This window comes from Helicobacter sp. 23-1046 (assembly GCF_053654635.1).
In genome coordinates, this window is sequence record NZ_JBSIUS010000001.1 from 56,800 (window position 1) to 114,263 (window position 57,464).

55 protein-coding genes and 1 pseudogene (2 of these 56 only partly in view) are annotated in these 57,464 nt (G+C 41.4%); 37 read left to right on the forward strand and 19 right to left on the reverse strand.

What is annotated here, in order from left to right; translation table 11 throughout:
• The 13 genes in view from ACWIUJ_RS00315 to ACWIUJ_RS00375 are tightly spaced (at most 51 nt apart) and all read left to right on the forward strand, a layout consistent with a single transcriptional unit that may run on beyond the window.
• A protein-coding gene (locus ACWIUJ_RS00315) for an NADH-quinone oxidoreductase subunit C (RefSeq protein ID WP_454168211.1) crosses the window boundary here: on the forward strand, positions 1–720 show its 3' portion. 81 nt of this gene lie to the left of the window's left edge; 720 of the gene's 801 nt are visible here — the last part of the coding sequence; its start codon lies off the left edge, out of view; the stop codon is at positions 718–720.
• The gene (gene nuoD / locus ACWIUJ_RS00320) at positions 720–1,970 is read left to right on the forward strand and encodes an NADH dehydrogenase (quinone) subunit D (RefSeq protein ID WP_454149694.1); all 1,251 of its coding nucleotides are present in this window, start codon (positions 720–722) and stop codon (positions 1,968–1,970) included. Before ACWIUJ_RS00315 ends, nuoD begins: the two co-directional genes overlap by 1 nt.
• On the forward strand, positions 1,967–2,254 hold the full coding sequence (locus tag ACWIUJ_RS00325; protein ID WP_454168213.1) for an NADH-ubiquinone oxidoreductase subunit E family protein: 288 nt from the start codon (positions 1,967–1,969) through the stop codon (positions 2,252–2,254). Before nuoD ends, ACWIUJ_RS00325 begins: the two co-directional genes overlap by 4 nt.
• Positions 2,251–3,087 (forward strand): hypothetical protein, encoded by an 837-nt coding sequence (locus ACWIUJ_RS00330; protein ID WP_454168215.1) that lies wholly within the window; start codon positions 2,251–2,253, stop codon positions 3,085–3,087. Before ACWIUJ_RS00325 ends, ACWIUJ_RS00330 begins: the two co-directional genes overlap by 4 nt.
• Positions 3,080–5,515, forward strand: coding sequence for a 2Fe-2S iron-sulfur cluster-binding protein (locus ACWIUJ_RS00335; RefSeq protein WP_454168217.1), 2,436 nt, complete (start codon positions 3,080–3,082; stop codon positions 5,513–5,515). The genes ACWIUJ_RS00330 and ACWIUJ_RS00335 overlap by 8 nt, the downstream gene beginning before the upstream one ends.
• Positions 5,512–6,501 carry an NADH-quinone oxidoreductase subunit NuoH gene (gene nuoH, locus ACWIUJ_RS00340; RefSeq protein ID WP_454149686.1) on the forward strand — a complete coding sequence of 330 codons (990 nt, stop codon included), beginning with the start codon at positions 5,512–5,514 and terminating at the stop codon, positions 6,499–6,501. The genes ACWIUJ_RS00335 and nuoH overlap by 4 nt, the downstream gene beginning before the upstream one ends.
• A 17-nt stretch (positions 6,502–6,518) precedes the next feature.
• Positions 6,519–7,208 carry an NADH-quinone oxidoreductase subunit NuoI gene (nuoI, locus tag ACWIUJ_RS00345; protein ID WP_454168219.1) on the forward strand — a complete coding sequence of 230 codons (690 nt, stop codon included), beginning with the start codon at positions 6,519–6,521 and terminating at the stop codon, positions 7,206–7,208.
• Positions 7,205–7,777, forward strand: a complete 573-nt coding sequence (locus tag ACWIUJ_RS00350; protein WP_454168221.1) for an NADH-quinone oxidoreductase subunit J — start codon at positions 7,205–7,207, stop codon at positions 7,775–7,777. Before nuoI ends, ACWIUJ_RS00350 begins: the two co-directional genes overlap by 4 nt.
• Positions 7,774–8,076 carry an NADH-quinone oxidoreductase subunit NuoK gene (gene nuoK / locus ACWIUJ_RS00355; protein ID WP_454149680.1) on the forward strand — a complete coding sequence of 101 codons (303 nt, stop codon included), beginning with the start codon at positions 7,774–7,776 and terminating at the stop codon, positions 8,074–8,076. Before ACWIUJ_RS00350 ends, nuoK begins: the two co-directional genes overlap by 4 nt.
• Positions 8,077–8,079: 3 nt before the next feature.
• Positions 8,080–10,011, forward strand: coding sequence for an NADH-quinone oxidoreductase subunit L (gene nuoL, locus ACWIUJ_RS00360; protein ID WP_454168223.1), 1,932 nt, complete (start codon positions 8,080–8,082; stop codon positions 10,009–10,011).
• Between the two features lie 16 nt (positions 10,012–10,027).
• The gene (locus tag ACWIUJ_RS00365; protein WP_454168226.1) at positions 10,028–11,734 is read left to right on the forward strand and encodes a complex I subunit 4 family protein; all 1,707 of its coding nucleotides are present in this window, start codon (positions 10,028–10,030) and stop codon (positions 11,732–11,734) included.
• Positions 11,735–13,198 carry an NADH-quinone oxidoreductase subunit N gene (locus ACWIUJ_RS00370; RefSeq protein ID WP_454168227.1) on the forward strand — a complete coding sequence of 488 codons (1,464 nt, stop codon included), beginning with the start codon at positions 11,735–11,737 and terminating at the stop codon, positions 13,196–13,198.
• Positions 13,199–13,249: 51 nt separating this feature from the next.
• Complete coding sequence (locus ACWIUJ_RS00375) at positions 13,250–15,622, forward strand: tetratricopeptide repeat protein (RefSeq protein WP_454149672.1); 2,373 nt, start codon at positions 13,250–13,252, stop codon at positions 15,620–15,622.
• Between the two features lie 113 nt (positions 15,623–15,735).
• Here the strand turns inward: ACWIUJ_RS00375 and ACWIUJ_RS00380 are convergent, their stop codons facing one another.
• Positions 15,736–16,371: a hypothetical protein gene (locus ACWIUJ_RS00380; RefSeq protein WP_454168229.1), complete on the reverse strand. Its 636-nt coding sequence runs from the start codon at positions 16,369–16,371 to the stop codon at positions 15,736–15,738.
• Positions 16,368–17,636, reverse strand: coding sequence for an MFS transporter (locus tag ACWIUJ_RS00385; protein WP_454151988.1), 1,269 nt, complete (start codon positions 17,634–17,636; stop codon positions 16,368–16,370). The genes ACWIUJ_RS00380 and ACWIUJ_RS00385 overlap by 4 nt, the downstream gene beginning before the upstream one ends.
• A 376-nt stretch (positions 17,637–18,012) precedes the next feature.
• Between ACWIUJ_RS00385 and ACWIUJ_RS00390 the strand changes: the two genes are divergently transcribed.
• The 10 genes from ACWIUJ_RS00390 (at position 18,013) to ACWIUJ_RS00435 (ending at position 27,712) form a co-directional block, all read left to right on the forward strand.
• Positions 18,013–19,350, forward strand: a complete 1,338-nt coding sequence (locus ACWIUJ_RS00390) for a DUF3373 family protein (protein WP_454168231.1) — start codon at positions 18,013–18,015, stop codon at positions 19,348–19,350.
• Between the two features lie 40 nt (positions 19,351–19,390).
• The gene (locus ACWIUJ_RS00395) at positions 19,391–19,645 is read left to right on the forward strand and encodes a hypothetical protein (protein WP_454168233.1); all 255 of its coding nucleotides are present in this window, start codon (positions 19,391–19,393) and stop codon (positions 19,643–19,645) included.
• A 23-nt stretch (positions 19,646–19,668) separates the two neighbouring features.
• Positions 19,669–21,342 (forward strand): methyl-accepting chemotaxis protein, encoded by a 1,674-nt coding sequence (locus ACWIUJ_RS00400; RefSeq protein ID WP_454168235.1) that lies wholly within the window; start codon positions 19,669–19,671, stop codon positions 21,340–21,342.
• Complete coding sequence (gene cmoA, locus ACWIUJ_RS00405; RefSeq protein ID WP_454168237.1) at positions 21,332–22,090, forward strand: carboxy-S-adenosyl-L-methionine synthase CmoA; 759 nt, start codon at positions 21,332–21,334, stop codon at positions 22,088–22,090. The genes ACWIUJ_RS00400 and cmoA overlap by 11 nt, the downstream gene beginning before the upstream one ends.
• 27 nt (positions 22,091–22,117) lie before the next feature.
• Complete coding sequence (gene moaC / locus ACWIUJ_RS00410; protein ID WP_454152311.1) at positions 22,118–22,597, forward strand: cyclic pyranopterin monophosphate synthase MoaC; 480 nt, start codon at positions 22,118–22,120, stop codon at positions 22,595–22,597.
• A 94-nt stretch (positions 22,598–22,691) separates the two neighbouring features.
• The gene (locus ACWIUJ_RS00415) at positions 22,692–22,865 is read left to right on the forward strand and encodes a hypothetical protein (protein ID WP_454152312.1); all 174 of its coding nucleotides are present in this window, start codon (positions 22,692–22,694) and stop codon (positions 22,863–22,865) included.
• 112 nt (positions 22,866–22,977) lie between these two features.
• Positions 22,978–23,277, forward strand: a complete 300-nt coding sequence (locus ACWIUJ_RS00420) for an ATP-dependent Clp protease adaptor ClpS (protein ID WP_454152313.1) — start codon at positions 22,978–22,980, stop codon at positions 23,275–23,277.
• A gap of 8 nt (positions 23,278–23,285) precedes the next feature.
• On the forward strand, positions 23,286–25,544 hold the full coding sequence (locus ACWIUJ_RS00425) for an AAA family ATPase (protein WP_454152314.1): 2,259 nt from the start codon (positions 23,286–23,288) through the stop codon (positions 25,542–25,544).
• Complete coding sequence (locus tag ACWIUJ_RS00430; protein WP_454152315.1) at positions 25,531–26,340, forward strand: DUF815 domain-containing protein; 810 nt, start codon at positions 25,531–25,533, stop codon at positions 26,338–26,340. Before ACWIUJ_RS00425 ends, ACWIUJ_RS00430 begins: the two co-directional genes overlap by 14 nt.
• 13 nt (positions 26,341–26,353) lie before the next feature.
• Positions 26,354–27,712, forward strand: a complete 1,359-nt coding sequence (locus ACWIUJ_RS00435) for an SH3 domain-containing protein (protein ID WP_454168239.1) — start codon at positions 26,354–26,356, stop codon at positions 27,710–27,712.
• Between the two features lie 4 nt (positions 27,713–27,716).
• Here the strand turns inward: ACWIUJ_RS00435 and ACWIUJ_RS00440 are convergent, their stop codons facing one another.
• Genes ACWIUJ_RS00440 through rpmE form a run of 8 tightly spaced genes read right to left on the reverse strand, consistent with a single transcriptional unit; the run spans position 27,717 to position 34,530 of the window.
• Positions 27,717–28,055, reverse strand: coding sequence for a YraN family protein (locus ACWIUJ_RS00440; protein WP_454168241.1), 339 nt, complete (start codon positions 28,053–28,055; stop codon positions 27,717–27,719).
• A 3-nt stretch (positions 28,056–28,058) separates the two neighbouring features.
• Positions 28,059–29,354, reverse strand: a complete 1,296-nt coding sequence (locus ACWIUJ_RS00445; RefSeq protein ID WP_454168243.1) for a homoserine dehydrogenase — start codon at positions 29,352–29,354, stop codon at positions 28,059–28,061.
• Positions 29,341–30,555, reverse strand: coding sequence for an LL-diaminopimelate aminotransferase (locus ACWIUJ_RS00450; protein WP_454152319.1), 1,215 nt, complete (start codon positions 30,553–30,555; stop codon positions 29,341–29,343). The genes ACWIUJ_RS00445 and ACWIUJ_RS00450 overlap by 14 nt, the downstream gene beginning before the upstream one ends.
• A 9-nt stretch (positions 30,556–30,564) precedes the next feature.
• Positions 30,565–31,374, reverse strand: coding sequence for a hypothetical protein (locus ACWIUJ_RS00455; RefSeq protein WP_454168245.1), 810 nt, complete (start codon positions 31,372–31,374; stop codon positions 30,565–30,567).
• Between the two features lie 57 nt (positions 31,375–31,431).
• Positions 31,432–32,586, reverse strand: a complete 1,155-nt coding sequence (locus ACWIUJ_RS00460) for a hypothetical protein (RefSeq protein WP_454168247.1) — start codon at positions 32,584–32,586, stop codon at positions 31,432–31,434.
• Between the two features lie 10 nt (positions 32,587–32,596).
• A complete protein-coding gene (locus tag ACWIUJ_RS00465; protein WP_454168249.1) occupies positions 32,597–33,385 on the reverse strand; it encodes a TrmH family RNA methyltransferase in 789 nt (262 codons plus the stop codon).
• Complete coding sequence (gene rsmI, locus ACWIUJ_RS00470) at positions 33,382–34,296, reverse strand: 16S rRNA (cytidine(1402)-2'-O)-methyltransferase (protein WP_454168251.1); 915 nt, start codon at positions 34,294–34,296, stop codon at positions 33,382–33,384. The genes ACWIUJ_RS00465 and rsmI overlap by 4 nt, the downstream gene beginning before the upstream one ends.
• A 30-nt stretch (positions 34,297–34,326) precedes the next feature.
• The gene (gene rpmE / locus ACWIUJ_RS00475) at positions 34,327–34,530 is read right to left on the reverse strand and encodes a 50S ribosomal protein L31 (protein ID WP_454152324.1); all 204 of its coding nucleotides are present in this window, start codon (positions 34,528–34,530) and stop codon (positions 34,327–34,329) included.
• A gap of 116 nt (positions 34,531–34,646) precedes the next feature.
• On the opposite strand from rpmE, the gene ACWIUJ_RS00480 reads away from it, so the two are divergent.
• The 8 genes from ACWIUJ_RS00480 to ACWIUJ_RS00515 are packed head-to-tail and all read left to right on the forward strand — an operon-like array spanning position 34,647 to position 41,382.
• Positions 34,647–35,348: a sulfite exporter TauE/SafE family protein gene (locus ACWIUJ_RS00480; RefSeq protein WP_454152325.1), complete on the forward strand. Its 702-nt coding sequence runs from the start codon at positions 34,647–34,649 to the stop codon at positions 35,346–35,348.
• On the forward strand, positions 35,348–35,830 hold the full coding sequence (locus tag ACWIUJ_RS00485; RefSeq protein ID WP_454168252.1) for a tRNA (cytidine(34)-2'-O)-methyltransferase: 483 nt from the start codon (positions 35,348–35,350) through the stop codon (positions 35,828–35,830). Before ACWIUJ_RS00480 ends, ACWIUJ_RS00485 begins: the two co-directional genes overlap by 1 nt.
• Before the next feature lie 59 nt (positions 35,831–35,889).
• Positions 35,890–37,212, forward strand: coding sequence for a histidine--tRNA ligase (gene hisS, locus ACWIUJ_RS00490; RefSeq protein ID WP_454169706.1), 1,323 nt, complete (start codon positions 35,890–35,892; stop codon positions 37,210–37,212).
• 28 nt (positions 37,213–37,240) lie between these two features.
• On the forward strand, positions 37,241–39,037 hold the full coding sequence (locus ACWIUJ_RS00495) for a M3 family oligoendopeptidase (RefSeq protein WP_454152327.1): 1,797 nt from the start codon (positions 37,241–37,243) through the stop codon (positions 39,035–39,037).
• Positions 39,034–39,525 carry a hypothetical protein gene (locus tag ACWIUJ_RS00500; RefSeq protein WP_454168254.1) on the forward strand — a complete coding sequence of 164 codons (492 nt, stop codon included), beginning with the start codon at positions 39,034–39,036 and terminating at the stop codon, positions 39,523–39,525. Before ACWIUJ_RS00495 ends, ACWIUJ_RS00500 begins: the two co-directional genes overlap by 4 nt.
• Positions 39,518–40,192: a DUF5644 domain-containing protein gene (locus tag ACWIUJ_RS00505; protein WP_454168256.1), complete on the forward strand. Its 675-nt coding sequence runs from the start codon at positions 39,518–39,520 to the stop codon at positions 40,190–40,192. The genes ACWIUJ_RS00500 and ACWIUJ_RS00505 overlap by 8 nt, the downstream gene beginning before the upstream one ends.
• A 9-nt stretch (positions 40,193–40,201) precedes the next feature.
• Positions 40,202–41,062 carry an HdrB C-terminal domain-containing protein gene (locus ACWIUJ_RS00510; protein WP_454152330.1) on the forward strand — a complete coding sequence of 287 codons (861 nt, stop codon included), beginning with the start codon at positions 40,202–40,204 and terminating at the stop codon, positions 41,060–41,062.
• Positions 41,063–41,067: 5 nt separating this feature from the next.
• Entirely contained in the window at positions 41,068–41,382 is a 315-nt protein-coding gene (locus ACWIUJ_RS00515; protein WP_454152331.1) for a hypothetical protein, read from the forward strand.
• Positions 41,383–41,442: 60 nt separating this feature from the next.
• Here ACWIUJ_RS00515 and mqo read toward each other — a convergent pair whose 3' ends face one another.
• Positions 41,443–42,921: a malate dehydrogenase (quinone) gene (gene mqo / locus ACWIUJ_RS00520; protein ID WP_454168258.1), complete on the reverse strand. Its 1,479-nt coding sequence runs from the start codon at positions 42,919–42,921 to the stop codon at positions 41,443–41,445.
• A 166-nt stretch (positions 42,922–43,087) separates the two neighbouring features.
• Positions 43,088–43,864: a sulfite exporter TauE/SafE family protein gene (locus tag ACWIUJ_RS00525; protein ID WP_454152333.1), complete on the reverse strand. Its 777-nt coding sequence runs from the start codon at positions 43,862–43,864 to the stop codon at positions 43,088–43,090.
• A gap of 125 nt (positions 43,865–43,989) precedes the next feature.
• On the opposite strand from ACWIUJ_RS00525, the gene ACWIUJ_RS00530 reads away from it, so the two are divergent.
• Positions 43,990–44,790 carry a J domain-containing protein gene (locus tag ACWIUJ_RS00530; protein ID WP_454168260.1) on the forward strand — a complete coding sequence of 267 codons (801 nt, stop codon included), beginning with the start codon at positions 43,990–43,992 and terminating at the stop codon, positions 44,788–44,790.
• Between the two features lie 201 nt (positions 44,791–44,991).
• Here ACWIUJ_RS00530 and ACWIUJ_RS00535 read toward each other — a convergent pair whose 3' ends face one another.
• Positions 44,992–47,733, reverse strand: coding sequence for a TonB-dependent receptor plug domain-containing protein (locus ACWIUJ_RS00535; RefSeq protein WP_454168262.1), 2,742 nt, complete (start codon positions 47,731–47,733; stop codon positions 44,992–44,994).
• 14 nt (positions 47,734–47,747) lie between these two features.
• A complete protein-coding gene (locus ACWIUJ_RS00540; protein WP_454168264.1) occupies positions 47,748–47,876 on the reverse strand; it encodes a hypothetical protein in 129 nt (42 codons plus the stop codon).
• A gap of 179 nt (positions 47,877–48,055) precedes the next feature.
• On the opposite strand from ACWIUJ_RS00540, the gene ACWIUJ_RS00545 reads away from it, so the two are divergent.
• Positions 48,056–48,307: a DUF5408 family protein gene (locus tag ACWIUJ_RS00545; protein WP_454168266.1), complete on the forward strand. Its 252-nt coding sequence runs from the start codon at positions 48,056–48,058 to the stop codon at positions 48,305–48,307.
• 2 nt (positions 48,308–48,309) lie between these two features.
• A complete protein-coding gene (locus ACWIUJ_RS00550) occupies positions 48,310–48,783 on the forward strand; it encodes a hypothetical protein (protein WP_454168268.1) in 474 nt (157 codons plus the stop codon).
• A 208-nt stretch (positions 48,784–48,991) separates the two neighbouring features.
• Here ACWIUJ_RS00550 and obgE read toward each other — a convergent pair whose 3' ends face one another.
• The 4 genes and pseudogenes from obgE to rplU form a co-directional block, all read right to left on the reverse strand.
• Positions 48,992–50,362, reverse strand: coding sequence for a GTPase ObgE (gene obgE, locus ACWIUJ_RS00555; RefSeq protein WP_454168270.1), 1,371 nt, complete (start codon positions 50,360–50,362; stop codon positions 48,992–48,994).
• Between the two features lie 88 nt (positions 50,363–50,450).
• The gene (locus tag ACWIUJ_RS00560; RefSeq protein WP_454168272.1) at positions 50,451–50,948 is read right to left on the reverse strand and encodes a DUF2059 domain-containing protein; all 498 of its coding nucleotides are present in this window, start codon (positions 50,946–50,948) and stop codon (positions 50,451–50,453) included.
• Positions 50,949–51,089: 141 nt separating this feature from the next.
• Positions 51,090–51,344, reverse strand: a pseudogene (rpmA, locus tag ACWIUJ_RS00565) (50S ribosomal protein L27); the annotation flags it as partial.
• A gap of 283 nt (positions 51,345–51,627) precedes the next feature.
• A complete protein-coding gene (gene rplU, locus ACWIUJ_RS00570; RefSeq protein ID WP_454152340.1) occupies positions 51,628–51,939 on the reverse strand; it encodes a 50S ribosomal protein L21 in 312 nt (103 codons plus the stop codon).
• A gap of 126 nt (positions 51,940–52,065) precedes the next feature.
• Here rplU and ACWIUJ_RS00575 point away from each other — a divergent pair, with 126 nt between their 5' ends.
• From ACWIUJ_RS00575 to ACWIUJ_RS00585, 3 genes are all read left to right on the forward strand, one after another.
• Entirely contained in the window at positions 52,066–52,950 is an 885-nt protein-coding gene (locus ACWIUJ_RS00575; protein WP_454152341.1) for a M23 family metallopeptidase, read from the forward strand.
• Between the two features lie 143 nt (positions 52,951–53,093).
• Positions 53,094–54,233, forward strand: coding sequence for an efflux RND transporter periplasmic adaptor subunit (locus ACWIUJ_RS00580; RefSeq protein WP_454152342.1), 1,140 nt, complete (start codon positions 53,094–53,096; stop codon positions 54,231–54,233).
• Positions 54,234–54,257: 24 nt separating this feature from the next.
• Positions 54,258–57,413, forward strand: coding sequence for an efflux RND transporter permease subunit (locus ACWIUJ_RS00585; RefSeq protein WP_454152343.1), 3,156 nt, complete (start codon positions 54,258–54,260; stop codon positions 57,411–57,413).
• A 21-nt stretch (positions 57,414–57,434) separates the two neighbouring features.
• Here the strand turns inward: ACWIUJ_RS00585 and thyX are convergent, their stop codons facing one another.
• Positions 57,435–57,464, reverse strand: the final stretch of a protein-coding gene (gene thyX / locus ACWIUJ_RS00590) for an FAD-dependent thymidylate synthase (RefSeq protein WP_454168274.1). Its footprint extends 624 nt past the window's final position; the window shows 30 of its 654 coding nt (coding positions 625–654); its start codon lies off the right edge, out of view; it ends in the stop codon at positions 57,435–57,437.

Sequence of the window (57,464 nt, forward strand, 5' to 3'; positions counted from 1 at the left end):
GTGGATTTTATGCAGTGGCATTTTGCTAGTGAGCTTATCGTCGCTTTGCCTAAGCTTATACAATCACACTATATGGAGCTAGGAATGCCGACAATTTGGGTGGATTCCAAAAATATACTTGCGGTGTTTGAGCGACTTTTTGGGCTTGGTTTTGAGACATTAACCGAGCTTGTAGCGGTGGATTTTTTAGAACAAAGAGATGAGTTTGAGCTTTCTTATTTGTGCGTGAAATATGAGGACAATGGGCGAAAGATTGTGCGATTAAAGGTGAAGTGTGTGTTAGGCGCAGGTGATAGTATAGATTCTCTTACACCTTTTTATAAAAGTGCGAATTGGGCAGAGCGTGAGTGTTTTGATATGTTTGGCATTGAGTTTAAAGGACACAAAGACTTGCGTAGAATCCTTATGCCACCTGATTGGGTGGGACATCCATTGCGCAAATCATATCCGCTACAAGGCGATGAAAATGCTGCTTGGTATGAGGTTGATACGATTTTTGGCGAGCAATATCGCGATGTAATCGGTCCTGAGCAACGCGATAGCGCAAGGATTGATAGAGGCGATAGCATTAACTTTGCACCAATGCGAAAATATAGTGGAGATTCTAAAAATGCAGACACGCAAGGCGTGATAGATACACATAGATTCCAAGAAGAAAATAAACCTTATGCTATCAAGCGATACCCAAAAACTCCAACAAAACTCAAAGAGAAACGATAATGGCACAAGTTTATACACGATTAAACCCTAGTTTTGAGAATATCTTTTTTGAGCGTCAATCTCAAGGCGATGAGCATACTCCAAGCAAAATCACTCTTAATTTTGGACCACAGCACCCGAGCGCGCACGGGCAACTGCGACTTATTTTAGAGTTAGAAAATGAAATTGTTACCAAAGCCACACCTGATATTGGTTACTTGCATAGAGGGGTAGAAAAGCTCGCAGAAAATATGATTTATAATGAGTTTATGCCAACCACAGACAGACTTGATTATATTTCATCGGTGAGCAATAACTTTGCCTATGCTCTTAGTGTTGAGAAACTTATCGGCGTGGAAGTGCCATTGCGTGCGGAGGCTATCAGGGTGATTTTATTAGAGCTTAGTCGTATTATCTCACATATTTTCTATGTAGGCGTGCACGGAATGGATGTGGGCGCACTCTCTATTTTCTTATACGCGTTTAAACAACGCGAATATGGACTTGATTTAATGGAGGAATACTGCGGGGCACGGCTTACACACAATGCAATGCGTATCGGTGGTGTGCCACTAGATTTGCCTCCAAATTTTGATAGCAAGGTGTGTAATTTTTTAGATTCTTTGCCACAAATGTTAGGACTTATTGAAGGTTTGCTTGACAAAAATAGAATCTGGAGAACGCGATTAGATGGTGTGGGCGTGATTTCTAAAGAGATTGCCAAATCGTGGGCATTAAGTGGCATTATCGCTCGAAGCTGTGGTTTGGAGGTTGATATTCGCAGGAGTGAGCCATATAGCATTTATGAGAAATTTGACTTTGACATTCCGCTTGCTAAAGAGGGCGATTGCTATGCGCGTTATCGCTTATATATGGAAGAGATTAGACAATCTGCTAAAATTATTCGTCAAGCGTTGGAGTTTTATAAAGGCACATCATCACAAATTATGGCAAAAGATGCACGATACATTTCTCCCACAAAAGAGCAGATAATGACACAAAACTATTCGCTAATGGAGCATTTTGTCCTTGTTACGCAAGGTATGCGCCCTCCTGTGGGAGAATCGTATGCCCCAACAGAATCTCCACGCGGGGAATTGGGCTTTATTATCCACTCACTTGGTGCGCCATATCCTTATCGCTTGAAAGTGCGTGCCCCTTGCTTCTATCACACAGGGCTTTTGCAAGATTTGTTGTTGGGGCATTATCTCGCTGATGTGGTCACAATCATCGGGAATCTTAATGCAATTTTTGGCGAGGTGGATAGATGAGGCGATATGATTTGCGACATTTAGGAGCGCAGTGCTTGGAGAGAATGCGCGAGATTATCACACAAAGTGAGGATGGTGAAGTGAGTATTTTTATCTTTGAGCTTGTCGAGTTTGATTTAATCCAAAAAAGCGCGGATTTAGCGTTAGAATGTGGCGCGGAGCTAATCAATTCCATTCGCTTTAACGAGAAAGATTGGACTTTTGTAGTGCGCAAAGGCTCTTTTCACACCCTCCAATCCAGCACACAATCTACCCCAGCACAATCAAGCGAGGCAAAACAATGAAAAAGTTTGCAACGATACTCAATGCTAACATAAAGCCATTTGCAGATATAAAACCAGACATTTCATTTGTCAGTGTTGGAGTATTTCCTGCGTTAGCGCACTCTATGACACATTCTAGCGATAATATTATCTTGCACCCGTTTTTTACACCCAATGGCTATAATTATGAAATTGGCACAGAACACGCAGTTTGCGCGCTTTTACTTTGGGGAGTTTGTGAGAATCTTGCTAAGAAAAATGATGAGGTGCAAGAATTTTTAGAGAGCCTTGATATTGGTTACTTGGCTAGCGAGAGTAATATGAGCGAGGAAGAAGCTCTTAATATTGGTCGTTTTTTGTGCGACAAAAAGTGCGCATTATTGCTTGGTAGGGATTTAGCATTACACCAAAAGTCCTCGCTCATCGCACAACTTATACGCACAATCGCGTTATTAACTCACACGCAACTTTACTTGCAGGATTTAGATGTAGGCTTAGATTCCACGCAGGGATTGATTGCGCTTACAAGTGCTATTGCAAGCGAATTTGAGGATTTGCCACAAAGCGATGGTGCGTTTGTCTATCAAGTGCTTCCAAGTGATTTGCAAAAAGTTAGTTTGCCAAAGGACGCCAAATTACTTATGCCAAACAACTTTGGTATGATTTTTAAACTACAAGATATTTCAAGCGCGCCAACCCCATATACATTGCGCTTAGAAAGCGCAGATACATTAGAGATTCAAGCGAGATTGCTAAGTGAGTTAAAAGGCACGATAGCTATCCTTTGTTCGCACGAGATTTCACGCTATCCGTTTTATAAAATTACCTCACTGCAAGGAGGTGTGAATGTCTAACATTATAGAATCTACCAAAGTGTGTATAAATATCGATGGTGTAGAGATATTTTGCAATGAGGGCGATTACATTTTGCAAGTCGCACGGCGCAATGGCATTGAGATTCCCGCGATTTGTTATCTTAATAATTGTTCGCCCACGCGTGCGTGTAAAATGTGTATGGTAGAAATTGATGGCAAAAGAGCCTATGCGTGCGCGAGTAAAGCAAAAGACGGAATGCAAATAATCACACAAAACGCAGAGCTCCAAGATGAGCGTAGAGCTATTATGCAAACTTATGATGTTAATCACCCATTGCAATGCGGTGTATGTGATAAAAGCGGAGAGTGCGATTTGCAAAATTGGACAAACAAAATGGGCGTGCAGAGCCAACATTTTTTTATTCAAGAATCCAACAAACCACACGCAAGCTGGGCAAAAGTAAATTATGACCCAAATTTATGTATATTATGCGAGCGATGTGTAACTACTTGTGATGAGAATCTAGGCGAGGCAAACCTCAAAGCACAAAAAGCAGATTTACAAGAAGTTGATACCACATTGTGGAAGGACACAATCCCAAAAGACCCGCTAAGCGTGTGGGTAAGGAGACAAAAATCACTTATTAGTTTTGTAGGCGAGCAACCCTGCTTAGATTGTGCGGAGTGTGTGAGTGTATGCCCTGTGGGTGCGCTTATTGTCAAGGATTTTAAGTATAGAGCAAATGCGTGGGAACTTAGCAAGATTCCCACTACTTGCACGCATTGTGCTGGTGGCTGTCTCATATATATGGAATCTCGCCATAGCAATTTAGAAGGCAAAAAGCAAATTTATCGCATTACTAATGATGGCGAGTTTGAGCCCATTTGCGGGACAGCACGATTTGGCGGAGATAATATAAGCGAGCCACTGAATGCAACCAAAATAGACTTACAAGAATGTATAGACGCTTTTAGCACTGCTAAAAGCGTGATTGTCGGGGATTTATGCACCAATGAGGAAATTATCATTTTAGAATCATTGCGCCAAAAAATTGGTTTTAACTTATACAATAAGAGAGCACAGAATTTTGGCGCGTTTATCACAGCATTAAAAAACGCAGGCGCACAAATAGGGTTTCTCTCCTGTGTGAAGCAGGCAAAGGGCATTATTAGCATTGGCACAAACTTGCCACACGCAATGCCATCTCTGCGTTATCTTATTAACCAAAAACTTAAAGCAGATAAGGAATGCAAATTCGCACATTTTCACTCGTTTGCTAATACGCTTATCTCAAGGCTTGGTCGCAATTCAAAGTCGTTTGTCTATGAGGTGGGCGAAATTTGCGCCTTTTTAGAGAATCTCACAAAAGAGCTTATACCAAAGCAAGAGAGCCTGCAAGGAGATTCTAAAGATACTTCTACGCAAAATCAAGATAAAGATTCTCATACCACACAAGAATCTACGCAAGATTTGCCATCGCCAGCGTTTGATGGATTTTTCACACAGGGTTTTGTCGCGCAAAATGGAGTGATTATCATAGGCGAGGAAATTTACTCTCACGCTCAAAGTGCGCGTATCGTGCAACTTCTCGCACAATTAGCACAATCTTGCAAAATGGCAATCTTTTGTATCCCGCCTTTTGGCAATGCGCTTGGTATGCTTTCATTGGCGCATTTAAGCGATTATGCACAGTTGCAAGACATCGAGCATTGCATAGGCGTGCGTGTATGCAATGATGAAATATATGAGGAGTTTGGCAAGATGGCGTTTGTCCTTGATAGCCACAACCCAAATAGCAAGCAAACACCACCCAATGTTGCTATAAAAGCCCTTGCCCAAATGGAGGGAAGCGTGCTTAATGCAGAGTTGCGTTTGTTGCCTCTTGCGCCTAGCTTTGATTGCGCGTGTTTGGATTTGGCTGATATTGCGTGTGGCTTTGGATTAGGAAGCGGGTATATGAGCGACTGGAGCAAGGAAATGGGCGCGTTTAACCACAATTTTACACTACAACATTTACATAGTCTTAGGAATTTTTACGCCCCAAATGGGGAAAACAAACGAGGCAAACTTTTAGAATCTAAGGGCTTTTTAGATTCTCTTTATCCGCGTATAGCTGGGTTAAAGCCTTTTAGCAATGACACACAATCCAAGTCTTTAAACGCACTTTTAGCTCATAGTCCATCGTATTTTAATCACATTAACGCGCGTTCAGATTCATTGCAAAATAAAGTAGGTGTGTATGTTTCGCCAGCGTATGCGCAAAGCCTTAATATCACACCCAATGATTTTGTGCTCTTGCAAAACGATAAAGGAGCAAGCCTTAAAGCCCAAGTGTTTGTTGATTACAATATGGATGGCGAATTTTTCGTCCTCTCTCCATTGCTTAAGGGTGCGAGGGCATTATTTGGCAATGCGCTTTATACCAAGTTACGCGTGCAGACATCAAGTGTGGGAGCGCAACAATGAGTTTTTATATCACAGAAACTATTTTAAAGATTTTAGTCATTATTGCAGTTTTTGCTTCATTAGGGGGATTTTCCACTTATTTGGAGCGCAAGGTTTTGGGTATTTTTCAACGGCGCATTGGACCAAATTATGTTGGGCCTTTTGGTTTGCTTCAAGCCCTTGCCGATGGCATTAAACTCTTTTTTAAAGAGGATATTATCCCGCTTAATGCCAATCGCTTAATGTTTATTATCGCGCCTATTGTTTCGGTTGTATCGGCGTTTGTTGCGATGAGCGCGATTCCATTTTTTCCTGAGTTTGAAATGTTTGGACACACTATCGCGCCTATTGTCGCAGATGTCAATATGGGAATCTTGCTCTTTTTGGCGATAAGTTCGTGTGGGATTTATGCGCCTTTGCTTGCTGGCTTTAGCTCGCATAGTAAGTATTCGCTCATTGGTGGAGCGCGAGCAGTGGTGCAGTTTGTAAGCTATGAGATGATTACAGGGCTTAGCTTGCTTGCTCCACTGATGATTGTGGGCTCGCTTTCGCTTATTGATATTAACAACTATCAAGCAAATGTGAGTGATTGGCTCATTTTTAAACAGCCTCTTGCTTTTGTGCTTTTTGCTTGCGCGGCGTTTGTAGAGCTTAATCGCACGCCATTTGACTTGTTAGAGCACGAAGCAGAGATTGTCTCTGGGTATTGCACAGAGTATAGCGGGCTTAGGTGGGGGATATTTTTTATCGGTGAATACGCCAATATGATTGCGGTGTGCTTTATTTTTGCATTACTCTTTTTTGGTGGTTTTAATCCCATAGGCTTTATCCCCGGAGGCATAGCAATTTTGCTTAAAGTATGCTTTTTTATCTTTTTGTTTATGTGGGTGAGGGCGACTTTACCACATATTCGTTCAGACCAGCTACTAAGGGCGTGTTGGAAAGTGTTGTTGCCTTTGGCACTACTTAATGTTTGCATAACGGGCGTAGTGCTACTTTTGGTATAAAGCATAAAGGAGTAAAAATGGCAAAATATTATTATATTGCAGAATCAAAAAAGCCTAAAAATTTCTTTTGGCGTGTGATTTCAGCCATTAAAGTAACTTTTTCTCTTGATATTATTAAGGGATTATCGTTGAGCTTAAGAGAATTTTGTAGTAAAAGTGTAACGGTGCAATATCCTCTTGAGAGTATGCCACTTTCTTCGCGTTATCGCTCTATTCATAAACTCCAGCGATTATTGGAATCCAACAACGAACGATGTATTGGCTGTGGATTGTGCGAGAAGATTTGCACGAGTAATTGCATTCGCATTATTACAGGCATTGGAAGTGATGGGCGTAAAAAAATCGATGATTATACGATAAATTTTGGTCGTTGTATTTATTGTGGATTGTGCGCGGAAGTGTGCCCAGAGCTCGCCATTGTGCACGGAGAGCGGATAGAAAATGCAAGCACACAACGAGCGCATTTTGGCGCAAAGGACTTTTTGTTGGAAAAAGCACCAAGTGGGGAATTTCAAGGATATGGAAGCGTGAGTGTAAATGCTGATAGCTTGCTTATTCCCACTCCCCTAGCGTATGGGATTAAACAAAAAGTTGATGAAAGCCAAGAGGATAACATTTCGCAAGAAAATACTGCCCCACAAGAACAAAACACACCAGATTCTCATAGCACAGCACAATCCCAAGCAAATACGGAGACAAGCCAATGATAGAATCTTTTATTTTTTATGCCTTTGGTGTGCTTGTATTGGGACTTTGTCTCGTGGTGGTGCTTTCTAAAAATGCTCTTTATGCGATGAGTGCGCTTGCGCTTGGAATGGTGCTTGTATCGGTATTTTACTTTTTGCTTAATGCAGAGTTTTTAGGCGTAGTGCAAATCGTAGTGTATGGTGGCGCGATTGTAGCGTTATATGCTTTTGGTATGATGCTTTTTAATCTTACTAAAGATTTTAAACAATCGTATAAAAACAAAACCCTTGCCATAGTGCTAAGCGTGCTTGTGGGGGCATTATTGGTTGTGATTTGTGTTATGTTTGTGGGCGAACTTGAGCTTTTTGGGAATCTTACGCTTAGTGTGCAATCAAAAGAACCACTCAATAATGTCCAAACATTTGGGTTTTTTGTTTTCACACAATATCTTTTTGCCTTTGAGATGGCAGCGATTTTATTGCTCCTTAGTATGGTCATAGCAATCGCACTTGTAATGCACAAAAACACAGAATCTAGCGATAAAAATGCACCAGATACGCTAAACCTTACAAATGGAGGGGAGCAATGATAGGTTTGTATCATTATCTTATTTTGGCTTCATTGTTATTTTGCGTGGGGCTTTTTGGACTTATGCAACGCAGAAATCTCTTAATGCTCTTTTTTTGCACAGAGATTATGCTTAATGCTGCAAACATTGCATTGGTGGCTGTTGGGGCACATTTAGGCGATATACAAGGACAAGTGTTCGCCTTTTTTGTCATTGCTATTGCAGCAGCTGAAGTGTGTGTAGGACTTGGATTGTTGGTGGTATGGTTTAAAAAGCAACGCAATATCGATTTGCATTCATTAAGCAATCTTAAAGGATAAGTAATGGCGGGTGATTCTGTAATTTTTGAAACATTTTGTGGTTTTTTTATTTTGTTTGCTCCACTTGTTGGCGCGCTGTTTAGTGCTTGCTTTGCATTTAGCCCAAAACGCTTGATTGCTGGATTTGTGCCTAGCGCGTTGTTGCTTATGAGCACTATTGTATGCGTCTTTTTGCTGTATAGATTCTATACAGCTGATATTGGGATTGGACTTATCCGCTTGTATATGGGCGATTGGATAGTGGCTGGAGGGTTTTTTAGTGGATTTACCTTTGAGCTTGATTTTGTGAGCTTGGTAATGGCTAGCGTGGTAAATTTGGTAAGTGCTTGTGTGCATATTTATTCTATTGGATATATGGCGCACGATAAAGGATTTAACCGCTATTTCGCGTTTTTGAGTGCGTTTGTGTTTTCAATGCTATTTTTGGTGATGAGTGATAATTTGCTTGGGTTATTTATCGGTTGGGAGGGAGTAGGGCTGTGTTCATACTTGCTTATTGGATTTTTTTATCACAAGCAAAGCGCGATTTTTGCTTCCAATGAAGCCTTTATAATGAATAGAATTGCGGATTTAGCGATGCTTCTTGGCATTTTCTTTATAGCGAGCACGGCAGATTCTATTTATTTTAGAGATATTCTCCCATTAAGCGCGGATTTGGCACATAGTAGCAGTCCCAATGCACCATCTTATGAGCAGTATAAAGGATTTTTATGGGGTGGGGCATTACTTTTTATCGGTGCTATGGGGAAAAGCGCGCAGTTCCCATTTCATACTTGGCTAGCTGATGCGATGGAGGGTCCTACTCCCGTATCCGCGCTTATTCACGCAGCCACAATGGTAACGGCTGGTGTGTATTTGGTGCTTCGCCTAGATGAGTTGTATTGGTATTTGTTTGATGTGAGAGTGTTTATCACTTATCTTGGTGCTTTTGTGGCGTTGTTCGCAGCGAGTATGGCGTTAGTCAATCGTGATTTAAAGCGCATTATCGCGTATTCTACACTCTCTCAGCTTGGATATATGTTTGTAGCAGCTGGACTTGGAATGTATTGGATAGCATTTTTTCATCTTGTTACACACGCTTTTTTTAAAGCTCTTTTATTCTTGGGGGCTGGGAATGTAATGCACGCGTGCAATGATGAGCTTGATATTACCAAAATGGGTGGCTTATATAAGCCTCTAAGGGCGACTTTTGTGTTTATGCTTGTCGCTTCACTTGCCCTTTGTGGGGTATTTCCGTTTGCAGGATATTTTTCTAAGGATTTGATTTTAGAATCTGCCTTTTACACCCAGCATTTTGGATTATGGGTCGCCTTGCTTGTAGGGGCGTTTTTTACTGCATTTTATAGCTTTAGGTTGCTAATGCTTGTATTTGCTCCGCGCAAACAAGCACAACAAAGCACACAGCACGCGCACGAAGCACCAAATTTAATGCTTTTTTCTCTGTTGCCATTGGGGATTTTAGCCGTTGTGGCAGGATTTTTTGAGGAATATTTTGCGACAAGTATCAATCCGCTCTTACCAGAACTCTCCCTTGAGCCAAGCGATTTCCCGCATTACTATCTTATTGCTATTACGACAATCGTAGTGTTTGGGGGGATAGCTTTTGCGATAGGCAAATATAAAAATGGCTTTACTGATTCCCAACCAAACGCATTGTATAAACTTTTGTTTCATCAATATTATATCCCTAAGTTGTATGAGAAATGTATCATTATCCCCTACCAAAAAATCGCTACATTTTTGTGGCAACGCATTGAGTGTAAAATCATTGATAACATTGTAGATTCTCTTGCAAAAATGCTCGCAAAAGGTGGCGAATATGAAAAGGCTACGCAAAGTGGAGATTTATCGCAAAGTTTGCGTTTAATGGTTTGTGGCGTATTTGTCTTCCTCGCTTTAATGCTAATTGGGCTTTGGGAGGTGTTAAGTGCATAGTGTTTTAGGCTATTTATTGAGCGTTATCATCTTTTTTCCTGTGCTTTGTGGTGTGTTAATGATTTTGTGGAAAGAAAGCCTTATGCGAAAATTCTTTTTTCATAATGTCCCCATTAGTGCGCGAAGTTTTGGGATTTTTGTAGGTGGCATTGAGATTGTGCTCTGTGGTGCGTTGTTTTGGTATTTTGATAGCCATTTTTCTGGCTTTCAGTTTATTCACAAAATCCCTCTTATTGATACTCTTGGTATTGCATATTTTGTGGGCGTTGATGGAATCTCGCTCTTTTTGGTGTTGTTGAGTGCGCTTATTGGCTTTTTGGGGATTGTGTTTATTTCGCCTGATACACCAAAATTGCGCTATTTTATAGCAAATATTTTACTCCTTCAAGGCATTGTTATTGGTGTTTTTTGCGCCCTTGATGTGATGATGTTTTATATTTTTTGGGAACTTACTTTAGTGCCATCGCTTTTTATTATTGGGATTTGGGGAGGAGAGCGCAGGATTTATGCAGGCGTGAAGTTTTTCCTTTATACCTTTAGTGCTTCGCTTGTTATGCTTGTTGGGATTGTTTATTATGCCTATGTGTTTCACTTGGATAGCGGGGTTTGGAGTTTTAATTTGCTTGATTGGTATGATTTTAATCTCAATGTGCAAAGCTGGCTTTTTATAGCGTTTTTTCTCGCTTTTGGGGTAAAAAGCGCAATGTTTCCACTGCATACTTGGCTGCCTTATGCGTATGGACAAGCCCCCATTGTGGGTTCAGTGCTCCTTAGCGCATTACTTTCAAAAATGGGGATTTATGGAATCATTCGCTTTTGTTTCCCGCTTTTCCCTGTGGCAAGCGTAGATTTTACTTTCATAATTAGCATAATTTGTGTGTGTATGGTGGTGTATGGAGCGTTTTTAGCCTACGCGCAAAAGGATATAAAGCAAGTCGTTGCATACAGCTCAATCTCACATATTGGCGTGATTATTTTAGGTGTGTTTTCGCTCAATGTCGAGGGCATAAGCGGTGCGGTATTTTTTATGGTGGCTCACGGCATTATTAGCGCGATGCTCTTTATGCTTGTGGGTGTGATACAAGAGCGCAAAAATACATCGATGATAGAATCTCTTGGCGGACTTGCAAGCATTATGCCAAAGTTTAGCACACTTTTTGCCATTGCTTTATTAGGAAGCGTGGGATTACCGCTTACCATAGGCTTTGTGGGCGAGTTTTTGAGTTTATATGGATTTTTTAAAGTAAATAAAATCATCACACTGCTTGCTGGGCTTAGTGTGGTTATGGGTGCGGTGTATATGTTGAGCGTGTTTGGGCGCGTGTTTTTAGGCAAACTTGATTCTAAAACACCCACATTAAACGATGTCAATGCTCGTGAGAAATGCGCGCTTATTCCATTGGCGTTGCTTATCATCGCTTTTGGAATCTATCCAAAGCCCATTTTGCTTCCCGCGCAAAATTCCGCACTTATGATACTTGATGTAGTGGATTCTAAACTCAATTACTTTGACCCCCTTATCCCGCATACTATCATAGACCCAGAGGACTCATCTGTTGTAGAAAAGCTCTCTAAGATTCCATTAGAGCAAGACGAGCAAGCCGACCAAAGCACACAAGAATCTATGCCTAACCCCACTCAACCTAACGAGGAGAAATCTCTACACTCCCTCCAACCTATACAAGATTCTAACCTACAAAATCCCGCTACACAAGGAGAGTAAATGCAACAATTAAACGATTTGTATGTATCAGGGCTTGAGATTTCGCAAGCCTATCCGTTGTTTTGTGTCCTTGCTGGTGCTTTAGTGGTGCTCCTTGTAAGTGCGTTTTATACGCGTCCTAAGATGTGGCTATGTGGAGTATTGAGCGTTGCTTTTTTGGTGGCTGATTTGTATTTTGTGCTGAGTAATACAGGAGTTATTTACCAGCCTAAGCGAATTTTCTTTGGCTTGCTTCTTGTGAGTGGAGTGGCTTATTTAGCTCAGATTCTTATCTTGCTCTCAAGTGTGCTTTTTATTTTATTAAGCCTTGCTCAAAACAGCACTAAGGAATTTCAAAGAGGCGAATATTACGCTATTTGGCTTTTTGTTATTGCTGGGTTGCAATGTATGGTAAGTAGCACCAATATAGTGGTTATTTTACTTGGGCTTGAGATTTCTTCGCTTGGCGTGTATGGGCTTATCGCTCTTGGCGGAGGGAAAAATAGCATTGAAGCAGCAATTAAGTATTTCACAATGGGAGCGTATGCAAGCGCGTTTTTAGTTTTTGGTGCGGCATTTTTGTATCTTGGGACAGGGAGTTTAGACTTACTCGCGTCAAATACTTTTAGCATTCATATCATTATAGGCTTTGTGTTGATGTTTTGCGGGCTTGGCGTGAAACTCTCTGCCGTGCCATTCCACACTTGGACTCCTGATGCGTATGAGGGTTCAAGTGCGATAATGGCGGGCTTTATGTCTATCGCGCCAAAAATTGCAGCATTTGTCGTGGCGTTTTATTTGCTTAATCTCACCATAGAAGTAAGCGACAGGAGCAGATTCCCTCAAGTTTTGCTTTTTATCATTGTGGTTTTTACGATGAGTGTGCCAAACTTGCTTGCCCTAGTGCAAAAAGATGTAAAGCGAATGCTTGGATACAGCTCGATTTCACACGCTGGATTCTTATTAAGCGGGGTTTTAATTGGTGGATTAGAGGGGTTAAGCAGTTTGTTTGCCTATTGGGTGTGGTTTATGTTTGCTAACATTGGTGCATTTGGTATGCTTTGGTTATTACGCGATTCTAAAGATACGCAAGATTATGCTATTTCGCGTTTTAGCGGGCTTGCTCATCGCTCGCTTATAAGTGCGATAAGTCTTGGAATCTTTATGTTTGCATTAGCGGGAATCCCGCCTCTAAGTGTCTTTTGGGGGAAGTTTATTCTCATTAAACTCTCTATTGATAGTGGTTTAAGTGTGCTTGCTATTATTATGGTAATCAACAGCGCGATAGCGGCGTTTTATTATTTGCGTGTGGTGGTGGTAAGTTTTTTACACGATTCCACACCGCATACACTGAGCCCACAAAAAAGCGTTTTTGGCGTGGCTATTGTGGCGATTTGTGTATTTTATGTTTCTCTATGTGCCCTAATGGCTCAAAATTTGCTTGATAGCATACAATGGTGTGTTTTACTATATCAATATCAATAATTTTCATTTATTTTTCATAGAATTTTATCAAGCAAGGCTAGGAGTGGCGCGATGAAAGCCATAAGGATTATTTTTTGCGTATTGTGTATTGTTGCTACTACAAAGGCACTTGATGTAACCATAAACTATGGCAAGCAAAATAACGAATATTTCTCTGTGCTCAATCTCCAGCACAGCGAGCCATTTGAATGCCAAGAATTTACTAACGAACATAGCGAGCCTATTCGTGTGGTTTGCATTATTGAGCGCACCCCAAGAGCGAGCTTCTCGCCCACAAATACAATTTTTTTTCGATTCTATAATCGCGTTATTGATGGGCATTTCTATCTTTATATTGAGCCAAATTTTAGCTCCAAACTCTTTAATACTTTCTCAGATTTAAAGACCAATGACCCCATTCCCAAAGAGCGACCCAAAAAATCCAAAAATTGGCAAATCGTAGGCTTTAAGGGCGTGATTCCCTTTCTCTCTCAAACCAAAAGCAAAGGACTTAATTTCCCTGTGGCAGTATTGCCAAAAGAGGAGCAGTTTGTCGGTGAGCTTGACATCAATCGTGCGCCATTGCACTTTGATGAGGGGCAGGACTTTGCTTACTACCTAAATGCGCAGAGTTTAATGAAATCACAATCCTACCTTGATGCGATAAAAGTCATCGATGATACTTTGCGCGTGTTCCCAGATACGATTTTTGTGCGGGATTTGCTTTTTTATAGAATCGTTGCCCTGCGAGAAATTGACGAAGTGGAGAATGCAGATTCTATCGTTGATACAGGCGTGCGGTGGGTGAAGCGATACCCCACAGATATGAATATCCCAGAAGTGCTCTACACTCTAGGAAATGCGTATGTTGGAATCCACTTTATCTCAGAGGCGAAGTATTACTACGATAGGCTTATAACCGAATATCCAAATTCGCGTTTTGCCCCGCTCGCCAAAATGCAACTTGCAAGGTCATATTATGGATTAGAGCAGCCACAGCAAGCTATGCGTCATTTTATCCAAGCCTATGAAGAGGCAAAGGACTTAGATTCTGCAAGTTTGATTGCGATAAAGTGGAGCGAATTTTATATGAGTAGAAAAGAAAATAAAGAAGCAAAAAGGCTTGTTGATACGCTAATGACAGCAAACCCAACCTATTTTGTCAATAATTTACTTCAAAGCCTTGATTTTATCACCACACTTACCGAGCACGAAATGTGGGAGAGCGCAGCAAAAATAGGCGAGTATTTATACAACAATACAGATGATGATGATTTGCGCCTTTCACGCGATGATTTGCTTAATAAGACAGCGGTTTTTTACCAAAACTTTGGAGATTATGAAAACGCGCATAGGATAAATCTCCTTTACGCAGAAGAATACCCACACAAAGGGCATTTAGCCGAAGTCAAAGAACGCGATGATGAGTTGCTCTTTGATATTGGATTAGATGATTCGCCAGATGAGAAAATCACGCGCTATGATTACTTAATGCAGAAGTATCCAAACACGCCCGTAGCGCAAAAAGCACTTAATCTCAAAGCCCAGATTCTCTTTGATAGGGGCGAGTATGAAAATGTCATCGCGCAAAATGGCGTTGAAGCGGAGCTCATCGATAAAAGCTATTATCAAATCTTATTGCGTGCCCTGCAAGAAAAGGATTGTAAAGCAATCGCTAAAGACTTTAGCCATTATAAAAAGGAGCAATTTACCTTTCATCAAAATTTCACCGCGTTTGAGTGCCTCTACTCTCTCGCGCTTAATGCCCAAGCTCAAGTGGCAATAGAGAATCTCGCCAAAGAAGCACAAGACCCACAAACCAAGCTATCAGTCTTATATATGGAGACGCAAAACCTCGATAAGCTCGGTAAAAACAAGCCTACATTGCTTTCAGCGAGGGATACGCTCAATCTTGCTAAAGGACTTAAGCAACGCGAATACTACGATGTGGGCTTTATCTTTTTCCGCCATTTAATCCTTAGCAACAACTTAGATGAAGCAACGCAAGTTTATACATTTTTGCACGAGCATTTAAGCGATGATATACGATTGATTGATGTGGAGTTAGAGCTCCTTAAGCGCGCCGAAGCAGAGAAAAACGAAGTAAGTATCGAAGTGTATGCACGCGATATTTTACGCCTCCAGCAACTCCACAAAAACACGCACGGCACGCCGTATGTGGATTTTGCATTGGCGCAAAGTTTAATGCGCTTAGGCAGATATAATCAAAGCCTAGAAGTGCTTGATAGCCTTGCTAAAAAGGATATAGAAGTCCCCACGCTCGCTCAAGCCCTCTACCTCAAAGGCTCGGTGCAAAAGACTCAAAACAACGAAAAAGACGCACGGCTTAGCTTTAATCAATGCAAAGAGTTGCAATCAAACCAAACCCAACAACTTAGCGTGTGGAAAAATCTCTGCACCCAAGCCCTTGATATTTTGCAATAACCAAATCTTTGTATGAGGGTTTGTGTTGATTCTATGAAGTCCATAAAATAGAGAATCTAATAGAATCTAAGCGCGATAAATTTCAATTTCTCGCACATTGCAACGCCAAAAAACTAAAAAGGTTTTTTTGTCTTTTCGCAGGGCTTTGATGAGAGTTTGTAGAGCCACCGCTCGCCTTGCGCTTCGCCAAACTCATAGCGTTTGATGTAGCCATCTGCGTTAAAGTAGGATTTGCGCTCTAGCAAGCCATCTTTATCCACGCTAGGCGTGAAACTCACTAAAAAGCACCCCTCAAAGATATGCTCTTTAGTGATGAGGCTATATGAGTTAGGCACTTTTTTATGCTCTACGCTCTCTAGCTCGATAAGCTCATATCGTGGCATTGTGAGTGTTTCCTCGCGTGAAATGTCCGTGAGATAAAGTGTGAGAAGCTCCTCAATAGGCGTTATGACAAACTCTTGCTTGCCCTCAAAGTCCATAACCTTATTTTTGCTAAAGTCCGTGTATTGCGTGATTTTATTTTTATGCTTGAAGCTTTGCGGGGCTTTTAGCCGACTAAGGATAAGGGCGAACTTTTTATCCGCCTTTGTGTCCTCGATATAAGTCGCATAAGTCTCTGTGCGCTCCACTTCTGTAAGGCTATCAGCGTAAGGGTCGATAAACTCCTCGCACCCATTAAAGCTAAAGCCACTAAACCCACTAAGTGCGCAAACCAACGCCACACTCGCCACACTAGAGAATCTCCTCATCGCTTCACTCCGCTAATCTTAAGATTCCCCAGCACGATAGCAAGCGCACCCAAAAACATCATATAAAAGCCAATAAGCAAGTTTGAGACATCTTCGCTATGCACCACCCAGCTAAAAAAGATAGGCGTAAGCCCGCCAAAGAGCGCGTAAGAGACATTATAGCTTAGCGAAATCCCGCTATATCGAATAGGCGCGGGGAAGCTCTCTACCATTATAAGCGGGGTAAAGACCATTACTCCCGCGCAAAACGCCATTAAGTAATAAAACAACAACACCGCGTCTAAGTGCATTTGGTTGCTAAGCCCATAATAAAACACAAAGGCAAAAAACATAAGCCCTAAGCCCTGCACGATACTCGCCCCCCAGATTCCAATCCTATCACTTAAAATCCCGCCAAAGACATTGCCCGAAGCGAGGAAAAAGATAGCAATGATTTGATAAATCACCTTAGAGACATTATCGATTGCATACACTGCGCTTAGCAAGTTTGGTGTGAGAAGCACTGTGATTACCACGCACCCTGTGAGCACCCAAGTGCAAAAAAAGCTATGCACTAAGCCATAGCGGTGCGATTTGAGTGCTTCTTTGATAGGGAGTTTGCTTGTTTGGCTTAGTGCTTTAATCTCCTTAAACACGGGCGTTTCGCTTAAATATCGGCGTAAAAAGATAGAGATGATTCCAAACACACCGCCTAGCAAAAACGGAATGCGCCACGCCCATTCTTTAATCTCTTCTTGTGAGAAGCTTAGATTTACCCCAAGCGTAACGATACTCCCTAGCAAGATTCCAGAGACCACAGCACTTGTGAAGATTCCCATTGTCGCGCCCAAATGGTTTTGGTTATGCTCTTTGACAAACACCCACGCCCCGGGCAACTCCCCGCCAATAGCAATGCCCTGCATTACGCGCACAAGGATTAGCACGATTGGCGCGAGAATCCCAATCTGCTCATAAGTAGGCATAAGCCCCAGCGCAAAGGTGGGAATCACCATTAGCAAAATAGAGAGCATAAACATATTTTTTCTCCCGCTTTTATCGCCAAAGTGCGCCATTATCACGCCACCAAGCGGGCGAGCGAAGTAGCCCGCTGCAAATGCGCCATAAGTATTCATATTCGCCCAAAAGCTACTTTGCGCGGGGAAAAAGAGCTGTGAAATCACCGATGTAAAAAACACAAAAATAATAAAATCATAAAATTCTAACATTCCTCCAAGCGAGCTTAACGAAAGCACCTTGACTTCTTTATTACTTAATGCCATTTGCACTCCTCTTAAATAATACTCCTTAAAATTTGAGATACTATTGTCATATTGAGCGATAGCGAAATATCTCTTTTGGCTTTGAGATTACTTCGGCTTTGCCCTGCAAACCCTCAGTATGACACCTAAACCAACACCCAAACATTGTCATATTGAGCGTAAGCGAAATATCTTTTTAAGTTTTGAGATACTTCGGCTTAAAAGCCTCAGTATGACAAAGTAGCTTTGCGACAAATAACAAACGCAAACTACTTTATTTACAAAGAGCAATCTTTAAAAACTTAAACAATCAAAAATAATGCCAAATTGATAATTTTTAGCAGAATCTAAGAAATTTTTTGTTACAATCGGTGGCTTTAATCTTAAATTTCAAGGAGTCACAATGAAAAAATTAGCACTGATATTCCCTCTAGCCTTTGGCTTTGTGTTTGGGAATGTAGAGAGTAGAGTAGCAGATTTAGAGGAGCGAATGGACGCCGTAGAAGTGGAATCTGAGCTCTCAAAGGTAAAGTTTAGCTTAGAATTCACCACCGCGATGAATAACTTTCAAAGCGATGCAAGGACAGCTGGACAAAGTCGAGCAGAGCCATTGAAGTGGAGTGCGGGGCTTTATCTTAATATGAATGCCAATGTAAATAAATACACCAAATTCACAGGACGCCTTTCTATGACAAAGGCATTTGGTGATTTGGCTTGGACGCCTAGCATTTTTGCAGACCAATTTTCTGCGGGGCGCGGTGTAGCAGGGAGCTCGGCAGTGTATGTAGAGCGAGCGTATGTGGATTTATTCTTAGGTGATTATTTCGCCCTTACTTTTGGGCGATTGCCGAGCACTGATGGACCGGGCTCATTACTTCGTAATGGCTCTGCGCGTCTATCGACTTATCCCGCGCTTATGGTAAATGCGCTGGGCGATGGCGTGGTGCTCACTTATAAGCCATTGCCTCATAGCCTAAGTGATTTGTATGTGCGTGTAGGCTTCGCTAAAGCATATCAAGCAGTGTATGGAGCAAGCACTCAAAGTGGTGGTTCGATTTTTGGCGGAATTGGGATAAATAAAACTGCTGATATGGACTTATGGTATGCGGGTGTAGAGAGTGCATTCCTCCCAAGTGATTGGGGGAAAAGCCTCTTAATGCTTGGCTATATCTATCTCAATGATTATTCTGTCCCTGATTATGCCATCCAACAAGCTCAACAGCAAACACCATCTACATTTGGGACAGCGAAGTCAATGGGGAATCTCCAATATCTCAACCTCCATTTAGAGCATAATAATGCTTTTGGCTCTGGGTTAAATTGGTTTTTGTCCTATTCTCTTAATAGTGGCTCGGGCACAAGCGACCCAACAATCGCAGCACTCGCAACACAATCACCAGCAATGCAATTTAACAAAGAGCAAGGTTGGGCGTTGCACTTTGGTGCGCGATATGACTTCTCTAGCCACTTTAAGCTAGGCTATGAATACTTCCACGGAAACAAAAACTGGTATGCGTTCTCACGCGTCTCTATCAACGACCCGTTTAATATCCGCAACACACGCGGTGATGTGCACGATGTGTATATGCTTTTCCCAATCGATGTGTATCAGTTCTTTAGACTAAGCTATACTTATCAATATCACGAGTATACTGACCCTAAATTCCCAACCGTGCCTGTGGCTCTGCCAGCCCTAAAAAGCCGACAAAATATCGCGCTAAGCTATACTTTACGCTTCTAAAAGCGATATATATATATATATATTAAATGAGGAGAATAGAATGAAAAAAGTAATGCTAAAAACGACAATTTTGACGATGTCAGTAGTGGTAAGTTTGCCAAGTCTCTCTCTTGGTGCGTGTGCGGATTTGATGCAGAAGTATAATGCACCAGACCCCGCCCAAAAGACGATGAGTCAAGTGGCTCGCTGGGTAAAGCAAAAGGTAACTGACGCAAAAGACGCTAAAGAGCTGGAGTCTTGTATGCAGGCTCGCGCCGCGGATAATCCAAATAGAGAACAAGTCGCTGGTAAATAAATAATCATCACTAGGGGTGTGAAATGGAACAATCCTCAAATCAAGCAGAGCCACAAGCTCTGCCACAAACTTCGCTCACGCCCAAAAAGGCAAAGAGAATTAGTAGCTTAGCCGCACGACTAAGCATTGGACTTGTAGTGCTCGGTGCGCATATCGTGCTACTTGGCGGGGCATTTCTGGGTATTAAAATCACTTCAGAGATACTCTTAGATAAGATAGATTCACTCAATGAATCTGTCATAGAAGCCAAAGGAGGGACGCAATCCTACGCAGACTTTATGGAGCAGTTTGAGTTTATCGGCACGATTAACGAGCGCGTTATCAAATTCCTACTTAACCCCGATGAGGAAAACAAAGCAATCATTATGCAAATGACACAAAGCTGGAATGAGAGCTTTATCAAAAATAATGAAAATTTGCAAGAGTTTTATCCGCGCATTCAAAGCGCATTACAGACAAACAACATACGACAGGGCTTCATCGATGTGGAGAATATCTTTGCTGAGATTTATAATAGACTTATAGAATACACTTCTACAGATGTCGATACCATTAACCAAAAGATGAGCGTAGCGGTGGAAGAGATTGAGAATATCGGCTCTAGCACGGCTACACAGCTTACCGTGTATCTGTATTTGTTTATAGCGATATTTTTCTTAACCGCGGTGAATATCTTTTTCTTCTTGCGGATATTACGCAAGTTTAGCGCGGATTCTAAGGTTATCGTGGATTATTTAAAACGCACGAGCAAAGATGCAGATTCTATCAAAAACGCCAAGCGATTAGAAATCAAGCGTGAAGATGGCGATGAGGTGCAAACGATAAGCGACTTTATCAATGTCTTTATCGCTAAAATGCAACAAACTATCGACATTTCTGGGAGTGCCACACGAGAAATCGGCAAACTCAATAGCTCTGTCTCAGCTCTCCAAACAAATATCACAAAGATAATCCAAAAGACTAATGCCAATGTGGAAGTGGGCGGTGCGATTAACACGGGACTTGATAACAATGTCTCTTTGGCAAATGATTCTCAAAGTAAGGTAATGCAAAGTCGCGACTCACTCGAGCAAGCTGCCGAGCACCTCCATACGCTACTAGGCGAGCTAGAGCAAGCCGTGCAAAACCAAGATGAGCTCAACGAGCGATTAGAGGGACTTTCAGAATCTATCACGCAAATTAAAGATGTAAGCTCTTTAGTCTATGATGTCGCAGACCAGACAAACCTCCTCGCGCTCAATGCCGCCATTGAGGCAGCACGAGCGGGCGAGCACGGGAGAGGATTCGCCGTGGTGGCTGATGAAGTGAGAAAGCTCGCAGAGAAGACTCAAACTTCACTCCAAGAAATCGAAGCACGCATTAACACAGTGGTGCAAAACCTAAGCGAAATCGGAGAATCTATCAAAGCAAGCACGAAAAACTTCAACGAGCTCAACCACGAAGCTGAAGTCTCTAAGAGCAACATTGAATCTATCCAAAGCTTTATGGCAGAAGTCATCGAATCTATCAAGGCACAAAGCGAAAGTTCCATAGGCTTAGGCACGCAAACGCGAGACATTATCAACGAGCTTAATGAAATCAATAAACTCCTCCAAGAGATTTTTGAAGTCATCACCTATGTAACCAAGCGTAGAGATAGATTGGCGCAAAGCGATGAAGCCCTTAATAAAGTGCTAAGCTCCTTTGATGCCAAATAAACAATACAACGCTCACAAAGATACACTTTTCACACAAAGCGTGAGCGAAAAATTTAGCTTTAATGAGCAAGTCGCAACCGTGTTTGATGATATGATTACGCGTTCTGTGCCCTTTTATAAGCAGACTTTGGAGCTGTGCGTGGAGTTCTTAGCACTGCACCTGAGCGGGCTTAATGGCGTGAAAACCCCGCGCGTGTATGACATTGGGTGCTCAAATGGGAATCTGCTTATTGGCTTAGCCCAAAAATTGTGCGAGATAGGAGTTAAAAGCGAGTGTATCGGCATTGATAACTCAAAGGCGATGATACAATCTGCCAAACTCAAAGCCAAAGCCTATAACGCAAAAATTACTTTTGAATGTGTGGATTGCTTGCAAAGCAAACTTTTAGAATGTAGCGCGATAGTGAGTAATTACACTTTGCAATTTATCCGCCCGCCTTTGCGTGCAGGGCTTATCACAAAGATTTATAACGCGCTTCATAGCGGGGGAATCTTTATAATGAGTGAAAAAATGGCAAGCGTTGATAGGCTTTTTGATTCCCAAATGATTACACTCTATCATAATTATAAAGCGCGCAATGGCTACTCGCAAACTCAAATCGCTAAAAAGCGCGAGGCGTTAGAAAATGTGCTTGTGCCTTATAGCTTGGAGGAAAATGTCGCGTTGCTTAAAGACGCGGGGTTTAAGAGCGTGGAAGTGCTCTTTAAATGGGTGAATTTCGGCACGCTCATCGCGCGCAAGGGCTAGAATTATGAAGTTTTAAGGAGAAGTGAAATGGCAGAGCTTACGCATTTAAACCAAAACAACAATCCCACAATGGTCGATGTGAGTGAAAAAAACATAACAAGCAGGCTTGCACGCGCAAGTGGCACAATCACAATGAGCGAGGACGCCTATAACGCGGTGGTGCAAAACACGGCTAAAAAAGGTCCTGTGATTCAAACTGCCATTATCGCGGCAATCAGCGCGGCAAAAAACACACCAACCGTGATACCAATGGCACACCCGCTTTTTATTAGCAAGGTTAATGTAGAGATTACACCATTGGAACGCGCGTGTGGATTTAGCGTGGAAGCGGTGGTGAAATGCGAGGGTAAGACAGGCGTGGAAATCGAGGCGTTGCACGCGGTGAGCATTGGACTTCTTACGATGTATGATATGCTTAAAGCCATTGATAAAGCAATGGTGATAAGCGATATAAGGCTTTTGGAAAAAAGTGGTGGCAAAAGTGGAGAGTATAAAGCTTATAAATAATATTTATTTATAAAGTTATTTTATCATTACCGATATTTCACTCTCTTATGAAATATAAGATTTAAAGAATATATACAATAAACAAGGGAATGTAATGACAAAAAAGTTCATCATTTTTTTAGGACTTTTTATTGGGGTGTTGTTTGTGGCGGAGTATTTTATACTAGGAAATACGATACTCTCATCACTAAGCAATGAAAATCCTCTAAGACCTCAAAGCAGTGAGGATTTTTGCTCAAAATATCCACGACATAGAGCGTGCTTTTGATTTAAGGTGGCATATTGCCTTAAGTTTGTATAAAATCGTTTTTTGATAGCATAATTTTGCGTTGCTTGTGGTAAAATGCTTAGCAAAAATACCTACGCAAAGGATTAGGCAAATGCCACAAATAAGCCAAGAGAGTTTAACCGAGATTTTTTTAGAAGAGCCAAGCCTCTTTCGCGTGCTTTTACTCAATGACGATAAGACAACAATGGAATTTGTGGTATTTGTGCTGGTAGAAATCTTTGATAAAACTAGCGATGAGGCTATCAAAGTAATGCTCCAAATCCACAAAGAGGGCTCTGGAGTGTGCGGGATTTACACTTATGATGTGGCTGAGCTAAAGGCAAATCAAGTGGTAGAAATCGCACGCCAAAAGGGCTACCCGCTCCGCGTAGAAATCGAAGAAATCATCTAAGGAAGCCTATGACTGATAGCCTTAATCACATCATCAAAAGAGCCCAAGACATTGCAAGGGAAATGAAACATAATATTCTCACCACCGAGCATATTTTTTTAGCGATTTTATGCGAGCAAAGCGGGAGCGATTTTTTATCGCGTTGCGGTGGGAATCCTGTGTGGATGGGCGAGAATATCTCAAATTACCTCAAAAAATATATCCCAACTTCTGTGCGCTTAAATGCCAATCCTATCCATACGCCAGCTCTCAAGCGCGTGTTTTCACTAATGTATCATTTAAAATCCCAACGCACCAATAATCGTCAAAATGAAGTGAGTGATTTTGTCGTGGCGGTTTTAGAGGAGGATTGCTTTAGTGCGAGAATCTTGCACGCACAAGGGATTGACCATTATAGCATTCGCGCTTGCTTAAACCAAATGCAAGGCGAGAGCGAAGAGACTGAGGGCGTGGAGTTTGAAGTCAAAAACAGCCCAGATTCTCAAAAGAAAGAGAGTTATCTCGCACAATTTGCCAAAAACCTCACAAAAGCGGCAAAAGACGGCAAGATTGACCCCATTATCGGGCGCGATGAGGAGATTTTACGCATTAGTGAGATTTTGTGTCGGCGCAAGAAAAATAATCCAATCTTAATCGGGGAATCTGGCGTGGGTAAAAGTGCTATTGCAGAGGGCTTGGCATTAGAGATTAGCCAAAGGCGCGTGCCAAAGACCCTGCACAACGCGCAAGTGTTTATGCTTGATTTAGCGTCAATGGTCTCAGGGAGCAAGTATCGAGGCGACTTTGAAAAGCGACTAAAAGGCGTGTTAAAGGAGTTAGAGGGTATTAAAGATAGCATTGTGTTTATCGATGAGATTCACACAATCGTGGGCGCGGGCGCAGCAAATAGCTCAAGCCTTGATGCGTCAAACTTGCTGAAGCCAGCATTAGCAAATGGCACGCTTCGTTGCATTGGTGCGACTACTTTTAATGAGTTTAAGCAGACTTTTGATAAGGATAAGGCATTGCTTCGTAGATTTTCTAAAATCGAGGTAAAAGAGCCCAGCTTAGAGGATTGTTATAAAATTTTAGACGGGCTTGCGCCTATTTATGAGGAATATCACGGCGTGAAATACACACAAGGTGCTGTGAGAGCGTGTGTGGATTTATCTCATCGCTACATTAGTGATAAGTTTTTGCCTGATAAGGCGATTGATTTGCTTGATGAGAGTGGAGCGTTTTTTAAGATTAAAGAGAGTGGCAAGAAACTCATTTCGCCCAAAGATATAGAATCTATCATTTCAAAAACCGTGCATATTCCAAAATCTCGCATTAACAATGATGAGGGCAAGATTCTCAAAAATCTTGATAAGAAACTAAAAGAGCGTATTTTCGCCCAAGATAAAGCCATTAGCGAAGTGGTGCGTGTGATTAAGAAAAACAAAGCGGGGCTTGGCGAAGTCAATAAACCCATTGGAAGTTTTGTGTTTGCAGGACCAAGTGGCGTGGGGAAAACGGAGCTTAGCATAGAGCTTGCTAAGGCGTTGGGTATTGAGTTTGTGAAGTTTGATATGAGTGAGTATATGGAGGCGCATTCGATTTCGCGCTTAATCGGTGCACCCGCTGGATATGTGGGCTTTGAGCAGGGGGGATTGCTGGTAGATAGCATTCGCAAGAAGCCTTATTGTGTGTTGTTGCTTGATGAGATTGAAAAAGCGCATAGTGATATTTATAATGTGCTTTTGCAAGTGCTTGATTCTGCAAGTTTGACTGATAATGCGGGCAATAAGGCGGATTTTAAAAATGTCATTGTCATTATGACGAGCAATGCAGGGAGCAAAGAGGGCAATACACTTGGCTTTAATATGGATAATAAGGGCAAGAGTGAGGGCGCGATTAAAGAGCTTTTCTCACCAGAGTTTCGCTCACGCCTTGATGGCGTGGTGCATTTCGCTCCACTTGGAATCGCACAATACAAACTTATCGCGAAGAAGTTTTTAGCAGATTTGAGTGCGCAACTCGCTCAAAAGCGCATTACCCTTATCCCTGATAATAAGGCATTGGAGTTTTTAGCAACGCGTAGTGTGGATAATGCGCTGGGCGCACGCGAAATTAAACGGCTTATTGATGCACAAATTAAAATGCCACTGAGTGATGAGATTTTGTTTGGCGCGCTTAAAAGAGGTGGCGATGTGCAAATTAGCGTCAAAAATAACGCCCTAAGTCTTAAAGTAGTGGCAAAAGATTCTCCAAAAAACGCTCATAAGTTACTTGATGAAGTGCTTTGAGATTGACTTTGAGCGCGTAAAAGCCTGCGTATATAGAAGCGAATATGATGGCTATGGTGGGTATTTCCACCCGATAGTAGAGTTTGAGAATCTTTGCCTTAAATCATTTTTAGGCATTGATGAAATCCTCCAAACACTCCAAAACAACACAGATAATTTTTTGGCTGGTAATGACGCCTCAAATGTCTTACTTTGGGGAGCTAGAGGCTGTGGGAAAAGCTCAAGTATCCGCGCTGTTTTAACGCATTGTTTGCTTGCTGATAATCCCAAAAGTGCAAGTCAAGAGCAAAATCCTCAATGCCTTTTACGCGTGATTGAGATTCCTAAAATTGGGATTGAGATTTTGCCAATGACGCTGGACCTCGTCCGTTCCCTGCCGTATAAATTTATTATTTTTTGTGATGATTTGTCTTTTGGTGCGGGAGATGAGAGCTATAAGGCGTTAAAAAGTATTTTAGATGGAGGATTTGAGGCACGCGCAAGCAATGTGCTTTTTTATGCGACTTCTAATATGCGTCATTTGCTTTTGGAGGAATATGCCCAAGATACGCTCCATTTAGATGATAAAAAAGATGAGATTATCGCACTAAGCGATAGATTTGGGATTTCTATGGGGTTGTATTCGCTTGGTAGTGAGGATTTTATGCGTATTGTTAATAGCGAGCTTTCCTTTAATGCGGGCATTAGCGATGAAGCTCTGCGTCAAAAAGCACTGAACTACGCCACTCAAAAGGGCAGTCGTAATGCCAGAGTGGCAAAAGAGTTCGCCAAACTCTATAAAAACCACCTTATTTAACGAGGGGTAAATTTTGCGAATCATTATTTTTGCACTACTAGCTTTGCTTTTTAGTGCTTGTGTGAGGGTAGATTCCGATGGATTGGCTGTCATTATAGAGCCAAAAGAGTTGCGTGAATTTTCTCAAGACCCGCTTTTTTATTACAAACTTCAAAGCCAACAAGACTTCCTAGCAGATGAAAAATTAAGCAAGGAGGAAATCACAAGGCTTAAAAAGCAATATTTGGAGAGCCTTTTTTTGCCTTGGAGTGAAAAACCAAACAAAAACAAAAAAGAGGTATTTTGGATAACGCCTAATTTTGTCAAACTCCTTATGAGTAGCTATGGCGAGAATCTTAAGCCCTACACACAAAAGCAAGCCCAAGATTTGCTTGATTCTATGCGTTTAAACGCCTATCCAAGCGTAAATAAAAAAGCAATCATCACAAAAACCACGAGCGTGCGTGTCGTGCCTAGTATTCTGCCACGATTTAGCACGCAATATGGCTATCCCATTGATAGGTGGCAAAATTCACTTATCTTTGCAGGCACACCTGTGCTTGTAACGCATTTTGATAGTTCAAGGCGATTTTTGCATATCCAATCAGGCTTTGTGTATGGTTGGGTGGAGTCAAGTGATGTCGCCTTTGTCAGCGAAAAAGATGAAAAAAAGATACGCGACTTTAGCGATTATGTCGCTACGAATGTGGAATCTACGCATTTATTAGATTCTACAAATGGCTATATCACCACTGCGAGGCTTGGGCAAGTCTTTGCCTTCAACCAAAAAGGGAGCAACGCAAAGGAATATGAGCTCTACACCTATATCCGCCAAGATAATGGTTATGTAAAAATTATCACCACAAAAAGTAAAAAGAGTAATTTTATGCCTTTCCCACAGGATTTTAACAAAGAAAAAATCGCCACACTTCTTAGTCAAGTAATGGGGAAGCAATATGGCTGGGGTGGGCTTTATGAGGAGCGTGATTGCTCGGCATTGGTGCGTGATATATACGCGCTAAATGGCATTTTTTTGCCACGCAATTCTAAGGCGCAAGGGTTTTTTGGCAAAATGCACCAAGATATAAGCGCACTTAGCTTAGAGGAAAAAGAGGAGTATATCATCACTAATGGCGAACCTTTTTATACGATTTTGTGGTTGCAAGGGCACATTGCGATTTATATTGGCACATATAAGGGCAAGGCGATGGTTGCGCATAGTTCGTGGGCAATCAATGAGGGCAAAAGCAAAAAAGTGCTTGGTGGGATAGTTATCACAGATTTACACATTGGCGGGAAAGAAAATTCACTTTTGCTTCGCATTGGTGCGATGAGCAATCTACGCCATATACGAGAGAAAATTTTGCAAAGTCCCAAGCCACTTGCGCGTTAGATTCTCATATTTGTGTGATATTTTCTAATAACTCATAGCGTGGCTGCTTGTCATACCGAATGATGAGTGCATCGAGGCAATAGGGCAGTTTGCTAGGATTTTTAAGCTCATAGAGATTGATAGCTTTAATAAGTCTTTTGATTTTTGTATGCGTGAGGTTTTGGGTTGGCTCGAAGTTTTGCCCGCTTTTTACTTCGATAAAGTGCAAGATTCCAGCTCTTTTTGCCACGATGTCAATCTCTCCATATCGTGCGAAAAAGTTGCGCTCAATAATCTCAAAGCCCATAGAGCGCAAAAATACGCAAGCCTCTTGCTCTGCCTCTTGTCCTTTTTGTTTGCTCATTGGCTATTCCATACGGATTTTGTAGGGTTTTTGCAGGATAGAATCTAAGTCCTCTAATGCTTTAAGCGCATTGTTAATGTCAGATTCTTTGCTTGTGTGAGTAGAGAAAAGGAGCTTTGCCACGCCCACTTCATCGCCTTGCTTTTGTAAAAACACTTTGATAGAAATGTTATTTTGTCCGAGTATTTGTGTGATTTTGCTAAGCACACCGGGCTTATCTTGCGTGTAGAGACGAATATAGTAGCGCGAGAGAATTGCATTTGGCTTTTTTAGTGTGATAGTGGATTTGGTATTTTTGTTTTGAGGGAGTATGTCGGCGCAAGATTCCTGCTTGCCACGCCAATTTCGTGCAATCTCCATTAAATCAGCAATCACGGAGCTTGCCGTAGCTTCACCTCCCGCTCCCGCTCCATAATACATAGATTCTCCCACGCAATCCCCAACCACACTAATGCCATTCATCACGCCACCCACTTTGCTAATCATAGAATCTTTGCGAATAAGTGTGGGATGCACGCGCAATTCAAGTGCTTGTTTGTCGCGTTTGGCAATGCCTAGAAGTTTAATCACATAGCCAAACTCCTTTGCAAAGTCCATATCATCACTCGTAATCCCCTCAATCCCCTCAATGACAATATCTTGTGGCAGAGCATCAATCCCAAAGGCAAGTGAGGCAAGGATAAGGAGCTTGTGCCCAGCGTCCATTCCGTTAATATCAAGCGTTGGGTCAGCTTCGGCATAGCCAAGATTTTGCGCTTCTCTGAGTGCATCTTGGAAATTTTTGTTTTCTTCAAACATTTGCGTTAAGATATAATTGCTCGTGCCATTTAATATGCCACGAATTGCAAGGATTTCATTCGCACAAAGCCCATCTTTGAGTGTGCGAATAATGGGAATCCCGCCACCTACACTTGCTTCAAAGCCAATGGGTGTGCTTTTGGCAATTTGCCTTAAAGAAGCGCGATGATAGGCGAGCATTGCTTTATTTGCTGTGATAAATGCCTTTTTTTGCGTGAGTGCCCTTTGTGCTACTTGATATGCGAGTTCCACTCCGCCCATAAGCTCGATAACCACATCAATGCTCTCATCATTGAGCACGCAATCTATGTCGTTTTCCAAAGGAATGTGAATGCCATTGAGGGCTTTTTTTGACTTTTCTATGTTGCGCGTTATGGCTTTTTTGATGATGAAATTTACACCACAGCGAGCACGAATAAGCTCCTTGTTTTGCTCTAAGATTCTTATTACTGCGCTGCCGACTACACCAACGCCAATAATCCCTATGTTAAGTGTTTGCATTGGCTTTTAAAAATGTTTTGAGATTTTTTGCTGCTTGGCGGATTCTGTTTTCGTTTTCAATGAGGGCAATGCGCACAAATCCCTCACCATTATGCCCAAAGCCAACGCCCGGACTAACAGCGATTTTTGCTTTTTCTAAGAGTTGTTTACTAAACTCCATACTGCCCAAATGCGCCATACATTCTGGCAACCTTGCCCAAATAAACATACTTGCTTTTGGTTTGTTCATTTTCCAGCCAGCTTCGCCAAAGGATTTGATAAGCACTTCCATTCGTTTTTCATATTTTGCCTTTATTTCTTGCACGCACGACTGGTCTTCATTGAGTGCGATAGTCGCAGCAATTTGCATAGGCGTGTAGATTCCATAATCTAGCCAGCTTTTAATCTTTTGTAAGGCTTCTACCATTTTTTTATTCCCCACGACAAAGCCCACGCGCCAACCAGCCATATTGTAAGTCTTGCTTAGTGTGTAGCATTCCACAGCGACATCTTTTGCCCCTGCAACTTCAAAAATACTTGGCGTTTTATACTCTCCAAAGCAAAGCTCCGCATACGCAATATCGCTAATAATGTAAAATCGCTCTTGTTTTGCAAGTGCGACTAACCGCTCATAAAAACTTTTATATGCAATCACGGTGGTTGGGTTGTGAGGGAAATTTACCACGACAAATTTTGGCTTTGGCAAGCTCTCACGCAACAACACATTAAGTTTGCTAAAAAAATCCTCTTCGTTAATCTCCATATTCTCATTCCACGAGATAGGGAAACTAAGTGCATTCGCACCTTGTAAGATAAAGGCATAAGAGTGGATAGGATAGGCTGGCTCTGGGATTATAGCAGTATCGCCCGGATTGGTAATCGCCTGCACCAAATGCGCATATCCCTCTTTGCTTCCCATTGTTACACAGGCTTCTAAATTTGGGTCTAAATCCACATTGTAAGTGCGCTTATACCAATCACACACAGCAAGGCGGAGCTTGTAGATTCCCTTGCTTACTGAGTAGCCGTGATTTTTTGGTTTATTTGCAGCTTCACAGAGTTTATCGATTATGTGTTGCGGGGTCGCTCCATCTGGGTTGCCCATACTAAAGTCAATGACATCTTCGCCATTTTGGCGCATTGCTAGCTTAATTTCGTTGATGGCGGCAAAGACATATTTTGGCAGTCGCTTAATTTTTTCAAACTCAATTTCATCAAACATCGCTTCCCCCTAGTTAAATTGCGCGGTTATACCCTTTTTAAGATTGCTTGGGTTGTTTGCATCAGTAATATATACAAAGCTCACGCCCTGAGGGATTTTAATACTTGTGTTATTTTGTGGGCTTTTGGATTCTAAAATCGTATCAACAATGACTAAATTTCTATCATAGAGCACTATTCGTGGATACCACTTTTGTGGGTTGGAGATTTGAAGCGTGCCTTGCGTTTGGATATTTATCCAATATTGCCCACTGACATCACGCAATGGTGTGCTTTGAGCTGGGGTGAGTGTGGTGGAGTTTGGAATCTGGAGCGACTCAAGCTCGAGGAGATACTCCCATTTTTGCAAACTCACACGCTTAATGTCAATGCAGTTAAGCCCACGCTTCTGTGCTGCGGATACGATGACTAATGGGTCTGGGGCGTGCTCGGTGCTAAAGGTAAAGGTGATAGAAGCCAAGCCGTTATTGTATTGAGCCTTTTGGACATTAAAGTAGGTGTAGCCCATTGTGGTTAAAATATCATTAGTAGTGCGACTAAGCAAAATAGGACTTGTGCGCGCAGAAAATGTGAGATTAACCTCAGCTGGAGCAGAAAATTTCAAATGAAGCAAACCATTATTTTTAAGCGATTGGACAATTTTGGCAATATTGAGGCTACCATTGGTGTAAAAGGAATTTTTATCGGCAAAAATTTTATTGATAAAATTACTATTAGCCGAATACTCACGCTCGCCCATAAGCCCCCTTACCTTGTCGCTTAAGACATCACTAAAGCACACATTTGACAACAAACACAACACAAACACAACTCTTTTCATTTCTTTAATCAAACACTCCAAAGTTATAAAATTCCATAGAATCTAGCGATTACGATTCTACCATCTATCCACAGGATTAAGCTGTCTATAAGTGGTATAGTTGATTTCTTTGATTTCGTTTCCATCAAAGTATAAGCGCACAAATTGTCGCGCCTTATAAGTAATCCTTTGTCCTTTAAATGTCAAAGTAAAATCATTATGTCCAAAGACAAACACCATAGGCTTATCAAGTGTGAAATCGTGTGCGTTGCGAAGTGTCATTTGGCTTGAAGTTTTTGTTTCTAAATTTACCACGCCAACCCAAAGCTCGACACTTGGCACGACTCTTGCGACATTTGCTGGAATAGGAGTGTTATCTAGTGGCTGATTTTGAGAGAGCTCATTTTGCGCATTTTGGGTATTTTGCTCGGATTGAGATTCTTGCTCTAATGTATTGGATTCATTGTGGTTTGTTTGTGTTTCTTCGTTGTTTGAGTCGCTTAGTCTATCATTAAGGCTAAGATTTGGTGTTTCTTGCTCATTTGGTTGGTCTATTTCTTGTGTTTCTTGTGGTTGGTTTGTCTCATCTGTAATATCTTGTGTTTGTTCGGAATCTTGTGGGTTTTGCTCTTGTGGTTGCTCGTTAGATTGTGATTCTTGTGAGGGAGCATTAGTGAAAGTATATGATGGCGTGCTTGAACCCACACCCTCTTGGAAAAACATTTTATATCCTAATACGCCCACAATGCCAATAATGATGACTATAAGAATGATGAAAAAAGCGAAGTTCCCACCTTTTTGGGAATCTTCTTCATCAGGCGTATTATAAGATTCCAATTTGGGGAGCTTAAGCGATTCGATATTTGTTTTAACCTTTTGTATGGGTTTATCTTTTTGTGCCTTAGCAGCTTTCTTTTTTATATCAATCTCATCAATCACTTCAGCTTGCTTCGCTTTTTGGACTTGTTGTTCGGTTTGTGGGGTATCTTGGGTATCTAAAGGTTCTTGATTATGAAACTTCCCATAAAGTCTTAGCCATTCAGTCAAATCGACACTATACTCACGCTCTAAAATGTGAATAAACCCTTGCGCTCGCACTCTGTCAATCTTTTCAAATCGCTTGTTTAAAATATCTTCAATACGATTTATAGTGAGTCTTGTGGTCTTGCTAATGTCTTTCGCTCCGATTTGTTTTAACTCCTCTAAAACCTCATCTAATGTTTTTTGCGCCATTGTTCGTCCTTTAATTAAGTAGTCTATCTAGCAAGATTATCGTTGCGTGTGCGACATTAAGCGAATCAAAGTCCCGCTTAATGCGAACACATACACGCAAGTCCATTCTTTGCAAAAATTTCTCTGAGAGTCCATCTCCCTCGCTACCCACGCATAAAACCCACTTTTGCAATCGCTCATCTTGTGCTGTTTGTAATGGTGTGCTTTGTAAAATGCCTATTGTATCTATTTTTGGTAATTTTTGTGCGTTCTTTTTGCACACTTGAGTTAAACTTTGGCGAATTTTTACCACATTTTCTCCAGCCATATCCGCTCCAAGAAGTGTAAAGTTTGCCATTTTAAGTTCATTTAAACAATCAAACGCATTAGGGATAATGCAAAAAGGCATATCTAGTAATGCCCCACTGCTAGAGCGCACGATGCCCTCAATGGCATTTTGGTGGAGGTTACTCTGCGCTAAGATAACGCCACAAGCACCTAAACAATACGCGCTTCTTACAATCGAGCCAATGTTACCCACATCACTCAACCCAACGAGCATTAAGAGATTCTCAAAACCTTTCATCATACTAAGTGGTGTAGGATTAAGCGGGGTGATTTTAGCAAAGATTCCTTGATGATTGCGTCCGTGTGCGAGGGCTTGGGCTTTTTTGTTATCAAGGACTATGATTGGCTTGTTTGCGCTCTTTAGTGTGCTAAATATCTCTTTTGGCAGTTGTTTAGCGACATAGATTTCTTGGATTTTGTCTTTGTGGTGTGTGATTGCATAGAGCACGGGTTGTTTGCCAAATATTATCATCGCATTGCCTTGTGTGTGAGTTGAGAATCTTCTTTTGCTTTGGGTGTGGTATTTATGAGTTCTTCATAGCATTGTTTAATGGGCTTATTAGTGAGCTTTGAGAGAAGTTTTGCTTTAATTTTTGGGGTAATGTCAAGCTCTAAAATATCATTTACACTGAGATTCCCAGCGTTTGGAAAAATCAAATGTTGAGAATCGCTTTTTGCGTTATAAATACAAAAAACCCACTCCCCACAGATTTTTTTAGAATCTAGTTGTGCTAAAACCTCTCGTGCAACCCCAAAAAATCGCTCCTCATACATTTTGCTTATCTCTTTACACACACACAAATATGCTTTTGGTAGGCACTTTTGAATATCTTGTAGGCTTTGGATAAGTCTATGTGGGCTTTCATAAAAGACACAAGGCACATTATAATGTGCCAACTGGTAGAAAATTTCTTGTCTTTGTGATTGTTTGTGTGGCAAAAACCCCCCAAAATAAAACGCATTTGATTCTATCCCGCTACTTGCAAAGCATACATTAAGCGCACTTGAGCCGGGCAATACTTCATAAGGAATAGCATTTCGTATGCAAAACTCTACCAACTTTGCTCCTGGGTCGCAAATACAAGGCATTCCCGCATCGCTTATATAAATGACATTGCTATCAAAAAACGCGGGCTTAAGTGTGGCGATAAAATCCCGTTGATTGTGCGAATGAAATGGGAGAAATTTTTTATCTTCTAAGATATTTGTGGGTGGTGTGGAAGTAATTTTAGCAAATAGATTTTTTGATTCTAAGAGCGTGTAGAGCTTTTTTGCTACTCTTGTGTCTTCGCAAAGCACAATTTGCGCGTTTAAGAGTATCTCCAAGCCCCGCAGGCTTATATCAAAGAGATTGCCGATGGGGGTGGGGAGTAAAATAAGCATTTATAGCGAGTTGGAGTGTATAAATGCGAGCTATTTAAGGTTGTATTTTTGGCGAAATTTCTCTACGCGCCCTGTCGCATCAGCGATTTTATCACTCCCTGTATAAAACGGGTGGCAAAAACTTGAAATATCAATCCTTAATTCTGGCTTTGTGCTTAGCACTTCGATTTCCTTGCCACTTGTTACGCAAGTAACTTTGCAAGGCACATATTGTGGGTGAATATCTTTTTTCATTGTGATTCCTTAAATGATTAGATGTCTTTATTGGGATAAGCGTGGCATTGTAACAAAAAATCTATTAAAAAGTGTTAAAATTTTGCACATTCATTGCAAATTTTGAAAGGAAAGATATGGGGTATATTGAGTTAAGCAGTGTATTTGGCATAGCACTCTTAGCCTCTTTTAGTCATTGCGTTGGAATGTGCGGTGGGATTGTGATTTCGCTTGCAAACACAAGACTTATCAAAGAATCTTCTCCTAAAAAAGTGGCATTTGCGCACTTGCTGTATGTGGTTGGCAGAGTGAGCGTGTATATGCTTTTAGGTGCTATTGCTGGGGGGATTGGTATCATTTTTAATGCAGTGTTGGATTTGAAGATTCCTATCTTGTTGGGCGTGAATATTTTGCTTATAGTTTTTGGCTTTTGTTTGGCGTTTTTGCCCCATATTATACGAGTATTTGAGCCCAATATCAACAAAGATTCTCTTGTGTTTCGCACCATTGCACCCATTTTTAGTGCGCTTTTACATTCGCGTTTGAGCGTGTCGTTTTTTTTGCTTGGAGCATTAAATGGAATCTTGCCCTGTGGCATTGTGTATTATTTTTTACTCACTGCTTTGGCAAGTGGTGGAGCACTTAATGGAGCGTTAGTAATGGGTGCTTTTGGGCTCGCTACAATAGTTGTGATGTATCCTTTTGCTTTTTTTTCAAGTGTGTTTATGCGATTTTTTCACGCTAATAAGGCAGTGTTTGCTTATTTGGCTGCGGGAGCGATGATGGGATTTGGTGTGTATGGCGTTGTAAATGGGTTAAGTATGATGGGGGTGCTATAATGATTCATATTGTGCTCGTTGAGCCACAGATTCCACAAAATACGGGCAATATAGGGCGTTTGTGCGTGGCAACTAACGCAATGCTTCATTTAATCAAACCGCTTGGATTCTCAACTTCGCAAAAAGAGTTAAAACGCGCAGGATTAGATTATTGGCAGCATTTAAGCGTGAAAGAATGGGAGAATTTGGAGGATTTTTGGGAATCTCACCCTATTGCAAATACCAAAGAGCAAGCCCAAAAGCACTTTTTCTTTAGCACAAAGGCACAAAAACTCCATTATGAAGCAAGTTTTGGTAAAGAGTGTTATTTATACTTTGGGCGTGAGGATGCGGGGATTGATGAGCGTATTTTAACCCAAAACATCAATGCAATTTACAAACTTCCTATGAGTAAAATTGCGCGAAGCATCAATTTAGCTACTTGTGTGGGAGCAGTGCTTTATGAGGCATTGCGACAAAATGGCTTGTATGAGAAATTTTAACGCCAAAATGCGCGCTAAGTTTGTTATAATGCTAAGAAAAAAATTTAGGAGTTGATATGCTGGTTACTCCGCGTGTCTTAAGTGGCTTTAAAGATAGATTACCAAAAGAATCAATGACAAAAAATATGCTTCTAGGGAAGGTGAGTGAAGTGTTTTTGAAGTTTGGTTTTGTGCCCATTGAGACACCGCATATTGAGTATGCAGACATTTTGGTGAAGCAAGGTAGCGAGGAGATTCAAAAAGAACTTTATCGTTTCAACGATAAAGGCGGGCGCGATGTGGCATTGCGCTTTGATTTGACCGTTCCCTTAGCGCGTTTTATTTCTCAATATCAAAACGAGTTGCAACTACCATTTAAGCGGTATGCCATTGGCAATGTGTTTCGCGGCGAGAGGGCACAAAAGGGTAGATATAGGGAATTTACACAATGTGATTTTGATTTTATTGGGAGTGAATCTCTTTCGTGTGATGCTGAGATTGTGCAAGTGATTTATGCTTCGTTGTGTGCGATTGGGATTGATGAGTTTAGTATTTGGATAAATCATAGAAAAATTTTAAATGGCATTTGCAAGCATTTTGGCATTACAGAATCTAAGGCGATAAATGCTACACTGCGCGTGATTGATAAACTTGATAAAATTGGTAAAGAGAGTGTAGTCGCCGAGTTGGAATCTGAAGTTGGGATAACCCAAAAAACAGCAAAGAATATTTTACACTACACTTCTATCAAGCAAAATGGCGAGAGTGGAGAGTTTTTTAAAAGTATCGCATTTTTAAAAGAATGGAATGATGAGTTAAAAAGCGGGATTGAGGATATTGAGCAGCTGTATGAGATTCTTAGTTTGTTGCAAATGGATAAGGACTGCTATCGCGTGAATTTTTCCATTGCACGCGGGCTTGGATATTACACAGGAATTGTGTATGAGAGCGTTTTGACGCGCTTGCCAAGTGTAGGGAGTGTGTGCTCTGGAGGGCGGTATGATGACTTAACCAAGACTTTTTCTAAGCAAAAGATGAGTGGAGTGGGCGCGTCTATCGGTATTGATAGATTATTAAGCGCAATAAAAGAGCTTGAAATGATGAAAAACAATTCCACTTCAGCACGCGCGTTGCTCGTGTGTATGGATAATGCGTATCTTGCTTACACGCACGCATTAGCAGAGTCCTTGCGCCGCTCTGGAATCTCTGTCGAAGTATATCCAGATATTACGCGATTAAAAAAACCATTTAGCTATGCTAATGCACTTGGACACGAGTTTGTGTTGGTGGTTGGAGAGAGTGAGTTTGCCACAAAGACCATCACACTTAAAAATATGACAAGTGGAATGCAAATGGAAGAAATTAGCTTCTTAAAAGCGTTAGAATTGCTAAAACAAGACTAAAATTATAAAAAACTTCTAAGGAAAAACAATGAATGCAACAATCTCACCAAAACCGCTAAAAAACACACATTTACCAAAACAAAATGAGTGGAATCTCAATGCACTTTTTACCTCACGCCAAAATGCAAAATCTGCTTGCGAAGATACACTACAAGCAGCAAAGAATTTCAACAAACACTATCAAGGCAAGCTAGGCAGCATTGCTCCAAAGGATTTTGAGCGTGTTTTAACCCAATATGAGCAACTTTGCGAGAATCTTGGTGGAGTGATGACTTATGCGTTTTTGCTTTTTGCTAAAGACACTAATAATGGTGCGCTTTATGCGGATTTTGAGCAACGCGTAAATAAAGCGCAAAATGAATTGCTATTTTTTGAATTGGAGCTTGCCAAGCTCGATAGCACGATTATAGAACAAATCGCCAATTGCGCGCCAAGATATGCCTTTTATGTGCAAAAAATCAGCGAGCAGGCGAAATACACCCTTAGCCTTAAAGAAGAACAAGTGCTTTTAAAAACTTCTCCCATTAGCACAAATGCCTTTTCGCGACTCTTTGATGAGCATTTAGCTCAAGCACGCTTTAAATGCAGGGGTAAAAAACTCAACGAGGAGCAAATATTAGCACTTCTGCATAACCCCGATAGAATCACACGCAAACAGGCACAGAAATCTTTTAGCGCGGGGTTAAAAAAATCTCGCCATTTGTTAAGCTATATTTTAAACATTGTGCGAAAAGATGTCGCAATCACAAAGGAATTACGCGGGTATGAAAAGCCAGAGAGCTTTAGGCATATTGCAAATTGCATTACGCAAAAAAGTGTCGATGCGCTTGTGGATTGTGTGAATGCAAATTATAAAGTCGTGCATAAGTATTATGCAATCAAAGCAAAACTAATGAATATAAAAACACTTAAAGATTACGATAGATACGCTCCTTTAGAGTTTAAGTATCCAAAACAAAAAGCCACACTTACTTATCAAAGTGCGCTTGGTGAAGTGTTAGAATCTTTTAGTAATTTTTCTCCCACATTTGCTTCAATCGCTTACAAGGCGATTAAAGAGGGCTGGGTAGATTCTCACCCAACGCCAAATAAACGAGGCGGAGCGTTTAGCCATAGTGCTATCCCGCGCGCGCATCCCTATGTGCTATTAAATTGGACGGGTAATCGCAGGGATACTTTTACCATAGCGCACGAGTTTGGGCATATGATACACCAAGAGTTAAGCAAGCAAGTGGGCTATCTTAACGCAGACACGCCACTCACTACCGCAGAGACAGCATCAGTGTTTGCTGAAATGTTGCTTTTTGATTCAATGAAGCAAAAGCTTAATAAAACGGAGCTTTTAGAGCTTTATGCGGGTAAATTAGAGGACATTTTTTCTACGCTGTTTCGCCAGATTGTGATGACAAATTTTGAACGCGCCATCCACGCCAAAGATGGTGAGTTAAGCCCAGAGGATTTTGATACAATTTGGGAGGAGCAAAACGCTAAAATGTTTGGTGATTCCTTGCGACTCACCAAAAATTATGCAGGTTGGTGGTGCTATATACCGCATTTTATTCACTCGCCATTTTATTGCTATGCGTATAGCTATGGGCAGTTGCTTGTGCTCGCACTCTTTGGGCTCTATAAAATGACACAGGGCAATAAAGCCAAAAGGGAAAAATTTATCCAAACATACATTGGCTTTTTATCTCGTGGTGGAAGTTTAAGTCCAAAAGAACTTATTAAGGAGTTTGGCTTTGATATTGATGATTGTGCGTTTTGGGACATTGGTATGAATGAAGTTAAAAAAATGTTTAGTGAGTTTGAGGAACTTTTATGATTATAAAAAACGCAAAACTACGACATTTATTGACAAAGCACGCAAAGGAGTTTTTAATCCTGTTGGTGGAGCAAAAAATCTCATTTTCTATCTTATGCGACATTAGCAAGACAGATTTTAATCCTCCATTGCCAGAGGATATAGCCAAAGGACTAAATGATTTGACTTTGTTTATTTTGGCTGGCTATACATTTGAGAGTATTGATTTTGGAGTGAGCGGGATAAGTTTTGAAGCGGGCTTTGGCGAGCAAAACTTTGGGAGTTTGGTAACTATTGAATATGAGGGAATCGTGCAGATTCTCCTCCAAGATGAGCAACTTTTAAAAGAAATTTCACTTTTTGTCAATGTCGCAAATGCGCAACTTTATAGTGATTTTGATAGCATACAAGAAGATTTTAGAGATTTAGATTTCTCTATGCAAATGCTCTCAAGCAATCCTGAAAACTCTTATCTTTTTAGCAAAAAAAAAGGAGATAAAAATGAGTAGTTTTATTCCACATATTCCACCAAATACCATAGCACTTAAAGTGTTTAGATTCCATCAGGGCAGGGATTATCTCCCTTATTATGAAAAGATAGATTTTCCCTATAAGCAATCCAGCACGCTTAGCGAGTTGTGCGAGTTTTTGACGCATAATTTACGCGATTTGGGTTTAGATGAAGTGTGTTTGCGCATCAATAGCGTGAGTGTATTGGAGGATTTGCCCATTAGTGAATTAGTGGGCGAGTTTGGGAATGCGTGGATTCTTAGCCCGCTTTGTGAGAAATTCGCACTCAAGGATTTTGTGCTTGATTTTAGCGTGTATGATGAAAGATATGCAGAATTTTTTGCCCAAATGCCATTTATCACAAAGGAGCATAAAAGTGAATTAAGAGGTTTTTTAAAATATAATTTTCTCTCCGCACTTTGTGAATGTGAGGATTTTATTGATGAGTATTTGGGCGATGGATTTTTCCTCTATGTCGCGCATTTGAGCGAGCTTTATCCCACCCATAAAAAAGAGCTTTTGGATTTTATTTGTGATTCTTCTAGTGGGATTTTGAATTTTGTTAGCCTTGATAGGGCGATGTATCCTTTTGGTTGGCACAACAGCAAGCCATTTTTTACTATCATTAAAGAACATTTTGCTAAAGAGTGTTCTGGTGCGAATTAAGGAGGAGAAATGTTAGATTCTAAAACACTGAATTTCCCCTATCAATCACAGGGAATAATGCTTTTTGATGTGTATGATGAGATTGTGTGTAGTGGAGTTAAAAAAGACGATATAGCAAGATTTATTGCCCCAAGCAAGGAACTTTTAGAATCTTTTGGCGTGCAAAATGTCGCACCAAAAATCCCACTTAAACCTTATAGTGGGTATTTTGCCAGCATTAAAGATTCCACGAACGCGCTCAAAAATATGGCGTATAACTTTGCCATTGCTCAAAGCCAAGATTGTGTGCTTCTTTTTGTTGAGGAAGATGTCTGCACGCAGGCATTACTTACTTTGGAGGCATTTTTGCAGCCTGACACTCAAGCACTACTTATTGATTTTTTGCACTCCCATAATCTTAGCTTTGACCCTAATAAACCTAGTTTTGTTACGCTTGATTGGCTTATTGCTAAAAAGAGTGCAGAGGGACATTGTGTCTTTGCTAAAAGTTTTAAGCAATATAAATCCGCGCTTTTGCGCACTTATGCCTTTGTGCCACTAGATTTAACCACTATTTTTCGCGCACTTGAGCTCGCTATTGTGCCAAGCACTGATTCGTATTTTTGCCACTTGCTTGAGAGCAATGCAACTTTAGCCAAGCAAAGTTTGCACAAGCAATTTTTTACGCTCGTTGATTTGGGGATTGATTTTTTTAGTGCGTTAAGTATTTCGCAATTTTTTGTTTTTGATAGATTGCAGGGGAGCTTTTCGCCACCGCGTGATTGTCCCAAAATCCCTGTTTTTAACCTTGCGGAATTGTGTTTGCTAGCACTTGATAAACCGCTAGAAAAAAGATTCCATAAGGTTGCGTTTGAAGAGTTAATAGGGTAAAAGAGATGAAATTATTTTTGCAGTTTTTTACCGCTGCGCTTATTGGTGCGCTGTGGTTTCACTTTGGTGATAATGATTCAGCAATGGCTTTGGTGTTGTTTATTATTGTGCTTTGTGTGATGTTTATGAAGCCCATTCGCTATCAAGACCCAAAACGCAGGGAGCAATATATGCAAAAAATCCGTGATACGCGTGAGCGCAAGGTAATGCTTGAAAAAGAGCGACTAGAGGAAAAAAAGCGTGCTAAGCAAAGCGCACGCGAACAAGAAGAAAAGCTCAAAAGAGAATACGAAGCCAAAATGGCTGGCAAAAGGCGATAAAAGACATAAAAGCCTTAATTTTTGACATTGCTTAATGCCATTTGCACCAACACTTAGAATCTAAATGCCTTCAAATGGCAATCCAAGCAACTCCGCAGTCTTTGAGCGAATTTCATTAAAGTTTGCAATGTTTTGCTCTAAAGTATTTTGATATGAGGGAATCATTTCTTTTAGCTTCTCTCTAGCACTAGCCACTTCATCTTTAAAGCACTTCTCTAACACTTCAAGCAAAATATTGACCGAAGTAGAAGCACCGGGCGAAGCTCCAAGCAAGGCGGCTAGTGAGCCATCTTGAGAGACTATGACTTCTGTGCCAAATTGTAAGAATCCACGATTATTAGCATCTTTTTTGATGATTTGCACACGCACGCCAGCCATTTTAATTTCCCAATCAGCAGAGTTAGCACTTGGCATATAGCCTTGAAGTCTTTGAATGCGACCCCTCTTCCCTAGCATAACCTCTTTAAGCAGGTAAATGGTGAGCGGGATATTATCAATCCCCGCTTGCATCATAGGGATAAAGTTATCACTTTGCATAACAGATGGGAAATCAAGCAGGCTTCCATTTTTTAAAAAACGCGTATTAAAACCAGCATAAGGACCAAACATAAGCTCTTTGTTGCCATTCATAAATCTCGTATCTAGGTGTGGCACAGACATAGGAGGCGCACCGACAGATGCTTTGCCATAGACTTTTGCGTGATGTTTTTGGATAATATCTTTATTCTTACACACGAGCCACAATCCATTTACAGCAAGCCCAGAATATCCCTTGCTCTCTTGCACACCAGATTTTTGCAGGAGCTGTATAGTCGCTCCGCCAGCTCCTAAAAATACAAATCTTGTGCGGACATTTTTTGCCTGTCCGCGAGTATCATCTTTTATTTTTAAGTGCCACTCGCTCCCCTCTTTCTTAATACCGACAACTTTGTGATGATAAAATACATTTACCCCTTCTTTTTGTGCTAAACTTTGTGCCATTTGTCGCACAATCGCACCAAAATCCACATCACTTCCACCATTCATAAAAGTTGTGGCTATTTCTTGGTTGCTTTCTCGCCCATCTGTGAGAAGTGGCGTCCATTGTGAGATTTGGTCTTTGTCTTGTGTGTAGCGCATATTATGAAAAAACGGAATCTTATGCAATGCTTCATATCGCGCCTTTAAAAACGCGACATTGTTATCAGTTACAAAACTCATATGTGGCACAGGGTGGATAAAGCTCGAAGCATTTTGTAAAATTTTATGTTTCACGCAATATGCCCAAAATTCCTTGCTTAATTCAAATTCTTGGTTAATAGTAAGTGCTTTTTTAATATCCACACTTCCATCTTTGCCCTGAGGGGTGTAATTCAATTCACAAAGAGCTTGATGACCTGTGCCAGCATTGTTCCACGCATCGCTAGATTCCAATGCGACATCATCAAGCTGTTCATAAATGTTAATGTGTAAATCTGGTTTAATCTCTTTTAACAAAGTCGCTAGTGTAAGACTCATAATCCCGCCGCCAACAAGAACTACCTGTGATTCTTCGTTCATCTTTTATCCTTAGCAATTTATATAAATCCCTTATATTGTAATCGCAATTTCTTAGAATTTGATTACATTTAAGGCAAAATTTTGGTTAAAATTTTTTTATCTTTACTTTTTAAGTTTTATAATTGCTTAAAATAGGGTATTAGCGCAATGTTTCAAAAATGCCACACTACTCCAATCCTTTCAAATATGGCTCTACAAGTTTATACACGCTTACCAAAAGTGATAGCACATATACGATGATAAGTGCATAGCGGTGATTTTTAAGGCTGGTATTTTCTATGGCTTTGATACCAATGGCTACTCCAAGCATTGCGCTAAGCCCAATAATAAGCCCTTTGTGTAAATCGACCAAATTATGCGAGTAAAGCGAAATACTCCCAGAAAATGAAGAAAAAATCACAAAAAATAGCGCGATAGGCACGACCTTTTTAGAATCTAATCCCAAAAAATACGCAAGCATCGGGGCAATCATAAGCCCACCACCAATGCCAAGCGAAATAGCAAAAACTCCTGTAAGCGCACCAACACCGATTAAAACAAACTTTTGGTGGAGGGGATTTGTGATAGGTGGATTGGGGTTAGCGGTAGTCTTGGTGTTAAAGATATATTTTTTTAGTCCTATAAGCGTAAGGAGGATAAATAGCAAAAGCAAGACTTGCGAGGGCAAACTAGACACGATAAGTCCGCTAAATGACGCACCAAAAAGCCCACCAATGCCAACATACACGCCTATTTTTACATCAAGATTTTTACGCCAAAAATTTATAATGCTTCCAAAAGTAGATGAAAACACCATTTGCATAATGGAGATTCCAATGGCGTATTCTATCCCATAGCCCATATAAAGCAAACAAGGCACGATGATAGTCCCACCACCCATACCAAAGAATCCCGCTGCAATGCCACTTACGAAGCCTATGAGAGCAAAAATCAACTCTTCCATAAATGTATCCCTTTTATTTTACGCAAGATTAGGCGAGTTTAGCACAACAAAATAACATTACACTTAACCTTTTTATTGTATAGTCGATTTTGGCTTAGAATTTTTATGTTTGTATAGGATGGCAAGTGAAAATATCTCTTAGTCAAAAGTATATTCAAATCACCGTAGAAGAAAGTAACGCATTTTTGGATAAGGCATTGGACTATGCCAAAAAATATTTTTCCAAAAGTTATCGATTATCAAGCACGGTGTTAATCCTCGATGATGGCGAGCGATTTAAAAAAGATTATTTAGTAAATTGGGCGTATCATATTTGCGTGCAAGATGATATGTCTAAAACAAGCTTAAATAAAAAGCAAGAGCTTGAATATTTGCTAAAATTTACTTATTTGCCTATTCGTATCAAAATCGTTGGGAAAAATCCCATTGTCCAGCGCGTGAAAATTTCTCTTAGAATCTTAAACGCCAATCGCGTTGTGCTTAAAATGAGTCATAAAAACGCCACTGCTCGCCGTTATATCGCTCAACTTTTTTGTGATTATTATATGGGGAGCGATGGCGATGAGATTTACCTAGATAGCACGAAGTCTTATTTTTGGGATATGATTATTAACATTGTGAGTTTTAAGGTTGTGCATAATGTAATTTTGGATTTTGATTATGAGAGCTTTAAAAATCCAAGCCATACTGAGAGCTTCCTCACTCAAGATGAAATAGAATTGCGCCAAAGTTATATGCTTTTAGAATCTCATTACCAAGATGACTTCAAGGTGGTAAAAAAGCGGTATTTAAAACTTGCGCGAGAATACCACCCCGATAAGGTATTTGGGCAAGATTCTCAGGTGATTGAGAGCTATAATGAACGATTTAGAAGCATTCAGCAAGCCTATGAGAAAATCCGCACTTCCTTGCGCATAGCTTCATAATCAAGCGAACAATCCGTGTTGTCTATTGAAGCTTTACAAAAGCTGAAATATCCAAATATATTTGTTATATTGTCATACTGAGGCGTTAGCCGAAGTATCTCAAACGACAATCAAAAAATAGAGATATTTCGCTAATGCTCAATATGACAACATATAGATTGCCACGACTTACCTTTTAGGCAAGTCTCGCAATGACGAACCCTAGAATTTATACCCCACTTGTAGCCAAAATTGTCGCCCTACTTCATAGCCAATCGTAGGCGCAGAGCTAGTGCCTGCGTAATTCGCGCTTAAAATCGTAGGGTTTTTGGCATCAAGCAAGTTAAAAATATCCATATTTGCATACACCGTATGTCCATTGCGCACATCTACTTCAAATCCTGCGCGAAAATCCCAAGTGAAAGCATTTCTCAGTGTTTGAGCCACATATTGGTCTTTGTCATTGTGTGCGGGATTATATGCAGCATTTGGCACTCTAGTTCCTGTATATTGTGTGCCTGCGGTGTGGATTCTAGTGATTGCTTGATATGCGGAGCGATAGCGCAAAAAGTTATTTAAGAGCCACTTAAATTTGCCAATGTTAAAGCTGTGCGTGGTATTTAGTCGTAGCGTAAAAGGACGGACAAAGTTACTCGCAGGGCGTTGAGAGTAAGGCACGACTCTGCCCTCATATAAAATATCAGAATCTTCAAGCTGTGATACGCTAATTGCAGAAGCATAATCAATATAATTGCGCCTTACTTGCGTCCAATCCACATTAAAACTTGCATAATGCTTCACGCCTCCAGATTCTAGAGGTGTATCGTGCGTAATGCTTAGCGTAAAAATATTGCTCCACGATTTGCCTGCATTGGTGTAAGTATAATAAGTGGGGCGATAATTTGGGTCTGTGGGGAGCTTTGCTGTTTGGCTACTGACATAGCGAATATCATCTTTGCCCTCTCTATAAATGTATTTAAGCCCCAAACTTATATCAAATATGCGTTGAGCGATTCCAGCCATTAGCTCATCAGTATAGGGGATTTTTAGTTTGTTAAATTTAGTTGAGTTTCCATAAGGCTCAATGCAGTTTGTCTTAATAGTGGTGCTACATTTCACCCCGCTTGCTAAAATACTCTGCCAGCTTTTATCAGGGCTATCTCGCCATAGCGCATTCATCGTGCTGTATTGGATATTTTGCAAGGCATAGGCGTAGAGATTTTGTGCGTAGTAGCGGTTTGCGCCAAATGTGATTTGTGTAGCGAAGTTATGCCCCTTATCCCATTCATTCCACATAGCCTCGTAGTTAAGCGAGAATCTGGGCGCAAAAGTCGCCTTTCCCATATAAGTATCATAATCCCCTCTTGCGCCCACTCGTGCATTTAATTTGCCTGCTTTGTATAGAGGGATAGCTATATCATCTTGGGCAAATAGCGCGAAGATTCCATTACTTACAAATGCTGGCTTTGTGCCAAAATGCCTCGTTTGTTGAAAAAACTGCCCATATTGCCAAATGTATAAATCCCTACCATTCCAAGTCTGCTTTATCACCGCACCATTTGTGCCTGTGTCTTTGATAAGCCCTCTAGGGTCATAGACTTTAGAAACATCACACCATTCTTGGTTTGGGTCGGCTTGGCGACAGAGCTCTTGTTGGGCTTGTGTCATATAGGATTTATATGCGGTTTGTTGTTGTGAGTAGTAATGCTCTTTGTAATACGCACTTTGCGCGTATTGATAGTTTGTTTCTAGTCCAATTTGGAATTTATGCTCCATTTTTGCTAACTCAAATGGTGTAAAATCCTGCACGAGTTTATTGCTAAAAGTGTGCAGGGTGGATTCCACAGGGGGTTGCCCACCCTCACGCGCCCAAGTGAGATAATTCCCCCAATTTTTAGCCTCTGAAATCTGCCACGCCTTGCTTGCGTTGTAGTTTGTCCTAGAGGAAGTTTCTAAAAATTGATACCCCGCTGTGTAGGTAAGCATTCCTAATGGATTTGAAAAATGTGCCTTAAAGGCGAGGTTATGCCCGCCTGATTGATAATTAAACCAATCTCCTTGCGTGCCATACATAAACCGATAGTCATATTGTGGCGCGTAAGTGTAGCTGAGCTCTAAGCGAGTGGCTTCATTCACATCATAGTAGCCTTTGATAAAGTAGTTATAAATTTGACGCTTTTGAGTTTGTTTAAAGCTCTCTATATCGGAGCGAGTAATGGGCGTGGCGTAGTTCCCCGTGTAGTTGCTCTTTGCATTTGGAAGCAAGGGGATAAAGCTAAGTGTGGAGCTAAAGCTAGCGATTATGCCAAATTTATCATTGACTTTTGATTCTACACTTGCGCGGATAATGTGCTTGTGGAAGTTTGGTTGATTGTTTGCATCTGCGCTCCCTAGAAAAGATGTTATATCTGTGCCCTCATAAAGATGATAATTTGTAAGGCTAAAGGCTTTTGGGTCGGCATTACCCTGCGTGAATTGATAAGAAATATTTGCGCCGTATTTTTTGGTGGGACGCCGTGTGTTTGCCTCCACTACACCACCTGTAAATCCTCCATAGCTTGCACCTATATTAGAATCAAGCACGGTGATAGATTCTAAAAGTGAGGTATCCACCGCTAAGCCTTGAGATTGTCCCTTACCCATTCCTAACCAGCTATTATCATTGGCAGTTGCTGCGGGATTTAGCGTGTTATTCATTCCCACACCATCAAGAGTAAAGAGATTTTGATAATGCAATCCCCCGCTTATGCTGATTCTCGCAGGGTCAATCTCGCCCGGTGTAGTCGAGCGATTTTGTGCATTATCAAACTGCACATTAGGGAGGATTCTAAGAATCGAGCCAATGTCTCCATTCCCACTAGGATTAGAATCTAACATTTCTCGTCCAATTTGTGCTCCACTTTGATAGGCTTCAAATTCTCTCTCCGCCGTAGCAGTTACTTTACCTAATTGGACTTTTTGCAAATCCTTTTTATTTTCTACTTGATTGTTATCTTGTGTTTCGGGGGGGGGGGGGGGGTAATTGCACTCTTTGATGATTGCTCTAACTCATCGCTAAGCACAAAGCCACAGAGCACAAATGCAACACACAAGATTCTAGCGTTCATTATCAATTCCTACAAAATATAAAATAAAATTGAGGAATCTAACACATAAAATCTTAAATCCAGCTTAAATAATGAGAAATAATTTTATTATAAAAGAATTTCTACTTGGACTTTCAATAACATTGTCTAAAGGCACATTTATTGCATACCTTTGGCAAGATTTATTGTAAGGATTGGCTATGCAGTTGCAAGATGATAGCGCGCTTAATATCTCAAAGCGTGGGGTTAAAATCGCTATTTTATGTGTGTTTGTGGTGGTCGTGCTAGGGCTTATCAATATTTATGTGCTTATCGTGCAGATTCGCTCCACTGAGGGCATACACAATCGCGTAGTGGTGCTAGAAAAAGAGCTCAAAGACACACAAAAAATGCTCAACCAAGCGCAGAGCGATTCTCATCAGTTAAACAATTCAAACGAGCCAAGAGAGTAGCGATGAGTGAAGCATTAGTGCGCGTGGTTTTTGTGCTTTTTAGCGCGTATATAAGCGTGTTTGGCGCGAGTTGGCTAGATGAGCTTGCGTATGATGAATGGCGCGATGGACAGAGCCTAGAGGCAATCATCTCATACAAACTTGAACTCCAAGATGAGGTGGCTAAAGCAGAGCGTTACAGAGTATCAGTAGCGATGAATACACCCAAAAATACACCCAAGACTTACGCGTGTAGCATTGATGTGGGCGATTATGATATTTTAGATGATATGAGTTTTTTTATCCTTGATTTACTAAAAAAAGAGCAAGAGCAAGTGCTTGAATGCCTTTATAAAGGCGAAGTAAAGATAAAAGAATATGGTTTATGGCGCGAGGGCAGGGCAAGGAGCACAGCATTATTAGAGATTAAACCCACGCGAGTGAGCGCGTATTTGTATAATAGAGAGTTGATTTTGCACATTCCACAAGGACTTTAGATTCTAATGCGTAACCCTAATGCTGTGCCATATCTTATCATAACATAGCTTCGTGTAAAATTGGGGTCGCTAAAAAAATGTTTTTGTAAAACAACATCGTAAGCAAACATTTCCCAAAAAATCCAATTCTACCAGACTTAGAATATGCAACAAGACCCAATCCTATTTTGATATATAAGCTTTCTAGCAGTTAAGGGTTAGCAGTTTTTTAGGCTTGTTGCAATGCGCTACAAAGCGCGCTAACAAGCGCATTGAGATTGTGCCTTGTAACCGCAGAAATGGGCAAAATAAACGCAGGTTTGGCAAAATCTGCATTAGTAAAATCCGCGTTGCTAAAAGCTAGCCCAAAATTGTTCGCGCTAGATTTTGTGTTTTGCGCTTGCTTTTGCGACTTATTTTGCGGATTTTGTGTTTCATTTCGCGCTAGATTTTGTGGGTTTGGCAGAGCGTCAATTTTGCTAAGCACGATTCCATACGGACGCGTGGCGAGCGTGCTTGAGTAGGATTCTAGCTCGCGCCTTAAGTTTGCAAACTGCGCCTCCACGCTTAATCCTCCATCAAATTCCGCCCGTGTGCAATCAAGCACAAAAAGCAAAAATTTCGTGCGCTCAATGTGTCGCAAAAACTGCAAGCCCAGCCCCTTGCCCTCGCTCGCCCCATCGATAATGCCCGGAATGTCAGCTATCACAAAAGAATCTAACTCTGTCGCGTTGTCTTTTTGCTCGCGTTGTCTTTGTGGCAAAAATTGTGGATTGCTTCGGGCGTTTCGCTCGATAGACTTTAGTGTCTTATCCACGCTCACGCTCACGCGCAACCCCAATTTTTCCTCACAAATACTTCCGCGACTTGTGTCGAAATATTCTCTGTTTGCGCGTGGTGTGAAATCCGCATCTGCAAAATCTATATTTTTATTCACGCTATTACTCCAAACGCTACCCAAATGCTTGCCAACCTCCACCACGCCCAAATGTGGCGTAATCGTGGTAAATTCATAATTTGCCACTTCGGGTTTAGCGTTTGAAAGCACCGATATGAGCGTAGATTTACCGACATTTGGGTAGCCCACCAGCCCCACATCAGCGATAAGTTTTAGTTCTAGTTTTATGTGGCGTGATTGCCCTGCTATGCCTTTTTGAGCGTAGGTTGGGGCTTGGTTTGTTGCGGTTTTAAAATGTGCATTGCCTAAGCCTCCTTTGCCACCTTTGAGCGCGACAAATTGCGCGTTTTCGCCTTTAGTCGCATTGCTAAAATCCTTGTCGAAATCACACAAAACCTCCCCGCTCTCAAAATCGCTAATCTGCGTGCCAAGCGGGACTTTGATGATACAATGCGCCCCACTTTTGCCCGCGCACCTCTTAGGCTTGCCAGCCTCACCATTGTGTGCTTTATGGTGCTTTTTACCTCGAAAGTTTGCCAGCGTATGGGCGTTATTATCCACTTCAAAGATGACATCACCACCCCTGCCACCATCGCCACCATCAGGTCCGCCTTGTATGACAAATTTTTCGCGCCGAAAGCTCACGCACCCAGCCCCACCATTGCCCGAAGTAATAAAAATATCTACGCTATCAACAAACATTTAAAATCCTGTGCCGTGATAAAATTTTGCATTGTGCTTTTTGATTTTGCTCGTGTTTTCGCTTGCTTGCGCGTCTAGATTCTAAAATCTATTGTTGCAAAATCGCTTGAAATTTTTGTTGGAAGATTGGGAGGTGCTTTTGGAGGATTTGTATCATTAGCGGGGTTAAGTCTTCATTTACCATTGCGACTTGCATTTTGGCGAGCTTACGCCCAAGCGGTGTTTGGTAAAATTTGATAAGCTCTTCTAAGTCGCTAAGAGAGAGATATTTTTTGTAAATGTTTGGGAGGACGGCTAGCATATCATTATACGCGCCACTCATATATTCGTTATAGGCTTGGGCGATTTGGGTTTTTTGTGCCTTGCTAAGTTTGTTGCCATACTCCGCATAGAGCGCGTTTAGGGCTTGTTTATCGCTAAGCATTTGGTTTAGCGCGGCGTTAGCCTGCGAGACATTGAGAAATCGCATTAGCGCGTCTTGGTATTCATCGGCTACAAGCGTGTTTGCGCTAAGCCCCGCAAACAACACACCACATACAAATGCGCGAAAGAGGCAAATAACACTTAAGATTTTACGCTTTTTCATTATGCGTTGGCGCGAGTTTTACGCCTTTGTCGCTTTTGCGCTTGATTTTGCCACACTCTTTGTCGCTGGCTTTTTGGCTGGAGTGGCTTTTGTGCCTTGTGCTGTCTTGGTAGTCTGCGTGCTTTGGGCTAGCTTTGCTTGGCTTTGGACTATCACAGAGACTTTTTTGCGAAGTTTTGATTTTTGGCTAAATTTCACCACGCCATCGATAAGCGCGAAAATCGTATGGTCTTTGCCAATGCCGACATTATCGCCTGCGTGGATTTTTGTCCCTCGTTGGCGGACTATGATATTGCCCGCTCGCACAAATTGTGAGCCAAATTTCTTAATCCCTAGTCGGCGTCCTGCTGAGTCGCGGTTGTTTTGGGTGCTGCCTTGTCCTTTTTTGTGTGCCATTTGTTGCTCCTTATGTTATAGTTTTGGTTGCTTGCGCTTGACTTTGCGCGATAAATCGCAGATTCTGCGCGTAGGGCTTCGGTTACATACGCTTTAGTATGCGCCCTCGCTCTACGCTTGAAAGCTACGATTTCTCATCGCAAATCCTTCGCGCGCTTGCATTTGCTTTGACAAAATTCGTTTGTCTTATTTATCTTTTTTGTGTGCTTTGGTTGCACTTTTTGCATTCGTGCTTTTAAAATTTAAATCCCACAAATGCACCACTTCATAGAATCTAAGGATTTTATCCCGCGATTGCTACGATTCTCACTCGCGTAAAATCTCGCCGAAATCCGCGCTTTGTCTTGCTATCTTTGCGTCTGCGCTTCTTAAAGGCGATGATTTTCTTGCCTCTACCCTCGTTTATGACTTCTGCTTGCACTTTCGCGCCCTTTAGCAAAGGCGTGCCAATGCTTAGCTCCTTACCATTATGCAAGGCTAGCACTTCGTCAAATTCTAACTTGTCTTTTGGCTCTTTGCCAAGTTTGTCAAGTAGCAAAATATCGCCCTGCGCGACTTTATACTGCTTGCCACCATTTTTAAATATCGCATACATTGCGCCTATCCTTCCTAATCAAAATTTGGTTTTAAAGTAAAACGCGATTCTACCTTAAAAAATCTTAAATCACGCTTTATATTGTATAATTTGATTAAAAAAATTTCATTCCTAAGGAGCGATAAAATGAAAAAATCCCCCAATTTAAAGATTCTTTACACATTTTTTTTGTGTGTTGGCGTGTGTCTTGGCGCGTCAAAGGAGAGTGAAAAAAAGGATTTGCCTTTTATTACGGATAAAGTCGTGCATAATGGCACGACCTTTATTTTACAAAGCAAACACCAAATCCCAATTTTTAGCGAGCATAAAACTTATGCGTGGCTTTCTCACCCGAGTAAAGATGGCGAGTTTATCGCTATGATTCCCATTCCCTATCGTCAAAAGAGCAATATAATCCTTTACACAAAAGAAAATGAAAAAAAAGCCAAAAAGCAACCCATCGGACAAATCGCTATCACGCAAAAACCCTATAATCAAGAGAAAATCTCTGTCCCACCAAATAAGGTCCAATATAACCAAAAAATCGCTAATCGCATAGAATCTGAGCGCAAAGAATCTGCTAAAATTTATAATACTTTTACGCCCACACGCTATTGGAGCAAACCATTTGTCGCGCCACTTGATTCTGTGATTACAAGTGCGTATGGCAATGCGAGAATCTTCAACGGAAAATTACAAAGTTTCCATACGGGCACAGACTTTCGTGCAGCGATGAATACACCCGTGCCAGCGAGTAATGATGGTGTAGTAGTGCTCGCAAAAGAACGATATTTATCTGGCAATAGTGTGATGATAGACCACGGAGAGGGTGTGTATAGTGTGTATTTTCACTTAGAGAGTTTTAAAGTGAAAGTGGGCGATGTCGTAAAGCAGGGGCAAATAATTGCATTAAGCGGAAATACAGGTCGTTCGAGTGGAGCGCATTTGCATTTTGGTATAGTGATTAACAACACAATCATTGACCCAATGGACTTTATCGAAAAAATTAAAGAGGTTATAGAGCAAAAATAGTAAAGTAAATGGTATAGTAATATTTTTATACTATAATGCATTCCCATAATTTGATTTGTCAGGTTTGATACAAAGCATTATGGCATTAAAATCGCTTATCAATGATGATTTTAGAATCTTAGTCTAGCTTTTAAGGAGAATGAATGGAAGCATATTATAACAAAAGTAAAATACTATTTTTTGGCGTGCTAGCATTATTGTTTCTTGCTTGTGGCTCGGAGGAAGATGGCAACAAAAAGCCACAAGTCCCTGTGAGTGTCATAACAATTAAAGAGCAAAATACGCCACTAGAGTTTGAATACCCCGCAAGGCTTAAAAGTGTGCAAAGTGCGAATGTGTATGCACGCGTAGAGGGAATCTTGCTTAGTCAAAATTTTAAAGAAGGTGATATTATCCAAGAGGGACAGCCATTATTTCAAATCGACCCTAAACGCTATCAAGCACGCGTAACTATGGCTAGAGCGCAATATGATACTGCACGGGCAAATTTTTCAAAGTCAAAAAAAGATTGGGAGCGCACGGAGCGATTATATAAGCAAGGTGCGCTCACCGTTGATGCTTATGATAACGCACTGTATAACTACCAATCCGCTCAGGCAAATGTCGATAGCGCAAAAGCAAGCCTAGATGACGCGCTTATCGATTTGGATTACACTAATGTAGTGGCAAGCTTTACAGGGAGAGTTGGAATGCGCCGTTATGATGTTGGGAATCTCGTGGGTAAGGGCAATGATAGTATCCTTACCACACTCACACAGTTAAGTCCCATTTATGCGGAGTTTGCAATCCCTAGCAATGACTTTTATTATATGCGAAATTTGCGTGATGAAAATATGATAGTCGAGGCGATTATGGGTAATGGCGTGGTGTATGAAAAAAAGGGTAAAATTGATTTTATTGATTCTGTGCTTGATTCTCAAACTTCATCGGTCAAGGCGCGCGCGATTTTTGATAATGAAAGTTTTGTGCTTGTGCCAAATGAGTTTATGCGGGTGAATATCAAAGGATTTCAAGCACAAAATGCCATAGCGATTCCACAAAGTGCAATCTTACAAGATTCAGTAGGGAGTTATGTGTATGTAGTAAGAGACGGCAAAGCGAGTATCGCGCGCGTAAGTCTTGGTAAGTCGCTTAAAAATGGCTTAGTGCTTGTCCCAAGCGGACTACAAACAGGCGATACACTTATCACTACAAATCTTACAAAGCTAAGCCAAGATACCCCTGTCGCTACTTCGGCACAGAACGCATTGCAAGTGAGTGTTTCTAAAGAAAAAAGTGAGTAAAAATACAAAAATAAAGGCATAATAATGTTCTCCAAATTTTTCATCAATCGCCCTGTGCTTGCTATGGTGATTTCTATCATTATCACGCTTACAGGGCTTATTAGTATTTTTAAGCTAGGTGTGGAGGAGTATCCCCAAATCACGCCCGTAGAAGTCGTAGTCTCTGCCACTTATAGCGGGGCGAGTGCGGAGGTAATCGCAAACACAGTGGCGAGCGTGCTAGAAAATTCCATTAACGGCGTGGAGGGAATGCTCTATATGCGCTCCACCTCGACTTCTAGCGGGAGTTTTTCTATCAATGTGTCTTTTTCTAACGACACTGACCCCGATATGGCGACTATCAATGTCAATAACCGCGTCCAAGCCGTCCTTAGCCAGCTCCCAGAGGAAGTGCAACGACTAGGCGTAAATGTGCGTAAGCGAAGCTCTACCATACTCGCGGTTTATACGATGTATTCGGATAATCCCGCGCACGACCAACTTTTTATTTATAATTATTCTGCCATAAACATTGTCGATGAGATTAAGCGCGTGCAGGGCGTGGGCGATGCGAGCACCTTTGGGGAGTCGGCGTATTCGATGCGGATTTGGCTAGATTTAGACAAACTCTCCCAAAACAACCTCACTCCCGCTGAAGTCGCCCAAGTCATCAAAGAGCAAAACGCGCAATTTGCCGTAGGGCAGTTTGGGCAAGAGCCTATGAAAAACAAAGTCGCTTTCACTTACTCCATAAGCACGCAGGGGCGATTTCTAAATCCAAATGAATTTGGCAATATCATTATCCGCTCAAATTCTGATGGGAGTGCGTTGCGCGTGCGAGATGTCGCTACTATCGAGCTAGGAGCGAAGTATTATGATGTCGATGCCAAAATCAATGGCAAAGCAGGGGAATCTTTTGGGGTGTTTTTACAGCCCGGGGCAAACGCGCTTGCCACCGCAAAAGCCGTAGAGGAAAAGCTCCAAGAGCTATCTAAAAATTTCCCTGATGGATTGCACTACACCACAAGCTATGATACGACTAAGTTTGTTTCAATTTCGATTAAAGAAGTGGCAAAAACTTTCATCGAAGCGATAATCTTAGTCGTGGTGATAATGTATTTTTTCTTGCAAAATTTCCGCGCTACGATTATCCCTGTGATTGCTATCCCTGTGTCGATTATCGGGGCATTTGGCGGGCTATACGCGCTAGGATTTTCAATCAACTTGCTAACTTTATTTGGGCTTATCTTAGCCATTGGAATCGTGGTAGATGACGCCATCATCGTGATAGAAAATGTGGAGAGAATCTTGCACGATAAAGCCGAAAATCTAACCGTAAAAGAAGCCACCATTAAAGCGATGGGCGAAATGCAAAGCCCTGTGATTGCTATCGTGCTAGTGCTGTGCGCGGTGTTTATCCCTGTGGCGTTTATCGGGGGCTTTAGTGGCGAAATCTACAAACAATTTGCCATTACTATCGCCGTTTCAGTGGTGATTTCTGGCTTTGTCGCGCTCACACTCACGCCCGCGCTTTGCGTGTCGATTCTAAAGAAAAAAGAGCCAACGCCATTTCTAGCCGTGCGCAAATTTAACGAAGTCTTTGATAGACTCACGCATAGATTTGGGGAAACGATTGCTTTTACGATGCGCAGGGCGGTTATGATGATAGCTATCTTTGTGGCGATTTTGGTGGCGACTTTTGGGCTATTTCAGTCTCTATCCACAGGGCTTGTGCCAAATGAGGACAAAGGCGATGTGATAGCCTCTGTGCGCTTGCCTCCTGCGAGTGCGCTATGGCGGACAAATATCGTAGCAGACAAAGAGCTAGAGATTTTACAAAACAATCCAAATGTCAATTCTGTGATGATGATTATCGGCTATGATATGCTCTCTTCATCAGTGCGCAGCAATGTGATTACTTCGTTTATACAGCTAAAGCCTTGGAGTGAGCGCAAAGGTGCGGGGCAGGATTCTTTTAGTGTGGCTGGAATGCTTACAGGGGAGTTTAATGCCAAGCTAGAAGCAAGTGGCTTTGTGCTAAATCCCCCTGCGATAATGGGTATGGGGCTAGCAGGGGGCTTTGAAGTCTATCTGCAAAATCGTGGCAACGGCGATATAAAAGAGCTCCAAAAAAATGCAGATATGCTTGTCGCTGAAGCACGCAAACGCCCAGAGCTAAATCCTATGACGGTAAGAAGCTATTTGGACGCTACGATTCCCCAATACTTTATCACGCTAGATAGAGAGAAGGCAAAGGCGTTTAATGTCAATATCAACGATGTTTTTACCACTTTGCAAAGCACTTTTGGGAGCTATTATGTCAATGATTTTAACCTCTATGGGCGCACTTATCAAGTCAAACTCCAAGCCCAAAGCGAATTCCGCGAAAGCCCAGAGGATTTTAACCGCGTCTTTGTCAAATCAAACGATGGCAACCTTATCCCCATAAGCGCGCTTGTGGATTTTGAGCGAATCGTAAATACAGATATTATCGAGCGGTTTAATCTGTTCCCCGCAGCCAAGCTCACAGGAAGCCCAAATGAGGGCTACTCTAGCGGAGACGCGCTAAGGGCAATCGAGGAAGTCGCCCGCGAAATCCTGCCAAGCGAATATACCATTGCACATTCTGGAATGAGCTACCAAGAAAAGGCAAGTAGCGGGAGTGCGTTTGTGGCATTTGGGCTAGGGCTCGTGTTTGTGTTTTTGATTTTATGTGCGCAATATGAGCGGTGGCTTATGCCATTAGCCGTGCTTACTGCTGTGCCTTTTGCGGTGTTTGGTGCGAGTGCGGCGGTGTTTGTGCGGGGGCTAGAAAACGACATTTATTTCCAAGTGGGCTTAGTTACGCTTATCGCGCTTAGTGCGAAAAATGCGATTTTGATTGTGGAGTTTGCCCAGCATTTGCGCGAGGAGGGCGGACTTAGCATACTGCAAGCCGCCATACAAGCCGCCAAACTACGATTTCGCCCCATTGTGATGACTTCGCTTGCCTTTAGTATAGGTGTGCTTCCTCTTGCGCTATCAAGCGGTGCAGGAGCAGCAGCGCGCCACGCTATCGGCACGGGTATCATCGGCGGAATGCTCGCTGCGACATTTATCGCTATCTTTTTTATCCCGCTATTTTGGAGTTTCATCGCCCAGCTTGGCGAAATCATCAAAGCAAAATTTGGAGAGAGTCAAAACCACACAACTTCTATGTAGAGAATCTTCTTTCATAGAAGTTTAGTCGTTTGATTCCTGCCATAAATGCGG

Excerpts from the sequence above, each read along its gene's own strand:
- ACWIUJ_RS00560 (WP_454168272.1), bottom strand. The coding sequence starts at position 50,948 with ATGAAAAAGCGTAAAATCTTAAGTGTTATTTGCCTCTTTCGCGCATTT.
- ACWIUJ_RS00425 (WP_454152314.1), top strand. The coding sequence starts at position 23,286 with ATGACTGATAGCCTTAATCACATCATCAAAAGAGCCCAAGACATTGCA.
- ACWIUJ_RS00525 (WP_454152333.1), bottom strand. The coding sequence starts at position 43,864 with ATGGAAGAGTTGATTTTTGCTCTCATAGGCTTCGTAAGTGGCATTGCA.
- ACWIUJ_RS00545 (WP_454168266.1), top strand. The coding sequence starts at position 48,056 with ATGCAGTTGCAAGATGATAGCGCGCTTAATATCTCAAAGCGTGGGGTT.
- ACWIUJ_RS00325 (WP_454168213.1), top strand. The coding sequence starts at position 1,967 with ATGAGGCGATATGATTTGCGACATTTAGGAGCGCAGTGCTTGGAGAGA.
- ACWIUJ_RS00460 (WP_454168247.1), bottom strand. The coding sequence starts at position 32,586 with ATGGCGCAAAAAACATTAGATGAGGTTTTAGAGGAGTTAAAACAAATC.
- ACWIUJ_RS00445 (WP_454168243.1), bottom strand. The coding sequence starts at position 29,354 with ATGCAAACACTTAACATAGGGATTATTGGCGTTGGTGTAGTCGGCAGC.
- ACWIUJ_RS00350 (WP_454168221.1), top strand. The coding sequence starts at position 7,205 with ATGATAGAATCTTTTATTTTTTATGCCTTTGGTGTGCTTGTATTGGGA.
- ACWIUJ_RS00515 (WP_454152331.1), top strand. The coding sequence starts at position 41,068 with ATGAAATTATTTTTGCAGTTTTTTACCGCTGCGCTTATTGGTGCGCTG.
- ACWIUJ_RS00505 (WP_454168256.1), top strand. The coding sequence starts at position 39,518 with ATGAGTAGTTTTATTCCACATATTCCACCAAATACCATAGCACTTAAA.
- ACWIUJ_RS00335 (WP_454168217.1), top strand. The coding sequence starts at position 3,080 with ATGTCTAACATTATAGAATCTACCAAAGTGTGTATAAATATCGATGGT.
- nuoI (WP_454168219.1), top strand. The coding sequence starts at position 6,519 with ATGGCAAAATATTATTATATTGCAGAATCAAAAAAGCCTAAAAATTTC.
- ACWIUJ_RS00440 (WP_454168241.1), bottom strand. The coding sequence starts at position 28,055 with ATGAGCAAACAAAAAGGACAAGAGGCAGAGCAAGAGGCTTGCGTATTT.
- nuoD (WP_454149694.1), top strand. The coding sequence starts at position 720 with ATGGCACAAGTTTATACACGATTAAACCCTAGTTTTGAGAATATCTTT.
- ACWIUJ_RS00455 (WP_454168245.1), bottom strand. The coding sequence starts at position 31,374 with ATGAAAAGAGTTGTGTTTGTGTTGTGTTTGTTGTCAAATGTGTGCTTT.
- ACWIUJ_RS00510 (WP_454152330.1), top strand. The coding sequence starts at position 40,202 with ATGTTAGATTCTAAAACACTGAATTTCCCCTATCAATCACAGGGAATA.
- ACWIUJ_RS00380 (WP_454168229.1), bottom strand. The coding sequence starts at position 16,371 with ATGAGGAGATTCTCTAGTGTGGCGAGTGTGGCGTTGGTTTGCGCACTT.
- ACWIUJ_RS00540 (WP_454168264.1), bottom strand. The coding sequence starts at position 47,876 with ATGAACGCTAGAATCTTGTGTGTTGCATTTGTGCTCTGTGGCTTTGTG.
- mqo (WP_454168258.1), bottom strand. The coding sequence starts at position 42,921 with ATGAACGAAGAATCACAGGTAGTTCTTGTTGGCGGCGGGATTATGAGT.
- nuoK (WP_454149680.1), top strand. The coding sequence starts at position 7,774 with ATGATAGGTTTGTATCATTATCTTATTTTGGCTTCATTGTTATTTTGC.
- ACWIUJ_RS00430 (WP_454152315.1), top strand. The coding sequence starts at position 25,531 with ATGAAGTGCTTTGAGATTGACTTTGAGCGCGTAAAAGCCTGCGTATAT.
- cmoA (WP_454168237.1), top strand. The coding sequence starts at position 21,332 with ATGCCAAATAAACAATACAACGCTCACAAAGATACACTTTTCACACAA.
- ACWIUJ_RS00400 (WP_454168235.1), top strand. The coding sequence starts at position 19,669 with ATGGAACAATCCTCAAATCAAGCAGAGCCACAAGCTCTGCCACAAACT.
- ACWIUJ_RS00500 (WP_454168254.1), top strand. The coding sequence starts at position 39,034 with ATGATTATAAAAAACGCAAAACTACGACATTTATTGACAAAGCACGCA.
- ACWIUJ_RS00420 (WP_454152313.1), top strand. The coding sequence starts at position 22,978 with ATGCCACAAATAAGCCAAGAGAGTTTAACCGAGATTTTTTTAGAAGAG.
- ACWIUJ_RS00395 (WP_454168233.1), top strand. The coding sequence starts at position 19,391 with ATGAAAAAAGTAATGCTAAAAACGACAATTTTGACGATGTCAGTAGTG.
- ACWIUJ_RS00375 (WP_454149672.1), top strand. The coding sequence starts at position 13,250 with ATGAAAGCCATAAGGATTATTTTTTGCGTATTGTGTATTGTTGCTACT.
- nuoH (WP_454149686.1), top strand. The coding sequence starts at position 5,512 with ATGAGTTTTTATATCACAGAAACTATTTTAAAGATTTTAGTCATTATT.
- ACWIUJ_RS00415 (WP_454152312.1), top strand. The coding sequence starts at position 22,692 with ATGACAAAAAAGTTCATCATTTTTTTAGGACTTTTTATTGGGGTGTTG.
- ACWIUJ_RS00575 (WP_454152341.1), top strand. The coding sequence starts at position 52,066 with ATGAAAAAATCCCCCAATTTAAAGATTCTTTACACATTTTTTTTGTGT.
- rpmE (WP_454152324.1), bottom strand. The coding sequence starts at position 34,530 with ATGAAAAAAGATATTCACCCACAATATGTGCCTTGCAAAGTTACTTGC.
- rsmI (WP_454168251.1), bottom strand. The coding sequence starts at position 34,296 with ATGCTTATTTTACTCCCCACCCCCATCGGCAATCTCTTTGATATAAGC.
- ACWIUJ_RS00485 (WP_454168252.1), top strand. The coding sequence starts at position 35,348 with ATGATTCATATTGTGCTCGTTGAGCCACAGATTCCACAAAATACGGGC.
- obgE (WP_454168270.1), bottom strand. The coding sequence starts at position 50,362 with ATGTTTGTTGATAGCGTAGATATTTTTATTACTTCGGGCAATGGTGGG.
- rplU (WP_454152340.1), bottom strand. The coding sequence starts at position 51,939 with ATGTATGCGATATTTAAAAATGGTGGCAAGCAGTATAAAGTCGCGCAG.
- ACWIUJ_RS00450 (WP_454152319.1), bottom strand. The coding sequence starts at position 30,555 with ATGTTTGATGAAATTGAGTTTGAAAAAATTAAGCGACTGCCAAAATAT.
- ACWIUJ_RS00550 (WP_454168268.1), top strand. The coding sequence starts at position 48,310 with ATGAGTGAAGCATTAGTGCGCGTGGTTTTTGTGCTTTTTAGCGCGTAT.
- ACWIUJ_RS00370 (WP_454168227.1), top strand. The coding sequence starts at position 11,735 with ATGCAACAATTAAACGATTTGTATGTATCAGGGCTTGAGATTTCGCAA.
- nuoL (WP_454168223.1), top strand. The coding sequence starts at position 8,080 with ATGGCGGGTGATTCTGTAATTTTTGAAACATTTTGTGGTTTTTTTATT.
- ACWIUJ_RS00390 (WP_454168231.1), top strand. The coding sequence starts at position 18,013 with ATGAAAAAATTAGCACTGATATTCCCTCTAGCCTTTGGCTTTGTGTTT.
- moaC (WP_454152311.1), top strand. The coding sequence starts at position 22,118 with ATGGCAGAGCTTACGCATTTAAACCAAAACAACAATCCCACAATGGTC.
- ACWIUJ_RS00580 (WP_454152342.1), top strand. The coding sequence starts at position 53,094 with ATGGAAGCATATTATAACAAAAGTAAAATACTATTTTTTGGCGTGCTA.
- ACWIUJ_RS00585 (WP_454152343.1), top strand. The coding sequence starts at position 54,258 with ATGTTCTCCAAATTTTTCATCAATCGCCCTGTGCTTGCTATGGTGATT.
- ACWIUJ_RS00495 (WP_454152327.1), top strand. The coding sequence starts at position 37,241 with ATGAATGCAACAATCTCACCAAAACCGCTAAAAAACACACATTTACCA.
- ACWIUJ_RS00465 (WP_454168249.1), bottom strand. The coding sequence starts at position 33,385 with ATGATAATATTTGGCAAACAACCCGTGCTCTATGCAATCACACACCAC.
- ACWIUJ_RS00480 (WP_454152325.1), top strand. The coding sequence starts at position 34,647 with ATGGGGTATATTGAGTTAAGCAGTGTATTTGGCATAGCACTCTTAGCC.
- ACWIUJ_RS00330 (WP_454168215.1), top strand. The coding sequence starts at position 2,251 with ATGAAAAAGTTTGCAACGATACTCAATGCTAACATAAAGCCATTTGCA.